The following is a 55,392-nucleotide window of genomic DNA, read 5'->3' as shown; positions in this document are numbered from 1 at the left end:
CCGTCGCGGGGCAGCTGGTAACAGTAGGCGTCGTGGCCGCCCTCGGCGCGGGGTTCGAGCACGAGGGCGCAGTCGCGGGCCTGGTCGCCGGTCATGTGCACGTAACCGGAGTACGGGCGGAAGGGGTACGTGTCGTCGTTCGACCGGGTCTTGAGGTTGCCCGACGGGATGATCAGGCGCTCGCCCGGGAAGAGGGCCGACAGGGCGGCGCGGCGGGCGGCGGCGTACGGGGCCTGCTCGGCGGGCTCCAGATCCTGGCGCTCGGTGTCGGCCCACCCGGTCCGCATCAGCGCGGAGAGCTCCGGGGAGATGTCGCCGTACAGCCCGTTCTTGCGCGCCTTCGCCTTGCCCATGCGATGCACCTTCTTCTCGGTGGGTTCCTGGGCCGCCGGTCCCCCCGGCGGCACCCGGACAGTACTGGCGGCCGGACCCGCCGGGGGCACGGACGTGCCAGTGGCACGAATCGGCCATCCGGCCCGCGTTTCCCGGCCGGGCGGCGGGCCGTCGATAATGCGGACCATGGCGAACGCGAAGCTCAGCGAGGCTCTCCGGCTCCTCGGGATCGGTCCCGAGGCGGGCCGGCTCTACCTGGAGCTCCTGGAGCGCGCGCCCGCCCCGCTGAGCGCGGTCGGCGCCGCCGCGGATCTTGACGGGGACGCCCTGTGGAGCGCGTACGGGACGCTGGTCGACGCCGGTCTCGCGAGCGCGGCCGCCGGTCCCGGGGACGTCGTGGCGCCCGTGCCGCCGGCCGCCGGTCTGGAGATCCTCGGCAGGCACCGGGCGGCCGAGCTCGACGAGTCGCGGATCACGGTCGGCGGCGCGTTCGAGTCGTTCCGGCGGCAGCGGCTCGCGAGCGAGAAGGACCACCTGGTGGAGGTGGTCACGGGGGACGCGATCGGGCTGCGGATGCGCCAGGCGTGGGCCAGTGCCCGGAGCCAGATCCGGCAGCTGGACTCCCCGCCGTACTTCCCGCTGCCCGGCGCCACCGCCACCGAGGACGCGCTGGCGACCCTGGCGCGCGGGGTGACGCAGCGGGTCGTGTACTCCCGGGAGTCCCTGGAGCTGCCGGGGAACCTGGAGAAGGCGATCGAGCCGTGCATCGAGGCCGGCGAGCAGGCGCGCGTCCTGCCGTCGGTTCCGGTCAAGCTCGTCGTCATCGACGAGTCGTACGCGCTCGTGTCACTGTCGATCCGGGAGGTCGACGTCCACCACACGATGCTGGTCGTGCAGCCCTGCGGTCTGCTCTCGGCACTGATCGCGCTCTTCGAGCAGACCTGGCAGAGCGCCCTCCCCTTCCACGGCCACACCGCGCGCCCGGGCGGCCTGCCGCCCGCCGACCGCCGTCTGCTGCGGCTCCTGGCGGGCGGCACGAGCGACGAGGTCATCGCCCGCGAGCTGGGCATCAGCCGGCGGACGCTGTTCCGCCGGATCCAGATCCTGATGGCCAGGCTCGGGGCGTCGAGCCGCTTCCAGATGGCGCTTCAGGCGCAGCGCTCCGGCTGGCTGTAGCGCCGGGACGCCGTCCGCCCGCGGGTCCCGCTCATTCCTTGGCCGGGTCGCCCCCGAGCCGCTGCCACAGGAAGGTGTGGACGAGCGCGCTGTTGTGCGCGGCCTGCTCGTTGTCACCCGCGCCCGCGTGGCCGCCGCCGGTGTTCTCGTGGAAGAGGACCGGGTGCCCGAGCTCCCGCAGCCGGGCGGCCGTCTTGCGCGCGTGGCCGGGATGGACGCGGTCGTCGCGGGTCGAGGTCATGAGCAGGACGTGCGGGTAGACGGCGTCCGCCGTGAGCCGGTGGTACGGGGACAGGTCGCGCAGGTGCGGCAGGTCGGCCGCGTCGTCGGGGTCCCCGTACTCCGCGATCCAGGAGGCGCCCGCGAGGAGCTTGTGGAAGCGGGTCATGTCGAGGAGCGGGACCTGCGCGACGATCGCGCCGAACAGGTGCGGGTAGCGGGTGAGCATCGCGCCCATGAGCAGGCCGCCGTTGCTGCCTCCCGAGGCGCCGAGCATCTCCGGCGTCGTGACGCCCCGGGCGACGAGGTCCTCGGCGACGGCCGCGAAGTCCTCGAAGGCCCGCGGCCGCTCCGCGCCGAGCGCGGCCTGGTGCCAGCCGGGGCCGTACTCGCCGCCGCCCCGGATGTTGGCGATCACGTAGGTGCCGCCGCGCTCCAGCCAGGCCCGGCCGCTGACGGAGGCGTAGTACGGGGTGAGGGAGACCTCGAAGCCGCCGTAGCCGTAGAGCAGGGTCGGGCCGGGGCCCGTGGCGGTGTGGTCGGGGCCGATGACGAAGTACGGGACGCGGGTGCCGTCGGCGGAGGTCGCGAAGTGCTGGGCCACCGTCAGACCGGTGGCGTCGAAGCGGGCGGGCGCCTGCTTCAGGACCTCCGACGTGTCGCCGACGACACCCCGGTGGAGGCTGGACGGCTGGAGGAAGCCGGACACGTCGAGGAAGTACTCGTCGGAGACGTCCGGATCGGTGTCGACGACGCTGACCGCCGACAGCTCCGGCACGCCGACGAGCGGCTCGCGGGTCCAGGCTCCGCCGTCGGCGGGGGTGAGGACCTCGATGCGGGTGCTGACGTCGCGCATCGTCTCCAGGACGAGGTGGTGCCGGGTCCAGGAGTGCCCGGCGAGGGCGGTGCGCGCGTCCGGGGTGAACAGCACCTCGAAGCTGCGGTCACCGTCGAGGAAGGCGTCGAAGTCGAAGGCGAGGAGGGCGCCGGTCGGCTGCCCCAGCCAGGGCGACTTGAGCGTGACGACCAGGTGCCGGCGGTGGGCGTAGGCGACGGCGTCCTCGGGTACGTCGAGGCGGACGAGCGTGCCGTCGGGGCGCAGGAGGTGGGTCTCGCTGCGGAAGAAGTCGAGGGAGCGGCCGACGAAGTCCCGCTCGTAGCCGGGCGTGGCGTCGTGGTGGCCCCAGGAGGACACGTCGGCCCGGTCGGCCTCGTAGACGGTCTCGGCCTGCTCGACGGGGGTGCCGCGCCGCCAGCGGCGGACCTGGCGGGGGTAGCCGGAGTCGGTGAGGGAGCCGGGGCCCGTGTCCGTGCCGACGAAGACGGTGTCCGCGTCGATCCAGCCGATCCGCGTCTTCGCCTCCGGCAGCCGGAAGCCGTCCTCGACGAAGGTCCTGGTCGCGAGGTCGAACTCGCGCACGACGACGGCGTCCCCGCCGTCGCGGGAGAGCCGGACGAGCGCCCGGTCGTGCTCGGGGTAGCGGACCCGGGCGCCGTCCCAGACCCACTTCTCGTCCTCGGCCGCCGCCAGCGCGTCGACGTCGAGGAGGAGCTCCCACTCGGGGGCGTCCTTGCGGTACTGCTCCAGGGTGGTCCGCCGCCAGACGCCGCGGACGTGCTCGGCGTCGCGCCAGAAGTTGTAGAGGTGCGGGCCGCGCCGGACGGTGTACGGGATGCGGTCCGAGGCGTCGAGGACCTCGCGCACGCGCGCCTTCAGGGGGGCGAAGCCGGGGTCGGCGGCGAGGACGGCGGCGGTCTCGGCGTTGCGCTCGGCGACCCAGGCGAGGGCGGCCTCGCCGGAGACCTCCTCCAGCCACAGGTACGGGTCGTCGGCCTCGGTCTCGGTCTCGGTCACTCGGGACTCGGTCATGGCTCAGTTCCCCTTCTCGCGTCGGAGGGTGGCCGAAAGGTGGTACTGGAGGGTCTGGCCGACCGCCGCCAGGTCGTGGCGGAAGTCGAGGGTCTCGCCGTCGTCGCCCGGGGTGTAGCGGCGACGGGTGGCGCTCACCTCCTTGGCGGTGGGGGTCAGCGCGACGTGGTCGGTGGCGAGGTCGACGCCCTCGGCCGTCGCGGCGCCGACCATGATCTCGGCGATCCCGGTGGGCTGGGTGACCAGCGCCTCGATCCGCCCCCCGGGCTGGATCCGCCACCAGCCGCTCTCGCGGGCGGCGGGCCGCTGCGGGACGCCGTCGGCGTCGACGATCCAGGCGCGGGCCTCGTAGCGGAGGAAGGGCCGGCCGTCGTGGCTGAAGATGACCTCCTGCTCGTACGCGAACTCCTCGGCGATCGTCGGGTACGCGCCCCGGCCCCCGCCGGTCCAGGTGCCGAGCAGCCAGCTCACCGGGGCGAGCTGGGGGTGCGGGGCGGGGGCCTCGTCCGGCCGGAGGGCGTCGGGGTAGGGGTGCTGCCGCTCGCGGTCGAACATGGGGTGCGCTCTCCTGGGTCCGGGGCCTGTGCCGAGTGGCAGCTTAGGGCGTGTGTCGAAAGTGGCGTCGTCTGCCCGGAGGGCAGGCGCCACTTTCGACACACGCCCTAAGTGGCTCGCGCGCGCGGTGCCCCGATCGGCTCGGGAAGATCCTCACCCCTCCCCCGGTTGGTAGAACCGTGAACGAATTCGGGCAGGGATCGGCAGCGGGGGTCCGGGCGGTGGACGTCGTCGTCATCGGTGCGGGGCAGGCGGGCCTCTCGGCCGCCTTCCACCTGCGGCGCACCGGTCTGGAGCCGGAGCGGGACTTCGTGGTCCTCGACCACGCCCCGCGCGCGGGCGGCGCATGGCAGTTCCGGTGGCCGTCCCTCACGTACGGCAAGGTCCACGGGATGCACGCGCTGCCCGGCATGGAGCTGACCGGCGCCGATCCGGCCCGGCCCTCGTCCGAGGTGATCGGCGCGTACTTCGACACGTACGAGCGGACCTTCGGCCTGCGCGTCCACCGGCCCGTGGACGTCACCGCCGTCCGGGAGGGCGAGGGCGGGCGGCTGCGGGTCGAGACCTCCGAGGGCGGGTACGCGCCCCGGGCGCTGATCAACGCCACCGGGACCTGGGACCGGCCGTTCTGGCCGCGCTACCCCGGGCAGGAGACCTTCCGGGGCCGTCAGCTGCACACCGCCGACTACCCGGGCCCGGACGCGTTCGCCGGGCAGCGGGTGATCGTCGTGGGCGGCGGGGCCTCCGGGACCCAGCACCTGATGGAGATCGCCGAGGTCGCGGCGGAGACGACCTGGGTGACCCGGCGCGAACCCGTCTTCCGCGAGGGGACCTTCGGCGAGGCCGAGGGCCGCGCGGCCGTGGCGCTCGTCGAGGAGCGCGTACGGCGGGGGCTGCCGCCGCAGAGCGTCGTCTCGGTCACCGGCCTTCCGCTCAACGACGCGATCCGCGCGGCGCGGGCGAGCGGGGTCATGGACCGGCTGCCGATGTTCGACCGGATCACCCCTACCGGGGTGGCCTGGGACGACGGGCGGACGGTCGACGCGGACGTGATCCTCTGGGCGACCGGGTTCCGTGCCGCGATCGACCACCTGACCCCGCTGCGCCTGCGGGAGCCGGGCGGCGGCATCCGGGTCGAGGGGACGCGGGCGGTCCGCGACGAGCGGGTGCACCTCGTCGGGTACGGGCCTTCGGCCTCGACGATCGGCGCCAACCGGGCCGGGCGCGCGGCCGTCTCCGACATCCGGCGCCTGCTGGCCCGGTCGCCGGAACCGGTCGCCTAGGACGTGCCCTCAGCCCGCGCGGGCCTCGCGCCGGTTGGCGTTGAACTCCGCCACGTTCTCCTGGTGGAGCCCGTAGTCGGCGGTGAACCGGGTGTCCCCGGGGCCGACCGTGACGAAGTACAGCCAGTCCCCGTCCGCCGGACGGATCACCGCGTCCATGGCCTGCTCCCCCGGGTTCCCGATGGGGGTAGGCGGCAGGCCCTTGCGCTGGTAGGTGTTGTACGGGTTGGCCGTCTTCGTCTCCGCGACGGTGGTGTCGACGGTGCTGCGGCCGAGGGCGTAGTTCAGCGTCGAGTCCATCTGGAGGGGCATGCCCTGGGCGAGCCGGTTGTGCACGACGCGGGCGACCTTCGCCATGTCCTCGGGGCTGTCGGCCTCCGCCTGCACGATGCTGGCCGCGATCACGGCCTCGTACACGCTCATGCCGTGCTCCTTGGCGCCCTCGGCGATCCGCGGGGTGCCGAATCGTTTGCCCGCGGTGTCGACCATGTAGCGCAGGAGCGCTTCCGGGGTCGTGGCGTCGGCGACAGGATAGGTGGCGGGGAAGAGGTAGCCCTCCGGGTTGCCCCCGGCCGCCGCCGGGAGCGGGAGGTCGACCGCGGGCGCGGTCGCGGCCTTCCGCGCGGTTCCCTCGGGCAGGCCGAGCGCGCGGTCGACGGCCGTGTAGACCTGGCCGGCCCGGCGGCCCTCGGGGACGACGAGGGTGCGGGGCTGTTCCACGGCGGCCGGTTCGTCGTCCGGGACCAGGATCATCGGGACGGTGATCACGGCGGTGACGGCGACGACGGCGCCGAGCAGGAGCGCGAGGCGCCCGCGGCGGGTGAGCCGGGCCCGTCCGCGCGGCGCCCTGGGCGGGCGCGACGGGCGGGGAACGGAGGGGCGTGGGGGACGGAGGGCGCGGGGGGAGGGTGCGTACGGTGAGGACTGCCGGTACGTCATGGCGGCACGCTAACCCGACGGTCACAGGAATCCCGGGAACCGCGCACGCGGCGGCGCCGCCGGTCCCCGGGGACGGGGAACCGACGGCGCCGGGCACTGCGATCGTCAGACGAGCCAGCCAAGGAAGTGGAGGACGCCGGCGAGCACGTTGGTGATGACGTTCATGGTGGTGCTTCTCCTCGTACACATACGTCAGTGGGACTGCGCGGTCGCGGTCTGCAGCCCGTCGCTCGCACTCCGTAATCCTCCGCCCCCGTACGGGAGTTGGGCAACGAATCCCGGGACGATCACACGTTCTGGGGAACAACCGCTCCCACGTTCGCCTGTTCGGTACCGGGGGTCCGGCCCTCACCCGCCGCGCTCGTCCGACCGTCGCGGCGGACCAGGGCCGCGTACCGCCCGTCCTGGGCGAGCAGCTCCTCGTGGGTGCCGCGTTCGGCGATCACACCGGACTCCAGGACGACGATCTGGTCCGCGTCGCGGACGGTGGAGAGCCGGTGGGCGATGGTGATGGTGGTGCGACCCGCCGAGAGGGCGTCGATGGCCTGCTGGACCGCGTGCTCCGTCCGGGTGTCGAGGGCGCTGGTGGCCTCGTCGAGGATGAGCACCGGCGGGTCGCGCAGGATCGTGCGCGCGATGGCCAGGCGCTGCTTCTCGCCGCCCGAGAAGCGGTAGCCGCGCTCGCCGACCAGGGTGTCGTAGCCGTCGGGCAGGGAGGCGATGTGGTCGTGGATCTGCGCGGCGCGGGCCGCGGCCTCGATCTCCTCGTCGGTGGCGTCCGGCTTGGCGAAGCGCAGGTTGTCGGCGACGGAGGCGTGGAAGAGGTACGTCTCCTGGGAGACGACGCCGACCGCTCGCGCGAGGGTGTCGAAGTCCAGGTCGCGGACGTCCACGCCGTCGAGGGCCACCCGGCCGCCGGTCACGTCGTAGAGCCGGGGCACGAGGTAGCTGAGGGTGGACTTGCCGGAGCCGGTCGGGCCGACGACGGCCAGGCTGCCGCCGGCCGGGACGGTGAGGTCGATGCCGTTGAGCGTGGCGCGGCCCTGCGGGGCGCGCTTGGAGAGCCCCTTGCCCTGCCCCTTGCCGCCGCCTCCGTCGGCGGAGGCGGGACCGTCGGCGGAGGCGGCGGCATCGGCGGAGGCGCCCGCGTCCGCGTCGTACCGGAAGTCGACCTTCTCGAAGGTCACCTCGCCGCGGACCTTCCCGAGCCGGACGGGCTCGTCGGGCTCGGTGATGTCGACGGGCAGGTCCAGGTACTCGAAGATCCGCTGGAAGAGGGCGAGCGAGCTCTGTATCTGCACGCCCGTGGAGAGCAGGCTCACGGCGGGACGGAAGAGGCCCTGCTGGAGCGAGACGAAGGCGACGAGCGTGCCGAGCGAGATCGCGGGGGCGCCCGACTGGAGCGCGATGCCGGCGGCCCAGTAGATCAGGGCGGGCATGGCGGCCATGACGATGCCGATGGTGGACATCCGCCAGCGTCCGGCCATGGAGGAGCGCACTTCGAGGTCGACGAGGCGCTCGGACTCCTCGGCGAAGGACTTGGCGAGGGAGTCGGCGCGGCCCATCGTGCGGCCGAGGAGGATGCCGCTGACCGAGAGGGACTCGGTGACGGTCGCGGCCATGGCCGCCATCTGCTTCTGGCGCTGGGTGGTGATCGCCTTGCGCTCGCGGCCGACGCGGCGGCTGATCCAGACGAAGACGGGCAGCAGGAGCAGCGAGACGAGGGTGAGCCGCCAGTCGAGCGCGAGCATGGCGACGACGGTCGCGACGACGGCGGTGAGGTTGGAGACGAGCGAGGTGGCCGTGGAGGTCACGGTCGACTGCATGCCGCCGATGTCGTTGGCGATGCGGGACTGGACCTCGCCCGTGCGCGTGCGCGTGAAGAAGGCGAGCGGCATGCGCTGGAGCTGCTCGTACACCCCGGTCCGCAGGTCGTGCATGACGCGCTGGCCGACGGTGGTCGAGATGAGGGTCTGGAGGACGCCGAAGACACTGGTGAGGACGGCGGTGGCGATCATGCCGAGGGCGAGCAGGCTGAGCAGCCCGGTGCGCCCCTCGGGGATCGCGGTGTCGAGGATCTCCCTGAGGAGGAACGGCGAGGCGACCGAGACGAGCGAGGCGGCGCCGACCAGGAGGCCGACGAGCGCGAGGCGGGCTCGGTAGGGACGGAAGAGCCGGAGGATGCGCCGCACCTGCGCGGGCTCCTTGGGGCGGCCTGCGTCGCGGGGCGGGGGCGTCCAGTCGGACCGGTCGTGGGGATGCATGGGCTCCTACGGGTGTTCGGTGATTCTGCCGAAGCAGAGCTTAGCTCATTGTTACCTATGCTCACAATGAACATGGTCCTGATATTGTTCCCGCATGAGCACCCCCGACGGCCCGACCGCCGCCGCCGACGCCACCGACGCCTCCGCCGACGCCACCGACACCGCCACCCCTGACCCCGTCGCGGACGCCGCCGTCGACGCCGACGGCCTCCTCGCCGAGCAGCTGCTGCGGCTCACCCGCCGCCTGCACCGCATCCAGAAGCGCCACCTGGAGCCGGTCGGCATCACCCCCGCGCAGTCCCGGCTCCTGCGCACCGTCGCGCACTTCGGCGAGCCGCCCCGGATGGCCGACCTCGCGACCCGGCTCGAAGTCGTCCCGAGGGCCGTGACCAGTCTCGTCGACGGTCTGGAGGCGAGCGGTCGGGTGCGCAGGGTGCCCGACCCGAACAACCGCCGGGTGGTGCGGATAGAGCTGACCGACGAGGGGCGCGCCACGCTGCGGAAGCTGCGCAGCGCGCGAAGGGCGGCCGCAGAGGACATCCTTGATCCGTTGACCGTCGATCAGCGCGAGGTGCTCGGAGGTCTGCTGTCCGCCCTGGTCGACCGAGGCCCGGCGCGGGACTGCTGATCCCCCGGGCGCGCCTCCCGGGCACGGGCCGCGCCGAAGGGGAGCCGTGACATGCCGCTGCTTGAGCCGAACCCGAAGGCCCTCCGCCCCGGGACGAAGCGGAACCCCGCGCCGGACCGGGTCCCCGAGCTCTCCGCGCGCGGGACCCCCCGTCGGCTCCGCGAGGACCTGTCCGCGCTCCTCGGTCCCGAGAAGGTCCTGTCGAAGGTCTCGGACCTCGTGCGGTACGCCTCCGACGCCAGCCCCTACCGGTTCGTGCCGCAGGTCGTCGTCGTCGCCGAGGACGTCGACGACATCTCCGCCGTCCTGTCGTACGCCCACGGCAAGGGCCGCGAGGTCGTCTTCCGGGCCGCCGGGACCAGCCTCAACGGCCAGGCGCAGGGCGAGGACATCCTCGTCGACGTCCGGCGGCACTGGGCGGGGGTCGAGGTCCTCGACGGCGGCGCCCGGGCCCGGATCGGCCCCGGCACGACCGTCGTCCGCGCCAACGCGGCCCTCGCCCCGTACGGCCGGGTCCTGGGCCCCGACCCGGCCAGCGCCATCGCCTGCACGATCGGCGGCGTCGTCGCCAACAACGCCTCGGGCATGACGGCCGGGACGACCCGGAACTCGTACCGCACGCTCGCCTCGCTCACCTTCGTGCTGCCGAGCGGGACCGTCGTCGACACGGCCGACCCCGCCGCCGACGAGGAGCTGGCACGCGCCGAGCCGCGGCTCTGCGCCGGGCTGATGGCGCTCAAGGCCGAGATCGAGGCCGACGCCGAGCTCGCGGCCCGGATCCGGGCCAAGTACGCCATCAAGAACACCAACGGCTACCGACTCGACGCCTTCCTCGACGGCGACACGCCCGTGCGGATCCTGCGCGGCCTGATGGTCGGCTCCGAGGGCACCTTCGGCTTCATCTCCGAGACCGTCTTCGACACCCTGCCGCTGGACCGCGAGGTCTCCACGGCCCTGCTCTTCTTCCCCTCGCTGCCGGCGGCCGCGGCCGCCGTGCCGCTGTTCAACGAGGCCGGGGCGCTGGCCGTCGAGCTGATGGACGGCAACACCCTGCGCGCCTCGGTGAGCGTCGCGGGCGTCCCCGCGGACTGGGCGGAGCTTCCGAAGGAGACGGCGGCGCTCCTCGTCGAGTTCCGGGCGCCGGACGCGGCGGGGCGCGAGGCGTACGAGCGGGCGGCGCGGGCCGTCCTCGACGGGCTCGACCTGGTGGCCCCCGTGCCCTCCGTGGAGAACGCCTTCACCCGCGACCCCGGGAGGATCGGCGGCTACTGGAAGGCCCGCAAGGCCTTCGTGACGGCGGTCGGCGGCTCCCGGCCCTCCGGCACGACCCTGATCACCGAGGACTTCGCGGTGCCGCCGGACCGGCTCGCCGAGGCCTGCGCCGAGCTGCTGGACCTCCAGGCGCGGCACGGCTTCGACGCGGCCGTGGCCGGGCACGCGGCCCACGGCAACCTCCACTTCCTGCTCGCCTTCGACGCGGCGGACCCCGCGGACGTCGAGCGGTACGCGGCCTTCATGGACGAGTTCTGCAAGCTGACCGTGGAGCGATTCGACGGCTCGCTGAAGGCGGAGCACGCCACCGGCCGGAACATCGCGCCGTTCCTGGAACTGGAGTGGGGCGCGAAGGCGACCGAGCTGATGTGGCGGGTCAAGGAGGTCATCGACCCGGACGGCGTGCTCGCCCCGAGGATCGTCCTCGACCGCGACCCGCAGGCCCACCTCCGCGGGCTCAAGACGATCCCGACCGTGGAGCGGATCGCGGACCCGTGCATCGAGTGCGGCTTCTGCGAACCGACCTGCCCCAGCCACGACCTGACGACCACTCCGCGCCAGCGGATCGTGCTGCGCCGGGAGATGATGCGGCAGCCCGACGGCTCGCCCGTCGAGGCCCGTCTCCTGGAGTCGTACGGCTACGACGCCGTCGACACCTGCGCCGGCGACTCGACCTGCAAGCTCGCCTGCCCGGTCGGCATCGACACGGGCGCGCTGATGAAGGAGTTCCGGCACGAGCGGCACTCGCCGCGCGAGGAGCGGATCGCCGCACTCGCGGCGAGGAACTTCCGCGCGGTCGAGGCCTCGGCGCGGCTCGCGGTCGCCGCCGCCGACCGGATCGGCGACCGGGTCCTGGAGAGGGCGACCGGCCTCGCCCGCAAGGCGGTGCGCCCCGACCTCGTACCGGAGTGGCTGCCGGAGATCCCCGGCGCCGCGGCGCGGCGGCTGCCCCGCACCCACCGTCCCGCGGCCGTCGCCGTCTACTACCCGGCCTGCGTGAACCGCATCTTCGCCGGGCCCGACGGCCTTCCGGGCCCGTCGCTGCCCGAGGCGGTCGTCGCCGTGTCGGCGCGCGCCGGGAGGCCGGTGTGGATCCCCGACGACGTGGCCGGGACCTGCTGCGCCACCATCTGGCACTCGAAGGGGTACGAGCGGGGCAACGAGGTCATGGCGAACCGGATCGTCGAGGCGGCCTGGGGCTGGACGGCGGGCGGCCGCCTCCCGCTCGTCGTGGACGCCTCCTCGTGCACGCTCGGCATCGCGCACGAGGTCGTCCCGTACCTCACGGACGACAACCGCGAGCTGCACGCCGAACTGACCGTGGTCGACTCGCTCGTCTGGGCGGCGGACGAGCTGCTGCCCCGGCTCGACGTGCGGCGCCGGGTCTCCTCCGCCGTGGTCCACCCGACCTGCTCCATGCGGCACCTCGGCGACGCGGACAAGCTGACCGCGCTCGCCGAGGCCTGCGCGGAGGAGGTCCTCGTCCCCGCCGACGCGGGCTGCTGCGCCTTCGCGGGCGACCGGGGCATGCTGCACCCGGAGCTGACGGCCTCGGCGACCGCGCGCGAGGCGGCGGAGGTCACCTCCCGCCCCTTCGACGAGCACCTCTCGGCCAACCGCATGTGCGAGATCGGGATGGACCGGGCCACGGGCCGGAGCTACCGGTCGGCGCTCCTCGCGCTGGAGCTCGCGACGCGCCCCTGACCGCTCCTGACCTCACGTCAGTCGAAAAGGCGCTGGTGAAGGACCCCTCACCCCCCACGGTGAGGGGTCCTTCGTATGTTCGGGTGAGCTGCCGAGTTCGCCGCGGCTCGACACGAGACGCGGAACAGTACAGTCCAACTACCCGTCGCGAGCGTCCTGTCGGTGCCCTTGCGCGCGGTCCGCCACGGGGGCCATGGTCCTCCGCGGGATTCATGAATCAGCCGTGCAGACAGCCCCGGGAGGTTCCATGAACGAGCGGACTCCACGCACCCCGAGCACTCCGAGCACTCCGAGCCGCCGTGACGTCCTCAGGACGACGGCCGGGGCGGCGGGCGCGGGACTCGGCATCACGGCCGCCGGGACCGGTCCGGCGCACGCCGGGACCGCCTCCGCCGAGAGCGTGTCGGCTCCCCCGCGCCGGGGCGCCACCATGGCGGGCGTCCCCTTCGAAGGCCGCTCCACGGTCCGGGTCGCCGTGATCGGCCTCGGCAACCGCGGCAGCGCCATGGTCGGCCTCTACCTCACGCTCCCCTGGGTCCAGGTGGTCGCCGTCTGCGACCCGGTCCGCGAGAAGGCCCAGCGGGCCGCCGCCAAGGTGGTCGCCGCCGGCCGGCCGGCCCCCGCCGTCTACGCGAACGGCGACGACGACTACGAGAAGCTGTGCGCCCGCACCGACGTCGACTTCGTCCACGTGGCGACCCCCTGGGACAGCCACTTCGCGATGGCCAGGGCGGCGATGCTGAACGGCAAGCACGTCGGCGTCGAGTGTCCGGCCGCCATGCGGATCGACGAGCTCTGGGAGCTCGTCGACCTCTCGGAGCAGACCCGCCGCCACTGCATGCAGCTGGAGAACTGCTGCTACGGCCGGAACGAGATGCGGGTCCTGCGGATGGCCCACGCGGGGAAGTTCGGCCAGCTGCTCCACGGAGCGGGGGCGTACAACCACGACCTGCGCGGCCTGATGTTCTCGCCCACGTACTACGAGGGGCCCTGGCGGCGGAAGTGGCACACGCGGCTGCGCGGGGACCTCTACCCGAACCACGGCTTCGGGCCCGTCGCCAACTACATGGACGTCAACCGCGGCGACCGGGTGGTGAGCATCAGCAGCTTCGGCACCCCGGCGCTCGCCCTCGCCGAGTACCGCGCGGAGCACATGCTGGCCGACGACCCGAGCTGGAAGGAGACGTACATCGAGAGCGACCGGACGATCAGCCTGGTCCAGACGGCCAAGGGCCGGGTCATCCGCCTCGAGCACGACGTGTCCACCCCGCACCCGTACAGCCGCATCAACCACCTGGGCGGCACGAAGGGCGTCTTCGAGGACTACCCGGCCCGGATCTACCTGGAACCGGACCACAAGAACGACCAGTGGGCCGACTTCTCCTCGTACGCCGAGGAGTTCGACCACTGGCTGTGGAAGGATCACGCCAACCCGCCCGGCGGCCACGGCGGCATGGACTACATCATGCTGTACCGCCTGACGCAGTGCCTCCAGCTCGGCCTGGTCCCTGACTTCGACGTCTACGACGCCGCCACCTGGACGGCCCCGGTACCGCTGAGCCACGCCTCGATCAAGGCCCAGGGCGCGCCGCAGTTCTTCCCCGACTTCACCCGGGGCGAATGGCGCACGCCCCGATCGGGCGTCGACTCGGTCAGGCCCGCCTGACACGTCCCGGTCCCGCCCGGCACGGCCGGTCCCGCCCGGCACCCCCTAGTCTCCTCCCATGACGGGAACATGGTGTGTCCTCCTGGAGGAGGAGACCAAGGGGTACGCGAGCATCGACGGTCACGGCCACGACCTGTACCGGTGGCACCTGACGGGGACCACCGAGGTCGCGGGAGGCCGGGCGGCGGCCGACGCGGCGGCGCGGGCGCTCGCCGACGGCCACGTACCGGAGGAGACCGCCCGGTCGCTCGGCCGCGGCGGGCGGCCGGAGCGGCGGGTCTACCGCATGCCTGACGGTGCGTTCCTCGTCCAGCTGGGGCGCGGGTACGGCGAGTCCCGCTTCCGGGTGAGCGTCGGTGAACTGGTGACCCGGCAGGAGGAGGTCAGGGGGAGGAGCGCCCCGGCCGCACCGACAGGGCTCAGGCGTTTCTTCGGCTAGTTGTCCGACCTTGGCGCGATCTGTTCCGTCGTGGACCGTCACGCGGAAAATCGATTGCCTCGTCCCGGGGAAGACGCGAACCTTGCACGGTTTCCATCCCCCGCCGGACACCCGCGCCCCCTGGCGTTCGCACGCCATCGGTGCGTCCCCCGGCAGACCGAAGACCCTGGGACGCCATGCAGATTCGAGATCTTCCCTACGCCGACCCAGGGGTCCCCGACGTCCGTTCGGGTACCCGGTTCCTGCTCTGGCTCGGCCGCAACCAGCTCGGCGGGCAGGTGAAGGCCCTCCTCTGGGGGCTGCTGCTCCAGCTGGGCATCGCCGCGCTGCCGGTGGGCATCGGGATCGCCGTGCAGGCGGTCGTGGACCGGGACGGCGGGCGGCTCGCCCTCGCCGGCGGGCTGCTCCTGGTGTTCGGCGTCGCGATCGCCGTCGGTGACACGATGCTGCACCGCACGGCCGTCACCAACTGGATCACCGCCGCCGCCCGCGTGCAGCAGCTGCTGTCCCGCAAGACCGCCGAGCTGGGCTCCGCCCTGACCCGGCGGGTCGCCGCGGGCGAGGTCGTCGCCGTCTCCACCGGTGACGTCGAGAAGATCGGCTGGTTCGTCGAGGCGCTCTCCCGGTTCGCCGCCGCGGCCACCACCCTGCTCGTCGTCTGCGTGGCGCTCGTCGTCTACCAGCCGGCCCTGGGCGTCGTCGTCGCCGTCGGCGTCCCGGTCCTCGCACTCGCCGTCCTGCCCCTGCTCCCCCGGGCGACGCGCCGGGCCGACGTCCAGCGGGAGAAGGCCGGCAAGGCCACGGAGCTGGCCTCGGACACCGTCGCCGGGCTCCGGGTCCTGCGCGGCATCGGCGGCGAGGAGCTCTTCCTCGGCCGCTACCGGGCGGCCTCGCAGGAGGTCCGCAAGGCCGCCGTGCACAGCGCGCGGATGTGGGCGCTGATCGCCGCGATCCAGGTGGTCCTGCCGGGCGTCCTGCTCATCGTCGTGGTGGCGTACGGGGCGCGGCTCGCGCTCGACGGACGCATCACGGTCGGCGAGCTGGTCATGATCTACGGAGCTGTGGCCCTCACCCACCACCCGCTGCGGAACTTCGAGGAGATCGCCATGGCGTACTCCTTCTCGCGGCCTTCCGCGAAACGGGCCGCGCGGGTCCTCGCGCTGACCCGGACGACCACGTCCACGAGCACGACCACGACCACGACCACGGCCTCGACGTCGGCCACGGCCTCGACCGCACCCGCGACCACGGCCTCCACCGCCACGTCGACCGCGACCGCGACCGCCGACGGCGAGCGCGCGAGCGGCGACCTGTACGACCCGCTGACCGGGCTCCTCGCCCCCGCCGGGCACTTCACCGCCGTCGTCTGCGGCGACCCCGACGTCGCCGGGCGGCTCGCCGACCGGCTAGGCGGCCATCCCGCGGAGCCCGGCGAGGACCACACCTCCGTCCTGCTCGGCGGCGTCCCGCTGGACGAACTGCCGCTGGAGACCGCCCGTACCGCCGTCCTCGTCCAGGACAAGGACCCGGTACTGCTCTCCGGCACGCTCCGGGAGCTCCTGGACGTGCCCTCGTCCGGGGCGGTGCGGCCGGAGGACGCGCTCGCCGCGGCCCAGTGCGGGGACGTCCTCGACGCCCTCGCGCAGGCCTCGGTCGACACGGACGGGGACCCGATGCGGACCCGGATCACCGAGCGCGGCCGGTCGCTCTCCGGCGGCCAGCGGCAGCGGCTCGCGCTCGCGCGCTCGCTGGTGACGGATCCGGGCGTGCTCGTCCTCGACGAGCCGACCTCGGCCGTCGACGCGCACACCGAGTCCCGGGTGGCCTCCGGGATCGCGGAGCTCCGCGCGGGCGGGACCACCGTGGTCCTCGCCTCCTCGCCGCTCCTCCTCGACCGCGCCGACCGGGTCGTCCTCGTCCACGAGGGACAGGCGGTCGCCGTCGGCACCCACCGCGAGCTCCTCGCGAAGGAGCCGCGCTACCGGGCGGTCGTCACCCGCGAGACGGACGAGGAAATCGCCACCGCCTCCCGGAGCACCCACGAACTCACCGCGCTGGAAGGGGAAACGGCATGATCGGCCTGGCGCCTCCGGAGTACGACCCGGCGGCCCCGACGACGGCGACGACGCTGCCCGTCGCGGGCGGCGCGACCGTGCGGGCGTACGTGCGCGCGCTGCTGCGCCGCCACCGCACGGCGTTCTCGCTGCTCGTCGGGGTGAACGCGGTCGCCGTCATCGCCTCGATGGTCGGCCCGTACCTCCTCGGCTCGGTGGTCGACGAGCTCTCCGCCGGGGCCCGTGACCTGCACCTGGAGCGGACGGTCGCGCTCTTCGCGGTCGCGCTGCTCGTGCAGACCGCGTTCACCCGTCTCGTCCGGCTGCGCGGGGCGACGCTGGGCGAGGAGATGCTCGCCGACCTGCGCGAGGACTTCCTCGTCCGCTCGGTCGGTCTGCCGCCCGGCGTCCTCGAACGGGCCGGGACCGGCGACCTGCTCTCCCGCATCACCACCGACGTCGACCGGCTCGCCAACGCGATGCGCGAGGCCGTGCCGCAGCTCGTCATCGGCGTCGCCTGGGCGGCCCTGCTGCTCGGCGGGCTCGCGGTGACGGCTCCCCCGCTCGCGCTCGCCGCCCTGATCGCCGCGCCGGTGCTGATCGTCGGCTGCCGCTGGTACTTCAGGCGGGCGCCCTCCGCGTACCGCTCGGAGTCAGCGGGGTACGCGGCGGTCGCCGCCGCCCTGGCGGAGACGGTCGACGCGGGCCGCACGGTCGAGGCGCACCGCCTCGGCGCGCGGCGGATCGCGCTCTCCGAGCGGCGGATCACCGAGTGGGTGGCGTGGGAGCGGTACACGCTGTTCCTGCGCTCGGTCCTCTTCCCGGTCGTCACCGCCACCCACATGACGGTGCTCTGCGCGGTCCTCCTGCTCGGCGGGTTCTTCGTCTTCCGGGGCTGGATCGACGTGGGGCAGCTGACGACGGGCGCGCTGTTCGCGCAGATGCTGGTCGACCCGATCGGGATCGTGCTGCGCTGGTACGACGAGCTCCAGGTCGCGCAGGTGTCCCTGGGCCGGCTGGTCGGCGTCCGGGACATCGAGCCGGAGGCGGGCGACGCGAGCGTGCGGCCCGAGGGGCGCGCGGTGCGGGCGGACGAGGTCCGGTTCGGGTACCGCGAGGGCGTCGACGTGCTCCACGAGGTGTCCCTGAAGGTGGCGCCCGGCACCCGGCTGGCCCTGGTGGGCCCCTCCGGCGCGGGCAAGTCCACGCTCGGGCGGCTGCTCGCCGGCATCTACGCGCCCCGCGCGGGCTCCGTGACGCTCGGCGCCGCCGAGCTGGCGAGGATGGCCGCCGAGCGGGTCCGCGAGCACGTGGCCCTGGTCAACCAGGAGCACCACGTCTTCGTCGGCTCGCTCCGCGACAACCTGCTCCTGGCCCGGACGGGCGCGGCCGACGACGAGCTGTGGGAGGCCCTGGCGGCGGTGGACGCCGACGGCTGGGCGAGGGCGCTCGACGAGGGTCTGGACACCGAGGTCGGCTCGGGCGGCCGGGCGCTCACCCCGGCGCAGGCCCAGCAGATCGCGCTGGCCCGGCTCGTCCTGGCGGACCCGCACACGCTGGTCCTGGACGAGGCGACCTCGCTGCTCGACCCGCGCGCGGCCCGGCACCTGGAGAGGTCCCTCGCCCGGGTCCTGGACGGCCGCACGGTCGTGGCGATCGCGCACCGGCTGCACACCGCGCACGACGCCGACCTGATCGCGGTGGTCGAGGCCGGCCGGATCAGCGAGCTGGGCAGCCACGACGAGCTGGTCGCGGCGGACGGGGCGTACGCGGCGCTGTGGCGGTCCTGGCACGGGTGAGATCCCGCGCGCACGGGAGAGGGGCCGCACCGGATCGTCCGGTGCGGCCCCTCTCGCGTACGCCGGTCGGTGCCTACAGGTATCCGAGGGCCGACGCCCCGCCCACGCCGCCGAGCAGCATGAACACGGGCATGAGGACCTTCAGCTCGACCCAGCTGCCGGCACGGAAGCGCAGCGCCTTCGGCGGGCCGACCGGGTACCAGCGCTTGCGGCCGACCGGGATCGGCCAGAGGACGGGGCAGCCGGAGACCGTCAGGGAGTCGCCGATGTCGTGGACGAGTGCGCCGAGGACGATCGGGAGGCCCAGCCACAGGTACTCCTGGCCGGGTGCGGTGAAGAGCCAGTCCGCGCCGTTGCCGGGCTTGTCGAGGACGCCCGCGAGTATCCAGGCGCTGGTCGCGCCGAGCAGCCACACGAGGACGTCGCTGGACATCCGGGCCGCCCGCCACAGCAGGCCCTCGACGGCGAGGACGAGGTGGACGAAGAGGATCGCGAGGACCGCCCACCGGCCGCCGGTGACGGCGGCGGCGGAGGCTCCGGCGCCGATCAGGACCGCCCAGAGCCAGGTGTGGGTGAGCGTGCGGTGCCCGCCGGACCTGCGGGGGTCGGCGGAGGAGCGGGTCGCCTTGTAGACCGCGTACGAGAGCTTGTCGACCACCTCGCACAGGACGCGTGAGACCGGTCCGAAGGCGCGGGAGATCGTCGCCGACTTGTGGTCGAGGTCGGGCGCGAGGGCCGCGCCCGCGCAGATGAGCGCGCCGACGAGGAGCACGGGCCAGGGCATGGGGTGGTCGAAGGCGGCCGCGGCCGCTCCCACCCCGAGCCATGCCGCCGCTCCGGACAGTGAGTGCGCCGGTCCCATCATGGTGTCTGCCGCCCCGTTTCTCGTACGCCGGCGCACAATTGACGGCCGGTCGACGGACGAGCCTATCCTCCGTGAACGGTCCGTGATCAACGCGGTGGTCCGCCGGTTCCCTCATCCGAGCGGATTGCGGGCAAGATGGGGTGGTGACCCTTATCGATCAGCTCCCGCCGAACGCCGACCCCGACGCCCTCTTCGAGGCCTTCTCCTCCTGGGCCGAGGACCAGGGCATCACGCTCTACCCGGCCCAGGAGGAGGCGCTGATCGAGGTGGTCTCCGGGGCGAACGTGATCCTGTCCACCCCGACCGGCTCGGGGAAGTCCCTGGTCGCGGCCGGGGCGCACTTCACGGCGCTCGCCAACGACCAGGTGACCTTCTACACCGCGCCGATCAAGGCGCTCGTGTCGGAGAAGTTCTTCGACCTGTGCAAGCTCTTCGGCACGGAGAACGTCGGCATGCTGACCGGTGACGCCTCCGTGAACGCGGACGCGCCGGTGATCTGCTGCACGGCCGAGGTCCTCGCCTCGATCGCGCTGCGGGACGGCAAGGACGCCGACGTCGGCCAGGTCGTCATGGACGAGTTCCACTTCTACGCGGAGGCGGACCGCGGCTGGGCCTGGCAGATCCCGCTGCTCGAACTGCCGCAGGCGCAGTTCGTCCTGATGTCGGCGACGCTCGGTGACGTGTCGATGTTCGAGAAGGACCTGACCCGGCGCACGGGCCGGCCCACCTCGGTGGTCCGGTCGGCGACGCGGCCGGTCCCGCTCTCGTACGCGTACGAGATGACGCCGATCACGGACACCCTGACGGAGCTCCTTGAGACCAAGCAGGCCCCGGTCTACATCGTCCACTTCACGCAGGCGCAGGCCGTCGAGCGGGCGCAGTCGCTCATGAGCATCAACATGTGCACGCGCGAGGAGAAGGACAGGATCGCCGAGCTGATCGGCAACTTCCGCTTCACCACCAAGTTCGGCCAGAACCTCTCGCGGTACGTGCGCCACGGCATCGGCGTGCACCACGCGGGCATGCTGCCGAAGTACCGGCGGCTCGTCGAGAAGCTGGCGCAGGCCGGTCTGCTCAAGGTGATCTGCGGGACGGACACGCTCGGCGTCGGCGTCAACGTGCCGATCCGCACGGTGCTGTTCACGGCGCTGACGAAGTACGACGGCAACCGGGTGCGGACGCTCCGGGCCCGCGAGTTCCACCAGATCGCCGGGCGTGCGGGCCGGGCGGGCTTCGACACCGCCGGGTACGTCGTGGCGCAGGCCCCCGAGCACGTCATCGAGAACGAGAAGGCGCTCGCGAAGGCCGGCGACGACCCGAAGAAGCGCCGCAAGGTGGTCCGCAAGAAGGCCCCGGAGGGCTTCGTCGCCTGGAGCGACGCCACCTTCGAGAAGCTCCAGACCGCCGAGCCCGAGCCGCTGACCTCGCGGTTCAAGGTCACCAACATCATGCTGCTCTCGGTGATCGCCCGTCCCGGCAACGCCTTCGAGGCGATGCGCAAGCTCCTGGAGGACAACCACGAGCCGCGCAAGAACCAGCTGCGGCACATCCGCCGGGCCATCGCGATCTACCGCTCGCTGCTCGACGGCGGTGTGGTGGAGCAGCTGGACACCCCGGACGCCGAGGGCCGCACGATCCGGCTGACGGTCGACCTCCAGCAGGACTTCGCGCTCAACCAGCCGCTGTCGACGTTCGCGCTCGCCGCGTTCGACCTCCTGGACCCCGAGTCCCCCTCGTACGCCCTCGACATGGTCTCGGTCGTCGAGTCGACGCTCGACGACCCGCGCCAGATCCTCGCCGCGATGCAGAACAAGGCGCGCGGCGAGGCCGTCGGCCGGATGAAGGCGGACGGCGTCGAGTACGAGGAGCGGATGGAGCGGCTCCAGGAGATCTCGTACCCGAAGCCGCTGGAGGAGCTGCTCTGGCACGCGTACGACGTGTACCGGAAGTCGCACCCGTGGGTCGGCGACCACCCGGTGTCGCCGAAGTCGATCATCCGTGACATGTACGAACGGGCGCTGACCTTCACGGAGTTCACGTCCTGGTACGAGCTGGCCCGGACCGAGGGCATCGTGCTCCGCTACCTGGCGAGCGCGTACAAGGCGCTCGACCACACCATCCCGGACGACCTGAAGACCGAGGACCTGGAGGACCTGATCGCCTGGCTGGGCGAGATGGTGCGCCAGGTGGACTCCTCCCTGCTCGACGAGTGGGAGCAGCTGGCGAACCCGGAGATCCAGACGGCCGAGGAGGCGCAGGAGAAGGCCGACCAGGTCAAGCCGGTCACGGCGAACGCGCGCGCCTTCCGGGTCCTCGTGCGGAACGCGATGTTCCGCCGGGTGGAGCTGGCGGCGCTCGACAACGTGGACGCGCTCGGCGAGCTGGACGCGGACGCCGGCTGGGACGCGGACGCGTGGGGCGAGGCGATGGACGCGTACTGGGACGAGTACGACGACCTGGGTACGGGTCCGGACGCGCGCGGCCCGAAGCTGCTCGCCATCGAGGAGGACGCGGCGCACGGTCTGTGGCGCGTCCGGCAGACGTTCGCCGACCCGAACGGGGACCATGACTGGGGCATCAGCGCGGAGGTGGACCTCGCGGCCTCCGACGAGGAGGGCCGGGCCGTCGTCCGCGTCACGTCCGTCGGCCAGCTGTAGAGGAGTCCAGCCGTGACCAACCCCGCCGAGAGGCTTGTCGACCTGCTCGACCTGGAGCGGATCGAGGTGAACATCTTCCGTGGGCGCAGCCCGCAGGAGTCGTTGCAGAGGGTCTTCGGCGGGCAGGTCGCCGGGCAGGCTCTCGTGGCGGCCGGGCGGACCACCGAGGGCGACCGGCCGGTGCACTCGCTGCACGCCTACTTCCTGCGGCCGGGGCGGCCCGGCGTGCCGATCGTCTACCAGGTGGAGCGGGTGCGCGACGGCCGCTCGTTCACGACCCGGCGGGTCACGGCGATCCAGGAGGGGCGGACGATCTTCAATCTGACCGCCTCCTTCCACAAGCCGGAGGAGGGCGCCTTCGAGCACCAGCTGCCGCCGAGGCACCTCGGCGACCCGGAGGCGCTGCCGGACCTCGCGGACGAGATCCGCGAGCACCTGGGCGAACTCCCGGAGATGCTGGAGCGGATGGCCCGGCGTCAGCCCTTCCAGATCCGCTACGTCGACCGGTTGCGGTGGACGCAGGAGGAGGTCAAGGACGCGGACCCGCGCAGTGCGGTGTGGATGCGGGCCGTGGGGCCGCTGGGCGACGACCCGCTCGTCCACACGTGCGCGCTGACGTACGCCTCGGACATGACGCTCCTGGACGCGGTACGGATCCCGGTCGAGCCGCTCTGGGGCCGGCGCGGGTTCGACATGGCGTCCCTGGACCACGCGATGTGGTTCCACCGGCCGTTCCGGGCGGACGAGTGGTTCCTGTACGACCAGGAGTCGCCGATCGCCACGGGCGGGCGGGGCCTCGCACGGGGGCGCATCTACGACCGCGAGGGCCGGCTGCTCGTGTCGGTGGTGCAGGAGGGGCTGTTCCGCCCCCTCGCGCCGTAGGGGTGCCGCCCCCGTAGGGGTGTCGCTTCCCGGAGGGGCGTGTCACCCCGCGGGGCCGCTCACTGCCAGCCGGCGGAGTCCGTGCCGGTCGTGGTCGCGGTGCCCGTGGCGGTCACGGCGTCCTGGGTGACGGGCGCCGTGGCCGAGATCGCGTGGTGCGGAGCGTCGGCGGCCTGGGCCACGGCCACGGGGGCGCCGAGGGCGAGGACGGTCAGGGCGGCGCGGGCGAGCTGAAGAGAACGCGTCATGGCAGGGCTCCGTGCGGTGTTCCGTGCGGTGGGCGGGTGGTGCGGCGAGCGCCGCCCCGTCATCGTGGCCTGCCGGCCGGGCCCTGTGCCAGGTCCTGGGACGGCACCTTGGTGACGGGGCCGGAAGCTGCCATCGGGGGCCCGCGCGGCAGGGTGTTGCCACCCCCGGAAGATGACACGAAGCTGCCCCCGGGAACCGTCGACAGGCGCCCCGTGGACGGGGGAGGGTGACGTCGGACGGCGGAGACCTCCTCCGCGTCCCGGCCCCGTCGTCGACCGCCATCGGGAGTGGGCGCATGTACCTGATCCACGTCCGCTTCCGGTCCGCGAGCGCCGCGCCCGTTCCGCTCTGCACCCCCGTGCAGCGGGCGGGGGTCCTGGCCTCCGTCGGGGTCGAACACCTGACGGAGTATCGAGGAGAGGAGCCGGGAACCGTCGTGCTGACCCTCTTCGTCCGGGCCTCCTCGCTCCCGCTGGCCGAGCTCCGGGCCCGTGCCGCCTGCCTGCCGCTCGACGCCGTGCCGTGGCGCCTGGACGGGCTCTGGCCCGGCATGGTCGCCGAGTACTACGAAAAACTGCTCACGCAGGACAAACCATGACACCCACTCAGTGGCCGGATCCGGTCAATCGTCCATCAGGGCAGGTCAGAGCCCTCGCTTTCGCCACCGTGTCAGAGGGCTTCACCGGCCGCCTCCAGCATGATCGGTTCTTCGTACACGAGGGGACCCCCATGCTCGAAACACTTGGCCTCGATCCGCTGGCCGAGGCGACCTACCAGGTGATGCTCGGCGAACCCGAGATCGACGTGGCCGGGATCGCACGCCGGACCGGCGCGGCACCCGACGAGGTGCGTGCCGCCATGGACCGGCTCGCCGCCCTCTCCCTGCTCCGCGGCCCCTTCGAGAACGGCGCCCCCGCCCGGGTCGTCAGCCCCGAGTACGGCCTCGAGGCCCTCCTCGCCCAGCAGCAGGCCGAGCTCGTCGAGCGTCAGCACCGCATCGAGCAGAGCCGCGCGGCCGCCGCCGCGCTCATCGCGAAGTTCGCCCAGTCGCACGGCCTCGGGTCCCACCCGCACGTCGAGCACCTCGACGGCGTCGAGGCCGTACGGGCCCGGCTCACCGAGCTCGTCGAGGACGTCACCGAGGAGCTGGCCGCCTTCAGCCCGGGCCGGGTGCAGACCGAGGAGAACCTCAACGCCGCCCGCCCGCTCGACGAGAAGCTGCTCGCCCGTGGCGTGCGGATGCGGACCCTGTACGCCGACAGCGTCCGCGGCCACCAGCCGAGCGCGGCCTACGCGGCCTGGCTGGGCGCCCGGGGCGGCCAGACCCGGACCGTCGCCGCCCTGCCGCTGCGCATGGTCATCTTCGACCGGCGCTCGGCCCTCGTGCCGGCCAACCCGGAGCGCAGCGACGAGGGCGCGGTCCTGCTGCACGGTCCCGGCACCGTCACCGCGCTGTGCGCGCTGTTCGAGCACGTGTGGGCCACCGGCATGCCGCTGATCGAGTCGCTGCCGACCGAGGACAGCCTCCTGGGGCGCCAGGAGCGCGAGGTGCTCCGGCTGCTCGCGCAGGGGCTCACCGACGAGGCGGTCGCCCAGCGGCTCGGCGTCTCGGTGCGCACCACGCGCCGGATCACCGCGAAGATCATGGACGTCCTGGGGGCGAAGAGCCGATTCCAGGCGGGACTCCGAGCAGCGGAGCTCCGCATTCTCTAGAACCATTTTCTCCTTTTCTCTCCTCTTTCTCTTCCCGCACCCCTCCGACGAAAGTGTGCATTCATGTCGAACGACATCAAGGTCCGTGCCGCCCGCGCCGAGGACTTCCCCCAGTGGCGCGCCCTTTACCGCGGTTACGCCGATTTCTACAAGGTCGAGCAGACCGAGGAGCAGGCCGAGCGCGTCTGGTCGTGGGTGAACGACCCCGCCCACGAGGTCAACGCGCTCGTCGCCGAGGACGGCGAGGGCCGGCTCGTCGGCCTGGCCCACTACCGCCCGTTCGCGCGCCCGCTCTCGGCCACCACCGGCGGCTTCCTCGACGACCTCTTCGTCGCTCCCGAGAGCCGTGGCTCCGGCGCCGCCGACGCGCTGCTCGGCGCGCTGCGCGGGATCGCGGCCGAGCGCGGCTGGAGCGTCGTCCGGTGGATCACCGCCGACGACAACCACCGTGCCCGCTCCAAGTACGACCAGCTGGCGACCCGCACCATGTGGGTCACGTACGACATGGCGCCGGGCGGCAACTGACGCCTCCCCGCCGCGCACAGCGCGTTCGGCATTCCCCTTTTCCGGGGGTGCCGGGCGCGCTTTTCCTTTTTCCCCCGCGCCGCCCATGGCATCCCTCTGCCATGTCACCTACCTGAACCGGCCATCTCTCGACACCGCCCTCCTCTTTTCGGCAGAGTTTTCCGCGAAGGGTCTCTCCCTTTCCGAATCCTCATTCGTTCCCTCGCGAAGCACGGACCTGCCATCATGAATTCGCCCTCCGCACGGCTGCACGGACTTTCCCGGTCCGGCGAGCGGTACTTCCTCGCCCCCGTCTGCCTGGTGCCCAACGGCCGCGCCCACCTCGGCCACATCGCCGGCCCCCTCCTGCGCATGGACGTGCTCAAGCGCCACCTGCGCTGGAGCGGCGCCGACGTCGCCATGGTGGCCACCAGCGACAGCCACGAGTCGCACGTCGCCATCCGGGGCCACAAGGAGGGCCGCACCTCGGTCGAGGTGGCCCGCGACTACCACGAGCAGATCCGCGGCGACCTCGGCGCGCTGCTCCTGGAGTACGACGACTTCATCGACCCGCTCTCGCCCGAGTGGGCCGAGCGCTACGCCGAGGTCAACCACGCCCTCCTGGACGCGGTGATCGCGGCCGGCAGCACCCGGATCGTCACCGACCCGATGCCCCGCCTGACGGCCGTCCCCGAGGGCGCCACCACGCCCGCCACGGGCCCGCGCCTCGGCGACATCGTCACCAGCGGCTGGCACCAGGGCTCCTGCCCGGACTGCGGCGAGGGCATGACGGGCTACTCCTGCGAGGGCTGCGGCGGGCTGCACGCCCCGCACCAGGTCGACGGCCTGCGCCCCGCCCACTTCGAGGGCGAGCTCACCTTCGACGACGTCCAGGTCCTCCACCTCGACCTGGCCGACGGCCCGGCCCGGCTCCGCGCCGCCGCCGAGGCGGCGGGCGTCCGCGGCGACTTCCTCGCCCTGCTCGACCGCTACCTGGCCCGCAACGGCACCGACGTGCGGCTGACCGTCCCGAGCCGCTGGGGCATCCCGCGCACCGACGAGGGCCTCACCGAGGAGCAGGTCGTCTGGCACGGCGCCACGCTCCAGATCGCCTGCCACTACCTGGCCGCCGAGCGCTACAGCGAGCTGACCGGCCACCCCTACCCGCTGGCCGCCGGCTCCGACGTCACCACGGTCGTCGGCTTCGGCATCGACAACGCCCTGCCGTACCTGGTGGGCGGCCTCGGCGCGATCCTCGGCCAGGACACGTACAAGGCGATCGACCACTACCTGATCAACCAGTTCTACCGCCTCGACGGGAAGAAGTTCTCCACCAGCCGCCGCCACGTCATCTGGGCCGGCGACCTGGTCGAGACCGGCGGCGCCGACCCGGACCTCGCCCGCCTCTACCTGTGCTTCCGCAACCCCGAGTTCACCTCGGAGAACTTCGACCCGCGCGAGTTCGTCGCCTTCCACAACGCCACCGCGGCGGAGGTCGGGGCGGGCATCACCGAGGCCCTCGGCCTGCTCTCCGGCGCCCAGGCGCCCGTCGACGGCCCGGTCGTCCCCTCGCACTGGGAGCGCGCGTTCCTCGCCGCCCACCTGGAGCGCCTCACCAGCGCCCTCGGCCTCGAAGGCCACACCGTCAACGGCGCCTACCGCGTCCTGCGCGAGTGGCTGGACCGCGGCGAGCTGCTGCTCCGCACGCCGTCCGGCGCCGCCACCTACCTCGCCGGCCTCGCGCACCTCGCCCTACCGCTCATGCCGCGGTTCGCGACGGCCCTCTGGCAGCACCTCACCGGCGAGACCTCGCCCACCCTGGCCGGCCTGGACGCCGTCCTCGACGCGGGTCTCGACCCCCGCCGCACCACGGCCGGCGCCCCGCCGGTCCTCGGCCGGCTCGACGCGGAGCGGTTCGCCGGCTGCGTCTCCCTCGACGGCGTCACGATGACCACGGGAGTCTGATCATGTCCTCCGAAACCTCCACCACCCACGTGGAAATGGAAGCCACCGCGATCGGGATCAACTTCGGTTCGATGCTGCTCACGGTCGACCCGGGCGGGCGCACCGAGGGCCACTCCCACGACAGCGCCGAGGTCTGGGTGACCGACTCCGGCGCCGGGTACGTCGAACTCCCCGACGGCCGCCTGGAGATGCGTCCCGGCACGCCCGTGGAGATCCCGGCGCGCGCCTTCCACACCGTGTACTGCACCAGCGACGAGCCGATGGTCTTCCTCGCCCTGTGGTGGAAGCGGGTGAAGCCGTGAGAGCGGCGGTCATCGGCGCGGGCGCCGTCGGCCTGACCGTCGCCCACCTGCTCGCGGAGTCGGACGCCGTCACCGAGGTCCACGTGCACGAGGCCCGCCCCGAGGCGGCCTCCGGGGCCACCGCGTACGCCGGCGCCAGCGACGTGCCGCACGGCTGGACCGAGCGGCACCGGCGGCTGGTCGAGACCGGCGAGGAGTGGCACCGCGCCTTCGGCGCAGGGCTCGGCGCCGACGAGCGGTACCGGCACCGCACCGGTACGTTCTGGCGCTCCGGCACCCCCGAGTCCGACGCCCGGATCCGCGGCCTCGCCTACGGCGACCTGGCCGAGGTCACCCGCCCCCTGGCCCTCGACGGCGAGACGCCCGTCCGCGGCCTCCTCGGCGAGGGGTACGTCATCTCGCCGCAGCGGCTCACCGCCCTGCTGCTCGACCGGCTCCGCGCCGGCGGCAGGACGACGTTCCGCTTCGGCACCCCGGTCGCGGCGGACTCGCCGCTCGCCGACGGCGTCGTCGTCGACGCGGCCGGCGGGCGCGAGGAGTACGACGCCGTGGTCGTCGCGGCGGGCCCCTGGGCCCCCGGCCTCCTCCCGCCGCTCGCCGGCTCCGGAGTCCGCACGAAGCAGGTGTACGGCTACCGTTTCGCCGGCGACCCGGAGCGCCCCCTGACCACGACCGTGGTCGACCTGGAGAAGGGCGCGTTCCTCTTCCCGCAGCCGACCGTCCCCGGCAGCTACGCCATGAGCGTCAAGCACGACGTCTTCGACGTGCCGGTCGCCGAGGGCGAGCCCAGCCCGGAGGCGGACGCGCAGGCCCTGGCCGTGGCGCGCGACCACCTCGGTCCCCGGGCCCGGCTCACCGAGCGCCGCATCTTCGTGGACACGTACACGGAGGGCAGCGTCCCCGTCGTCGCCGACCTGTCGGGCACCCGCCGCCTGGTCTGCGTCTCGGGCACCCACGGCTCGGGCATCCGGCTCGCCGCCGGCCTCGCCGTCGAGGCGTGCGCGCTCCTGGGGGTGGCGGCCTGATGGCGGCTCACCTCCCGAAAGAGGCCGCCGCCCACGACCTCGTCGTGGTCGGTCTCGGCCCCAAGGCCGCGGCGGTCTGCGCCAAGGCAGCCGCCGTCCGCGAGCTCGGCCTCGGCGCGCCCCGCGTCCTCGTCGTCGAGCAGCACGACCCGGCGGCCCACTGGGGCGGCGCGCACGGCTTCACCACCGGGACCGAGCACCTCGGCACCCGGCCGGAGAAGGACGTCGGCTTCCCCTACGCCAGCGCGGCGGCCTTCGGGCCCCGCGCGGCCGAGCTGGACCGGCTGATGACCCGCTACAGCTGGCAGGCCTTCCTCACCGCGACCGGCCGCCTCGGCGACTGGGTCGACCGGGGCTGCCCGGCCCCCGAGCACCGGCTGTTCGGCTCCTACCTGGCGTGGGTCGTCCGCTCCTGCGGCGACGCCGTCGAGGTCGTACGGGCGCGGGTCACCGCGCTCGACGTGGTGGACGGGGAGTGGCTCGTCCACACCACGGGCCCGGCCTCGGCGGGGCACGCCACGGGCCGGGCGTCCACCGGTGCCGTCCGTTCCCGGGCCGTCCTCGTGACCGGCCCCGGCGTCCCGCGCCGACTGGGGCCGACGTCGTTCACGCACCCGCGCCTGGTCGACGCCGGGGTCCACCGGCCCGAGCTCGCCCGCCTGCTCGGGGAGCGGCCGTGCGCCCGCGTCGCCGTGATCGGCGGCGGCGAGTCGGCGGCCAGCCTCGCGCTGTACGTGCACGGGCTCGTCCCCGACGCGCGCCTCGAACTCTTCGCCCCGGGAGGCCTGCGGGTCCGCGACGAGTCCGACGACGTGAACCGCAGGTACACGGCCGGTTCCGGCACCGACTGGGCCGCGCTCACCGAGGGCGACCGGCGCACGTTCATCTCCCGGACCGACCGGGGCGTGGTCTCCCCCGCCCTGTCCCAGCGGCTCGCCGAGGCGGTCGGCGGGCGGGTGCACCGGGCGGCGATCCGCTCGGTGTCGGCTGTGGACGGCGGGGCCGGCACGGACGGTGCCCTCGAACTCCACGGCGACGCGGGCTCGCTCGGCCGCTTCGACCTGGTCCTCAACGCCACGGGCTTCGACCCCTGGCAGCAGATCGACGGCCTCCTGACGCCCGGCGCCCGCGCGCTCCTGACCGGCGGGGCGGACGACTCGTTCGACCTGGCGGCGGCCCAGCGCCGGATCGGGCCGAACCTGCGCTTCGACGGCCCCGCGCCCGCCCTGTACGCACCGGCGCTCGCCGGAGTCACCCAGGGCCCCGGCTTCGCCAACCTCAGCTGCCTCGGCCACCTGTCGGACCTCGTCGTCGGGAACGTCCTGGCGAGCCGTGCGGCGGAGCCGCCCGCGGCCGCCGTTCCCGGCGGACGCTCCCCCGCCCGCCACCACCACGTCGTCGCCCCCGCGCGCGCCCCCAGGAAAGAGGTCGCCCATGCCCAGGCCTGACCGCCACGAGGACGCCCAGCCGGCGACGAACCCCTCCGCGGCCCCGCTCGTCGCCTTCGTCGAGGGCGCGTCCACCGGCAGCGGACTGCGGCTCCTCGCGCACGCCGAGGCCGCCGGGTACCGCCCGGTGTTCCTGACCACGGACCCCGGCAAGTACGCCGAGGCGCCCGGCCGCGAGGTGCTCGACACGCTCCGCGCCGAAGGCCGGCTCGTCGTCTGCGCGTCCCTTGACGAGCCCGAGGTCCCCGCCGAGCTGGCCGCCACCGGCCTGCTTCCCCGGATCAACGGCGTCGTCTGCGCCGCCGACCGGTTCCTGCTCAGCGGCGCCGCGATCAGCGAGGCGTGCTCGGCCGAGCTCTTCGGCGTCGAGGCCGCCGCCGTCATCCGCGACAAGCGGCGGATGCGCGAGCTCCTCGACCGTCTGGGCGTCGCCAACATCGCCTGGGCCGACGCCCGTTCGGAGGCGGAGGCGAGCGCGTTCGCCGCGCGCCTTGGCAGGCCCGTGGTCCTGAAGAACGTGCGGGGCAGCGGCAGCCAGCAGGTGGCGTACGCGGCCACGCCGTCGGACGCGGCCGGGAGGTTCACCGAACTGCTCGCCGAGGACCGCTACCTGGGCGGCGAGCTGATGCTGGAGGAGTTCGTCGACGGCCCGCTCGTGAGCGTGGAGGGCCTGGTCACGGGCGGCCGGTTCACGGCGCTCGGCGTCACCGACCGCGAGTTCGGCGCGCTGCCCCACTTCGTCGAGCTCGGCTGGACCTACCCGGCGGCGCTGCCCGCCGGCACGGTCGCGGAGATGGCGGAGACCGTCCAGCGGATCGCCGACGCGCTCGGCATCCTCGGCGGCCCGCTGCACGTCGAGTTCATGCTCGGCGCGAACGGCCCGGTCCTCGTCGACTTCAACGCGCGGCTGCCCGGCGGACTCATCACGCCGATGCTCCAGGACGTGTACGAGGGCGGGTACTACGACCTCGTCCTGTCCACGGCCACGGGCGTCGCCCCGGCCGCCGTGCCGGTGCCCGGCACCTTCGGGGCGATCCGCAAGGTGTTCCCCACGGAGGAGGGCGTCCTCGACGGCATCTCCGGCCTCGACCGCGCGGAGCGCGCGCCCGGGGTCCGCGAGGTGACCGGCGTCGCCGAGCCCGGCACCGCCGTGGCGCCGCCGCGCGACTACCGCGGCTCCCTCTTCCACCTGCGCGGGGTCGGCGACTCCGCCGCCGGGGCCCGCCAGGCCCTGCTCGACGCGGCGGCCGCCGTGACGGTCCGCGTCACCCCCCGCCCGAACCCCACGCCCCCCTCGAACGAAACGAGCCGACCCCCCGTGTACCGCACCCTCTTCAGCGCCAAGATCCACCGCGCCACCGTCACCCAGGCCGACCTGCACTACGTCGGCTCGGTCACGATCGACCGCGACCTGCTCGACGCGGCGGACCTGCTGCCGGGCGAGAAGGTCGCCATCGTCGACGTCACGAACGGCGCCCGTCTGGAGACGTACGTCCTGGAGGGCGAGCGCGGCAGCGGCGTCATCGGCATCAACGGGGCCGCGGCCCACCTGGTCCACCCCGGCGACCTCGTGATCATCATCGCGTACCAGCAGGTTCCGGAGTCCGAGGCGCGGGACTTCCTGCCCCGCGTGGTCCACGTCGACGCGGACAACCGCGTGATCCACCTCGGGGACGACGCCTCCGAGGCGCTCTCCGAGGGCGTCGAGCGGTCCCCGCTCGCGACGGGACGCCGGTGACGCCGGAAGCGGCCACGGCCGCCGGTCACCGGGCCCCGGGCCTTGACGTCCACCGCTTCGCCTCGCTCGCCGAGGTTCCCGAGGACGTCTGGGCCGCCCTCTCCGAGGCCGACTCGCTGTACGTCAGCCGGCCCTGGAGCGAGGCGCTGACCCGCTCCAACCCGGCGCTGCCCGTCGCCTTCCGGGCCGTCGCCGGTCCGGACGGCGGCTGGCTCGCCGGGGCGCCCGTCCACCTCTTCGACGCGGCCCCGCCCAGCCCCACGTACAGCCCCTGGAGCCTGCACCCCGGGCTCGTCGAGGACGCCGACGCCGTCCGCGCCCTCCCGCACGCCCTCGTCGGCACCCGCAACGGCCAGGGCAACGGCCTCCTGTGGGCTCCCGGGACGGCCGGTACGGAGCTCCGCGCGGCCGCCGTCACCGCGCTGGCCGCCGCGATCCGCGCCGACCTTCCCGACCACGCCGTCGTGTGGACGTACACCCCGCCCGCGCTCGCCCACCGCCTCGCGGAGGCGCTGCCCGGCGCGCGGGTCCTCCTCGCGGACACCACCGCCGAGCTCCGGGTCCCCGAGGGCGAGGCGGAGGGCTTCCTCACGTCGGTGCGCGCGAGCCGGCGCCGCCGCCTCCGCGCCGACCTGGCCGCGATCGACGCGGCAGGAGGCCCGGTGGAGCCCGAGCTCGACCCGGCCGCCGTGGCCGGGCTGAGCGAGGAGCTCGCGCCGCTGCTCGGCCAGGTCATGGCCCGCCACGGCCACACCCCCGACGTCCCGGCCCTCGCGCGCTACCTGCGCGCGTGCGCGGCCCCCGACCTCCGTCCCGCCGCGTTCGTCGTCCGCGAGGAGGGCCGCGCGGTCGCCTTCTCGCTGTGCGTGAGCCACGGGGACGAGATGTCGGTCCGCGTCTGCGGCCTGGACCACGCCGCCGTCGAGGCGCGCGGGGCGATGGACTACGCCCAGGTGTCCGTCCACGGTCCGGTCGCTCTCGCCGCCCGCACCGGCGTGCGCCGGATCGACCTCGGTGTCGGGACGCTCGACGCCAAGCTGATGCGCGGGGCCCACCCGCGCGCCCTGGCGACCGTCGTGTCGCTGCCGTCGGACGGCGGTCACGCGCTGCTGCCCGGCCTCGAACTCGCCCGTCTGCCTCTCCTGGTGGAGCAGAGCCGGGTGCTCGCCGCCCGCCGCCCCGAGGGTTGGAGCGACCTTGAGGACTGACGAACGGTCCGCCCCCGCGGCGGCCCCCGCCCGCCTGTGGGACGACTTCAACCGCTTCTGGCTCAGCCAGTCGTGCGCCCAGACCGCCGGCCAGGTGCTCTACTACGCGTACCCGCTGATCGCCGCCGCGCTGCTCGGCCTCGACCCGGCCGAGATCGCGATCACCACCTCGCTCCAGTTCCTGCCGACGCTCGTGATGACGCCCATCGGCGGCATGATCGTCGACCGGGTGAACCGGCGTGTGCTGCTCCTCGTCTGCCACCTGGGCCGGGCCGCGCTGCTCGCCCTGGCGGCGGTGCTCGCCGCGGGCGGCCAGTTGTCGACGCCGATGTTCTGGGTCCTGGTGACGGCCACCGGCGCGATCTCGTCCGTGGCCGACCTGACGACGCTCGCGGTGATCCCGCAGGTCTCCCCGAAGGGCGAGATCCTGGCGGCCAACTCCAAGATGCAGCTGACGCTGTCGGTCGCCCAGGTCGTGGGCCCGGCGCTGGCCGGCGTGCTGATCGGGCTGTCCGGCGCGGGCGTCCTGGGCGCCATCGCGGGTGTGTTCACGCTCGGCGCGGTCCTGAGCCTGCGGGCCCGGCTGCACCTCGGCGAGCGGGTCGCCACCACCGAGTCGTGGTGGTCGCGCTTCACCAGGGGTGCGCGCGTGGTCCGGTCGAGCCCGCTGCTGCGGGCGCTGCTCGTGCAGGGCGGTCTGTTCAACTTCTTCGAGCAGGCGCTGATCACCCTGTACCTGATCCACGCCCTGCGGGTGCTCGGCATGTCGACGACGACGGTCGGCCTGCTCCTCGGCGTCGGTGCCTTCGGTTCGGTGGCGGGCGCGGCGGCGGCCTCCAGGCTCGCGGCCCGGATGAAGCGGACCCACGTCATGGCCTGGGCCATGGGCTTCGCCTCGCTGGCGCCGTGCGCGCTGCCGCTGTCCCCGGCGGGTTCGCCGTACCCGGCGGCGGCCCTGGCGGCCCTGGCCTTCTTCGCGTACGGCGTCGGCCTCACGGTCTTCAACGTGCACTCGATCGCCGTCCGGCACGAGAGCGTGGCGGCCGAGTACCAGGGCCGGGTGGGCGCGGTCTACCGGTTCTTCGCCTTCGGCGGTACGGCCCTGGGGGCGGCCTTCGCGGGCTGGCTGACGTCCTGGTTCCCGCCGGACACGGCGATGTGGATCCCGTGCGTGGGCCTGGTGGCGGCGCTGCTGCTCTTCGTCCGCTCGCTGGGACGGCTGCCGGACGCCGGCTAGATCCCGGGGAGTGTGTCCTGGTCGACGTCGTGGCGCCGCGTGCGGATGTCGGGCCCGGCCGGGTGGAGCTTGGCGTCGCAGGTCGGGCCCAGGCCGGTGCGGCGGGAGTCGCTGCCGGTGAGGGGACGGCCGCAGAGCCGGCACCACACCCGGGCGGGTCCTTCGTGCGGTGCGGAATCGATCGCGATGTCCAGTGGTTCGTCTCCCATGGTGTGATCCAACCCTATTTCCGTGTTTCCGACGAGGAGCAGCCCATGAGCCTGTACGACATTCCGCTGAAGACGCTGGCCGGCGAGCCGGTCTCGCTCGCCGACTACCGGGACCACGCCGTCCTCGTCGTGAACGTGGCGTCGAAGTGCGGCCTGACCCCGCAGTACGAGGGTCTGGAGCGGCTGCAGAAGGCGTACGGGGAGCGCGGCTTCACGGTGCTCGGCGTGCCCTGCAACCAGTTCGCGGGCCAGGAGCCGGGGAGCGCGGAGGAGATCGCGACCTTCTGCTCGGCGACGTACGGCGTGTCCTTCCCGCTCCTGGAGAAGACCGACGTGAACGGCGCGGAGCGGCACCCGCTCTACTCGGAGCTGACGAAGGTCGCGGACGCCGAGGGCGAGGCCGGGGACGTCCAGTGGAACTTCGAGAAGTTCCTGATCGGCCGGGACGGGCAGGTCACCCGCTTCCGTCCGCGCACCGAGCCGGAGGCCGCCGAGGTCGTGGCGGCGATCGAGGCGCAGCTCGCCTGACGTACGCCTCCGCGCGGAACGGCCCGCCCCCGCCCGGGGCGGGCCGTTCGCGTGCCCGGCGGGCCCGCCGGGGCCCGCCGCCGGACCGCCCTAGACGGCCCTGGGGCGCAGCCGGCAGCGGGCCGGGCCCTGGGCGGTGAGGGTGATGGCGACGGTGACGGGCACCTCGGTGTCGACGGCCTCGACGTCGTACCGCTGGAGGATCATGGCGAGCGCGATCACGGACTCCAGCATGGAGAAGTGCTGGCCGATGCAGGCGCGCGGGCCGCCGCCGAAGGGGTACCAGGCGTACCGGGGGCGGGCGGCCTCGGCCTCGGGGGTGAAGCGGTCGGGGTCGAAGGTCTCCGGGTCCTCCCAGTAGTCCGGGTGGCGGTGGGTGACCCAGGAGGCGACGATGACGTCCGCCCCGGCGGGGATGGCGACGCCGTCGACCTCGGTGGCCTCGACGGAGCGGCGGCCGACGGCCGGGGCGGCCGGGAAGAGCCGCATCGTCTCCTTGAGGACGCGGGTGACGTACGGCAGGGCGTCGAGGTCGGCGGCGCCCGGCGTCCGGCCCGCGAGGACCGTGTCCACCTCCTCCTGGGCCTTCTTGAGGACCTCGGGGTGGCGGCCGAGGAGGTGGAGGGCGAAGCCGAGCGACGTCGCGGTCGTCTCGTGGCCGGCGAGCAGGAAGATGAGGACCTGCTCGCGCAGCTCGGTGGCGTCGAAGCTGCCGTCCTCGGCGCTCTCGGCCTCGGCGAGGAGGGTGAGGAGGTCCTGTCCGTCGCCGTCGGCCCGGCCGGCCTCGCGGCGGGCGGCGATGATGCGGTCGCAGACCTCGTAGAGCGCCTGGTGGACGGCGGCGGCCTTGCGGTTGCCGGGGGTGGGCCACTGGCGCGGGACGGTCACCGGGGAGTAGCCGCGGGTCAGGACGTACCGGGCGAGTTCGGGGAAGCTGCGCTCGACGATGTCCACGGCCTCGTCGACGTCGGTGCCGAAGAGGATGCGGGCGACCGCCCGGAGGGCGAAGCGGGTCATCTCGTGGAGGACGTCGACGACCTCGGAGCCGCCGTCGCGCCACTCGTCCATGAGGGTGGTGACCTCGGCGGCGACGGCGTCGGCGTAGCCGTCGACGCGGCGCTTGGTGAAGAGCGGCTGGACCAGTCGGCGCTGACGGAGGTAGTCCTCGTCCTGGCTGGTGAGCAGGCCGTTGCCGAAGGACTCGCGGATCTCCCGGTAGAAGGCGTTGTCCTTGCGGAAGTTGGCGGACTGGGTGGCGAGGACCTGCTGGGCGCCCTCGGCGGAGAAGACGCCGTAGACGGTCGCGCGGATGCCGGGCGGGCCGGCGGTGATGCGGACGACGTCGCCGTGCGCGCGGTGGGCGCGCAGGAAGGTGCTGAGCGAGTCCTTCTTGAGTTCGAACATGGAGCCGAGCAGCGGGAGTCCCGCGAGCTCGGGTGCGGCGGGCGCTGCGGGCCTGCTGGTGGTGGCCATGATGGTTGTTCCCCCTGGACGGTCCCCCGGTCGGCGCCCGTACGGCACCTGGTCGTCACCGGCGGGGTGATTGTGCCCCAGGCCGTGGCGGACCGACAGGGCGGCGTGAACTCACGTCCGTTTGCTGCCGGTTGGTCCATGCCCCCGTGCCCCGGGGGCGATTGTCGGTGGCGTCTGGGAGGCTCGTCCCATGAACCGCCCCGAGCTCACCCTGCAGCTGACCATCGACTGTGCCGACCCGCAGCGCCTCGTGCCCTTCTGGATCGACGCCCTGCGGTACGTCCCCGATCCGCCGCCGGGCGGGCACGCCAGCTGGCGGGAGTACTGGCGGGCGATCGGCGTGCCCGAGGAGGAGCTGGGCGACGACGCCGGGGAGCTGCCGGAGTCGATCGTGGACCCGACGGGCGCGGGCCCCCGGGTCTGGTTCCAGCGGGTCCCGGAGCCCAAGACGGTGAAGAACCGGGTCCATCTCGACCTGAAGGTCGGCGGCGGGCGCGAGGTGCCCCTCGCGGTGCGCCGGGAGCGGGTGGACGGCGAGGTGGCCCGGCTGAGGGCGCTCGGCGCGACCGTGCTGTACGCGATGGACGAGCCGAGCGGCATGGACTACTACGCGGTGGTGCTCCAGGACCCGGAGGGCAACGAGTTCTGCATCGTGTGAGGGGGCCCGGTCCCCCTCACACGTGCCGCCCGGCTACTTCGCGAGCGCGCGGCTGATGACCATCCGCTGGATCTCGCTGGTGCCCTCGAAGATCGTGTAGATCGCCGCGTCGCGGTGCATCCGCTCGACCGGGTACTCCCGGGTGTAGCCGTTGCCGCCGAGGATCTGGATGGCCTGGCCGGTGACCTGCTTGGCGACCTCGCTGGCGTACAGCTTCGACATGGAGCCCTCGGCGGAGGTGAAGGGCTTGCCGGCGGTCGCCATCCAGGAGGCGCGCCAGACGAGGAGGCGGGCCGCGTCGATCTGGGTGCGCATGTCGGCGAGCTGGAAGGCGACGCCCTGGTTCTCGATGATCGGGCGGCCGAACTGCACGCGGGTCTTCGCGTAGTCGAGGGCGACCTCGTACGCGGCGCGGGCGGTGCCGACGGCCATGGCGCCGACGGCGGGGCGGGAGGCCTCGAAGGTGGCCATGGCGGCGTTCTTGACGCTCGCGCCGCCGCCCTGCCTCGCCTTCTCGCGGGCCCGGGCGAGGCGCTCGTCGAGCTTGTCCTTGCCGCCGAGGAGGCAGTGGCCGGGGACGCGGACGCCGTCGAGGACGACCTCGGCGGTGTGGGAGGCGCGGATGCCGTGCTTCTGGAACTTCTGGCCCTGGGAGAGGCCGGGGGTGTTCGGCGGGACGATGAAGGAGGCGTGGCCGCGGGAGCCGAGCTCGGGGTCGACGACGGCGACGACGACGTGGACGTTGGCGATGCCGCCGTTGGTCGCCCAGGTCTTGGTGCCGTTGAGGACCCATTCGTCCTTGGCCTCGTCGTAGACGGCCCGGGTGCGCATGGCGGCGACGTCGGAGCCGGCGTCGGGCTCGGAGGAGCAGAAGGCGGCGACCTTCACGTCGTTCGCGTCGCCGTACATCTGCGGGACCCAGGTGCCGATCTGCTCCTCGGTGCCGTTGGCGAGGACGCCGACGGCGGCGAGGCCGGTGCCGACGATGGAGAGGGCGATGCCGGCGTCGCCCCAGAAGAGCTCCTCCATGGTCATCGGGACGCCGAGGCCGGTCGGGTCGAAGAACTGCTGGGCGTAGAAGTCCAGGGAGTAGATGCCGAGCTTGGCGGCCTCCTGGATGATCGGCCAGGGGGTCTCCTCACGCTCGTCCCATTCGGCGGCCGCGGGGCGCATGACGTCGGCGGCGAAGCCGTGCAGCCAGTCGCGGACCTGCTTCTGGTCGTCGTTGAGTTCGAGCGTGAACTCGGTCATCGTTCCCTCCCCAGCAGACGTTACTTGCGGTAACGGCAGTCTGTTACCGGCGGGTACGGGCTGTCAACCTGCGGCGGAGCGGTTCGGACGGCTCGGCGCCGAACCGCGTGCGGGTGTTAGTTTGCGACAGCCTCACGGAATCGCACGGGCGGGGAGAGACGCTATGGACATCACACACCGGACCACCGACCAGCAGAAGCCCGCCGAACAGCGGCGGCGCGAACTGCTGGAGGCGGCGGACCGGGTGGTGCTCCGGGACGGGCCCAAGGCCTCGATGAACGCCATCGCGGCGGAGGCCGGCATCACCAAGCCGATCCTGTACCGGCACTTCGGCGACAAGGGCGGCCTCTACCGGGCCCTCGCGACCCGCCACACGGACGGGCTCCTCTCGGCGCTGCGGGCCTCGCTCGACGCCCCCGCCGACCGGCGCCGCCGCGTCGAGGCCACGCTCGACACCTACCTCGCCTCGATCGAGGCGATGCCGCAGGTCTACCGCTTCCTCATGCACCCGGCCGAGGAGTCGCACCAGGCCGAGCAGAGCTTCGACGTGGGCCGCCACTCGGCCCCGCTGCTGCGCCGCATGGGCGAGGAGCTCGGCCAGGTCATCGCCGAGCGGGTCGACCTCGGCCCCGCCGCCGGCGTACAGGCCCGGATCTGGGGCCACGGCATCGTCGGCATGATGCACGCGGCCGGCGACTGGTGGCTCGGCGAGCGGCCCTGCTCGCGGGCCGAGCTCGTCACCAGCCTCGCCGACCTCCTCTGGGGCCGCCTGGCCCTGGCCGACGACCGCGAGGGCGGGCCCGGCTTCTGAGGCGTACGAGGGGAGCTCAGGCGATCCTGTCCGCGCCGCTCCCCCACGGCTGCCTGCGCACCGCGCGCAGCAGCCGTGACTTGCGCCACCCCGTCACGTGATCGGCGTAGACCCCGCCCGCCAGGTGGTCGGTCTCGTGCTGGAGGCAGCGGGCGAAGAAGCCCGTGCCCTCGATCCGTACCGGCGTCCCGTCCACCCGTACGCCCTCGACGACCGCGCGGTCGAAACGGGGCGTCGGCGCTTCGAGGCCCGGCAGGGAGAGACAGCCCTCCGGGCCCGGGATCACGTCGCCGTCCGCCTCCACCAACGTCGGGTTCACCACATGGCCCAGGTGGCGGACGTCCTCGTCGTCCGGGCAGTCGTAGACGAAGACCCGCAGCCCCACGCCGACCTGGTTCGCCGCCAGGCCCACGCCGTTCGCCGCGTACATCGTGGCGAACATGTCCTCGACCAGGCGGGCCAGTTCGGGTCCGAAGTCGGTGACGGGCGCGCAGGGCGCGTGCAGCACGGGGTCGCCGAGGAGAGTCATCTCCCGCACGAGGCCGGAACTGCCGGGGATGGGGCGGTTTCGCATGGCCGTAAGGGTACGGTCCGCCGCCACCAGGCTGTTTCCGCGCCCCAGGACGGTGCCGCTGTTCGGGCTGCTGGCCGGATCTCGATAGGCTGAGCCCGGACCGACGCAAGGAGGAACAAGAACGATGTCAGGACACCCCGGGAATCCAGAGCCGCTGTCGCCGCGCGCCAAGCTGGCCGTGACGGCGGGCAAGGCCGCGGCCGCGGTGTCGCGGGCTGCGGGGCGCGGCAGCGGATCGGTGATCGGCGGCCGGGTGGCGCTCAAGCTCGACCCGGACCTCCTCGGTCGGCTCGCGCAGCACCTGGACGTCGTCCTGGTGTCGGCGACCAACGGCAAGACGACGACGACCCGGCTCATCGCCGAGGCCCTGCGCGCCAGCGGCCCGGTCGTCTCCAACGCCCTCGGCGCCAACATGCCCGCGGGCATCACCTCGGCGCTGGCCGGCGGCTCGGACGCCAAGTACGGCGTCATCGAGGTCGACGAGAAGTACCTCGCCGGCGTCGCCCGCGACACCACGCCCAAGGCGATCGCGCTGCTCAACCTCTCCCGCGACCAGCTCGACCGCGCCGCCGAGACGCGGATGCTCGCCGAGAAGTGGCGCGAGGGGCTCAACGGCACCAAGGCCGTCGTCATCGCCAACGCCGACGACCCGCTGATCGTCTGGGCCGCCTCCTCCTCGCCGAACGTGGTGTGGGTCGCCGCCGGCCAGGAGTGGAAGGACGACGCCTGGTCGTGCCCCGCCTGCGGCGGCGTGATGCAGCGCCCCGGCGACGACTGGTTCTGCGGCGAGTGCGGCTTCCGCCGTCCCGCGCCGAGCTGGGCGCTCTCCGGCGACCACGTGCTCGACCCGCACGGCTCGGCCTGGCCGATCCGGCTCCAGCTTCCCGGCCGCGCCAACAAGGCGAACGCCGCCACCTCGGCGGCCGTCGCCGCGGTCTTCGGCGTGCCGCCGCAGGTCGCCCTGGAGCGCATGTACCAGGTGCAGGCCGTCGCCGGACGCTACGACGTGGTCAACTTCCAGGGCCGCGACCTGCGCCTGCTGCTCGCGAAGAACCCGGCCGGCTGGCTGGAGACCTTCTCGCTGATCGACGGTCCGCCCGCCCCGGTGATCCTCGCCGTCAACGCGCGCGGCGCCGACGGCACGGACACCTCCTGGCTGTGGGACGTGGACTACGGCCGGCTCGCCGGCCACCCGATCATGGTGATCGGTGACCGCAAGCTGGACCTCGCGGTCCGCCTGGAGGTCGCGGGCGTGGACTTCCGCGTGTGCGAGACGCTCGACGAGGCCGTCACGATCGCCCCGCCCGGGCAGATCGAGCTGATCGCCAACTACACCGCCTTCCAGGACGTCCGCCGCCGCGTCGGCAACTGACCCGCAAAGGACTTGCAGCATGAGTGACAGCAGCCTGCGCCTGGTCTGGGTCTACCCGGATCTGCTCAGCACCTACGGCGACCAGGGCAACGTCCTCGTCGTCGAGCGCCGCGCCCAGCAGCGCGGCCTCCACGTCGAGCGCGTCGACGTCCGCAGCGACCAGCCCGTGCCGACCTCGGGCGACATCTACCTGATCGGCGGCGGCGAGGACCGGCCCCAGCGGCTGGCGGCCGAGCGGCTGCTCCGCGACGGCGGTCTGAGCCGGGCGGCGTCGAACGGCGCGATCATCTTCTCGGTCTGCGCCGGGTACCAGATCCTGGGCCACGAGTTCGTCAACGACGTCGGCGAGCGTCAGGCGGGCCTCGGCCTGCTCGACGTGACGACCGTCCGCGGCGAGGGCGCCCGGTGCGTCGGCGACGTCCTCGCGGACATCGACCCGCGCCTCGGCCTGCCCCAGCTGACGGGCTTCGAGAACCACCAGGGCGTCACCCACCTCGGCCCGACGGCCCGGCCGTTCGCCCGGCCCGTCTTCGGCAACGGCAACGGGACCGGCGACGGCACCGAGGGCGCGTACAACGACACCGTCTTCGGTACGTACATGCACGGCCCCGTCATGGCCCGCAATCCGCAGATCGCGGACCTGCTCCTGAAGCTGGCCCTCGACGTCAACGCGCTGCCGCCGACCGACGACCGGTGGTACGAGGCGCTGCGCGCCGAGCGCATCGCGGCGGCGACCCAGCCCTCCTGAGGCCGCGCGCGTCACCCGCGTCCCGCAGTGACCCCCTCGTACACCCGTACGTTGTCCACTGTGCGGACAGCCGGTTCGGCCCCGCCACCCTGCGACGATAGGGTGGCGGGGATCCAGCCGGACGACGTGGTCCGGGAGTCGGCCCACGTTGCAAAGGTTTTTGGGCTATGCGCATTGGCGTGCTCACCTCCGGCGGAGACTGCCCCGGTCTGAACGCTGTCATCCGTTCCGTCGTGCACCGCGCCGTCGTCGACCACGGTGACGAGGTCATCGGCTTCCACGACGGCTGGAAGGGCCTCCTGGAGTGCGACTACCGCAAGCTTGACCTGGAGGCCGTGAACGGCATCCTGGCCCGCGGCGGCACCATCCTCGGATCCTCCCGGGTCCAGCCCGCGCACCTGGTCGGCGGCGTCGAGACCGCCCGCGGCCACGTCGCGGACCTCGGCCTCGACGCGATCATCCCGATCGGCGGCGAGGGCACCCTCAAGGCGGCCAACCTCCTCTCCGAGGCGGGACTGCCCATCGTCGGCGTCCCGAAGACGATCGACAACGACATCGCCTCCACCGACGTCACCTTCGGCTTCGACACCGCCGTCACCGTCGCCACCGAGGCCCTCGACCGGCTGAAGACCACCGCCGAGTCCCACCAGCGCGTCCTCGTCGTCGAGGTCATGGGCCGTCACACCGGCTGGATAGCCCTCCAGTCCGGCATGGCCGCCGGCGCGCACGCCGTCGTCGTCCCCGAGCGTCCGTTCGACATCGCGGAGCTCGCCGCCCGCGTCGGCGCCCGTTTCGAGGCCGGCAAGCGCTTCGCGATCGTCGTCGTCGCCGAGGGCGCGAAGCCGCGCGAGGGCACGATGGACTTCAAGAGCGCCGGTACGGACATCTACGGCCACGAGCGCTTCACCGGCATCGCCAACCAGCTCTCCGCCGAGCTGGAGCACCGCCTCGGCAAGGAGGCCCGCCCGGTCATCCTCGGCCACGTCCAGCGCGGCGGCACCCCCACCGCGTACGACCGCGTCCTCGCGACCCGCTTCGGCTGGCACGCGGTGGAGGCGGCGCACCGCGGCGAGTTCGGCATGCTGACGGCGCTGCGCGGCACGGACATCGTGATGGTCCCGCTGGCCTCGGCCGTGGAGTCCCTCAAGACGGTCCCGGCCGACCGCTACGCCGAGGCGGAGTGCGTGCTCTGACGACTCCGTCGCGTGACGACGTCGCAAGACACCGCCCCCGGTCGCCGTCGCGGCCGGGGGCGGTTCTAGTCTGGTGCGGACAACAAGCGCGAATCGGGCTCCAGGAGTAAGCAGATGGATCACAGCGGGCACGGCATGACGATGGATCTGCCGCCGTTCACGCTGGGTCGGGCCCTGGAGTTCTCGCCCGACCTCTTCTTCCTGATCGGGTCCCTGGTGGGGCTCGGTCTGTACGGCTGGGGCGTGGCGCGGCTGCGGCGGCGCGGTGACGCGTGGCCGGTGAGCCGGACGGTGTTCTTCACGGTCGGCGTCCTGAGCATCGCCCTGGTGATGTGCACCAAGCTCAACGACTACGGCATGGTCATGTTCAGCGTGCACATGGTGCAGCACATGGTGATCTCCATGCTGTCGCCGATCCTGCTGCTGCTCGGCGCGCCGGTGACGCTGGCGCTGCGGGCGCTGCCGGTCGCGGGCCGGGGCTCGCTCGGCCCCCGCGAGCTGCTCCTGAAGCTGCTGCACAGCCGCTACATGCGGATCATCACGCACCCGGCGTTCACGATCCCGATGTTCATCGCGAGCCTGTACGCGCTCTACTTCACGCCGCTCTTCGACTTCCTCATGGAGTCGAAGACCGGGCACGTCGCGATGATGGTCCACTTCCTCATGGTGGGTCTGGTCTTCTTCTGGCCGATCATGGGCGTCGACCCGGGCCCGCACCGGCCGGGGTACGTGATGCGGATGCTGGAGCTCTTCGCGGGCATGCCGTTCCACGCCTTCTTCGGCATCGCGCTGATGATGGCGAGCGAGCCGATGATCGAGACCTACGCGAACCCGCCGGCCTCGCTCGGCATCGACGCGCTCGACGACCTGCACGCGGCGGGCGGCATCGCCTGGGCGTTCAGCGAGATCCCGTCCGTCCTCGTCCTGATCGCCCTGGTCTACCAGTGGTACCACTCCGAGCAGCGGCAGGCGGTCCGCCTGGACCGGGCCGCGGACCGGGACGGCGACAAGGAGCTGGCGGCGTACAACGCGTACCTGGCCTCGCTCCGGGCCGGCAGCGGAAGCAAGTAGTTCCCGGGAATCCCCTCCCTCACCTGGCGCCCTCCCCCGCGGCGGGGTCACGATGGCCTTGACGGCTTCCGCGGCCCCGTTCGGGAGGAGGGCGGACTCATGTCCGGTCCCACGAAGACGATGACGGCACTCACCGCCGCCGCGTTCGTGCTGACGACCACGTACACGGTGGCGCTCGGCAGCAGCGGCTGGCTCTGGTTCGGGGTGGTGGTGCTGATCGTGGCGACGATCGGGATGGCCGCGGCGGACAGCACGGGCACGACCCCGTCCTCGCCGCACGGCCGCCCGCCCGGCGCCTCCTGATCCAGCGGGGCACCCCTCAGCGCGGGGCGAGGACGATCCAGGTCTGGCCCGGTGCGAGGGCGAGCGGTGCCCCGGCCGGGGTGGTGAACGTCGTGCCCGAGGCCGCCGTGGGCCGGGACCAGCGGGCCTCGTACGAGCGGCCGTCGCGCAGCACCTGGGCCGTACCGCTGCCGACGGTCTCGGTGTACGGGGAGACGGAGCCGAACTTGTCGTGGTACCGCGACGGGCGGATCGTGACGCGCTGGACGACGACCGTCTCCGGGGTGAGCGGACCGGAGTCGGTGGCGCGGGCCTCGCGGCCGTCCATGGCGACGCGCCAGGCGCGGTCGGCGGCCGACCATGTGAAGGTGTAGCGGGCGGCGGGGAAGCGGACGGTCGAGGTGGGGGTCGCGGTGCCGCCCGTGGCGGGGGCGGGGCCGAAGCGGAGTCCGACGTCCCGGGCGTTCGCGGCGTCGGGGTCGGTGGCGAGGGCCGCGGCCGGCAGCAGGTAGAGGTTGTGCGGGGCGGGCCGGGCCGGGGAGCGCCGGAAGGCGGCGGGGTCCGTGGTCTCGGTGACGAGGTGGAGGGGCGCCGCGTCCAGGAGGGGGTGCAGGGCGGTCTGCGCGCCGGAGTAGGCGAGTACCGGTTCCCCGAAGGGCGCGAGGAGCGCGATGTCGGACTCGCGGGCGCTGCGGACGGGGCCGGTGCGTTCGGGGAGGGTGCCGGAGTAGACGGCGAGGAGACGGGTGACGCCGCCCTCGACCTGTTCGACGTAGACGAGGTCGGCGGAGCCGAGCCCGGTCTGCGGGCGGGCCGCGGCCACGTTGTCGATCTTCACGGCGAGGACGGGGGCGGGTCGGGCGGGGAGGCCGGTGAGCGGCGACGTCCCGGCGGGGGTGGAGGGGGCGCTCGTGGTGGCCGGCGGCGGGGACGGTTCCGGTGGGGTCCGGCCGGGATCCGAGCAGCCGTACAGCCCGGCCGCCGTCAGCGCGCAGAGGAGCGCGGTGAGGGCGCGGCCGGGGCGTCTGGCTCCGCGCTCGCCCGTCATCATGACGCTCCCCCACCAGTGGACCACGGGCCCCCGGACGGATACAACGGCCTTGACGGACGACGTATCGACGACAGACGGACGACGACTGACGGACGACGACGGGGGTCGCGGTGTTCTACCAGCTGATGAAGTACGTACTGCTCGGTCCGCTGCTCAGGCTGCTTTTCCGGCCGCGCATCGAGGGGCTCGAACACGTCCCGGAGGAGGGGGCCGCGATCATCGCGGGCAACCACCTCTCGTTCTCCGACCACTTCCTGATGCCCGTCGTCCTCGACCGGCGGATCACCTTCCTCGCCAAGCAGGAGTACTTCACCGGTCCCGGGGTCAGGGGCCGGCTGACGGCCGCCTTCTTCCGCGCCGCCGGGCAGATCCCGGTGGACCGCTCGGGCAAGGAGGCCGGGCGGGCCGCGATCCGCGAGGGGCTCGGTGTCCTGGCCAGGGACGAACTCCTCGGCATCTACCCCGAGGGGACCCGCTCGCACGACGGCCGGCTCTACAAGGGCAAGGTCGGGGTGGCGGTCATGGCCCTGACCGCCGGGGTGCCGGTGGTGCCGTGCGCGATGATCGGCACCTTCGAGATCCAGCCGCCCGGGAAGGTCGTGCCGCGGATCCGCCGGGTCACCATCCGCTTCGGCGCCCCGCTGGACTTCTCGCGCTTCGCGGGGCAGGAGGGCGAGCGGGCGGTCGTACGGGCGGTGACCGACGAGATCATGTACGAGATCCTGCGGCTCTCCGGACAGGAGTACGTGGACGCGTACGCGGCCGTCGTGAAGGCGGCCGAGGCGGCGGACGACGCTCCGGCACGGAAGTTCCCGCGTCGCCGACGCTGAGGGCGGATCCGCGCACGGCGCAATCCCCTGGGCGCCGGGCCCCGGCGGCCGTAGCGTCTCGATCATGACCAAGGGACACGCGTTCGTGCTGGGTGCGACAGGACAGGTGGGACGGGCCTCCGTGCGCGCGCTGCTCGCGGACGGCTGGGAGGTGACGGCCGCCTCGCGGGGCGGCGTCAGGGACGAGGGGTGGCCGGACGAGGTCCGGACCGTGCGGCTGGACCGTACCGAGGAGGGGGCGCTCGCCGCCGGGCTCGGCGACGGCGCCGACGTGCTCGTCGACATCGTCGCGTTCGACGAGGGGCACGGCCGGCAGCTGACGGGTCTGGCCGGCCGGGTCGGCTCGGCCGTCGTGGTGTCGAGCTGCGCGGTGTACGAGGACGAGCGGGGGCGCAGCTTCGCAACGGCGGGGGATCCGGACGGTTTCCCCGCCTACCCGGTGCCGGTGGCGGCGGACTGGCGGACGGTCGCCCCGGGCGACGGCTCGTACAGCGCGCGGAAGGCGGCCCTGGAGCGGGAGGTGCTCGGGGCCGGTGACGCGCTGCCGACGACGGTGCTGCGGCCGGGCGCGATCCACGGCCCGTACGGCCCCGGCCCGCGCGAGCTGTGGTTCGTGAAGCGGGTGCTCGACGCGCGGCGGGTGCGCCCGCTCGCGTACGGCGGCGCCTCGCGCTTCCACCCGGTGCACGTGGACAACCTCGCGGAGCTCGTCCGGCTCGCGGCGGCGAACCCGGGGAGCCGGGTGCTGAACGGCGGGGACCCCGAGGCGCCGACCGTCGCGGAGATCGGGGCGGCGATCGACGCCGTGATGGGCGTGGAGAGCGAGTCGGTGCTCGTCGAGGGCGCGCCGCCGGGGGACCTCGTGGGGGCGACGCCGTGGTCCGCCCCGCACTCCGTCGTGCTCGACATGACGTCGGCGGAGCGCGAGCTCGGGTACCGGCCGGTCGTGTCGTACGCGGAGTCGCTGCCGGAGACGGTCGCGTGGCTCGGCGCGCACCTGGGCGACCGGGACTGGCGGGAGGCCTTCCCGGGGCTCGCGAAGTACCCGATCGACCTCTTCGACTACGCGGCGGAGGACGCCTGGCTGGCGGAGCACCGGGGCTGAGCCGGAGCACGGGGAGGGGGCGGCCGTCGGACGGCCGCCCCCTCGGGTCACACCCTTGCCGTGGCTACGGCTTCGGCGTGGCGTGCGGGGCGCAGGTCTGGTCCGTGGCGTCGAGCTTGCCGCCGACCAGGTAGGCCTCGACCTTGGTGTTGAGGCACGGGTTCAGGAGGTTGGTGATGCCGTGCGAGCCGGCGTCCTTCTCCGTGATCAGGCGCGAGCCCTTGAAGCGCTTGTGCAGCTCGACCGCGCCGGCGTACGGCGTGGCGGCGTCGCGCTCGGACTGGGCGATGAGCACCGGCGGCAGGCCCTTGCCGGTCTTCACCTGGACCGCGGTCTGGCGCGGCGCGGACCAGGTCGCGCAGGGGAGGTTCATCCAGGCGTTGGACCAGGTCATGAACGGGTACTGCTCGTGGAGCCGGCTGTTGTCCCGGTCCCACTTCCTCCAGCTGGTGGGCCAGCGGTTGTCGTTGCACTCGACCGCGGTGTAGACGGCGTTGCCGTTCTCGGCGGAGGTGTTGCCCGCGACGTCGGACGGGTCCGAGGCGGCCGAGTCGATCAGCGGCTGCGGGTCACCGGCGGCGTACGCGCTCCACGCCTCGGCGACCGGCTTCCACATGGAGTCGTAGTACGGGGCGTTCTGGAAGAAGCCGACGAGCTCGGCCGGGCCGACCTTGCCGCCGAGCGGCTCCTTCTTGGCGGCGGCGCGCAGGGTCTCCCACTGCTGCCGGACCTCCTCGTAGGTGTCGCCGAGGTGGTAGGCGGCGTCGTTCTGGGCGACCCAGGCCATCCAGTCCTTGAGGCGGCCCTCGAAGGCGATGTCCTGGTCGAGGTTGACCTCGTACCAGATCTTGCGCGTCGAGGGGTTCACGACGCTGTCGAGGACCATGCGGCGGACGTGGCCCGGGAAGAGCGTGCCGTAGACGGCGCCGAGGTAGGTGCCGTAGGAGACGCCCACGTAGTTGAGCTTCTTCTCGCCCAGCGCGGCGCGGACGACGTCGAGGTCGCGCGCGGTGTTGAGGGTGTTGATGTACGGCAGGATGTCGCCGCTGCGCTCGGCGCAGCCGTCGGCGTACTCGGCGGCGAGCTTGCGCTGCGCCAGCTTGTCGGCCTCGGTGTCCGGGACCGGGTCGGCCTTCGGGCCCTTGACGAACTCGGTCGGGTCGGCGCAGGAGATGGGGGCCGAGTGGCCGACGCCGCGCGGGTCGAAGCCGACGAAGTCGTAGGCCTTGGCGGTGTTCGCCCAGATCGCGTTCTTGGTGGTGACGCGGCGCGGGAAGCGGAGGCCGGAGCCGCCGGGGCCGCCCGGGTTGTAGAGCAGCGCGCCCTGGCGCTCGGCGGGGGTGCCGGTGGCGCCGATGCGGTCGACGGCGATCTTGATCTTCTTGCCGTTGGGCTTCGCGTAGTCGACGGGGACGGTGACCCAGCCGCACTGGATCGGCTTCTCCAGGCCCCAGTCCTCGGGACAGTCCTGCCAGTCGATGCCGCTCTGCGCGGCCCGCGCGGCGGCGACGGCGACGCCGATCGACTCGGCGTCGCGCAGCTGCCGGTTGCTGTCGGCGTTCGCCGCCGGGGCCGCGAGCGCGCCCACGACGAGCGTGCCGGCTATCAGCGTGCCGGCCGAGCCGAGCGCTGTCGTACGTCTCAAGGGTCCTCCCCCAGATGGTGAAAGTCTGTTCGGGGGATCCTGCTTCCTCGCGACACACGAGAAAAGGGCGTACACCTGTTTCGCCTGTTTCTTTACCGAACCCATACCGGGGCGTCCTGTACCGCTGAGCGGACACCCCCGCCTGGCGCTCAGCGCCCTTCAGAACGGGGCGAGTTCGGCGAGGGCCGCGTCGAGCAGCCTGCGCAGCGCGAGGGCGTCGGGGGCGACGGCGGTGACGAGCGCGGCGGGTCCGGCGAGCGGCGCGATGACCGCGTTCTCCCCGAGAAGCCGCGTTTCCACCGGCTTGTCCCCGAAGGCGGGGTCGACGACGAGGAGTTGCCCGGTGGCCCGGTGGCCGCCGAGGACGGCGCCGCCGTCCCAGCCGCCGGGTGCCCCCGGCCCGTAGGCCAGCTCCTGGTCGAGCAGCGGCCGTCCGGCGACGCGGACGGTGAGCCGCGCCGAGAGCGTGCCGGGCGGTTCGCCGTGCCGGCCGAGGACCTGCTCCTCGCGCAGCACGAGCCGCGCCGTGGCGGCGAGGTCGACGGTGGTGCGCGTGCGCAGGTCGGAGCCGGCGGCGGAGACGAGCTGCTCGGGCAGCCAGCGGAGCACCGCCCCCTCCCCCACCGTCATCCGCAGCTCGTACGCGGCGGGCTCGCGCCCGCGCCCCGGCAGGGCGATCGTGGCGGCGGCCGCGTCGACGAGGAGCCTGGCCCGGTCCCGTACCTCCGTCTCGATCGCGAGCCGGTCACCGCCGAGCGGGGCGCTCATCGCCCCGACGACGGTGACCCTGGTGTACGGCTCCGGGCCCCGGGTCCGGCGCAGGGCGAGGGGCCCGTCGCTCTCCAGGACGGGCAGGGTGCCGTCGGCCGCGGCGGCGAGGCGGGCGGTGGCGCGCAGGCTCATGCGACCCAGGCGGCGAGCAGGCCGCGGACCCAGTCGGCGACCGGCCCGACACCGTTCTCGGCGCGCAGCGAGGTGAAGGCGACGGGCAGCTCGCCGCGCTGCTCGGCCGCGTCCCGGGCCATCCGGTCCAGGTCGGAGCCGACGTACGGGGCGAGGTCGGTCTTGTTGACGACGAGCAGGTCGGCGGTGGTGACGCCGGGGCCGCCCTTGCGGGGGATGTCGTCGCCGCCCGCGACGTCGATGACGAAGATCTGGGCGTCGACGAGGCCCTTGGAGAAGGTGGCGGTGAGGTTGTCGCCGCCGGACTCGACGAGGATCAGGTCGAGCGGCCCGACCGACTCCTCCAGCTCCTCGACGGCTTCGAGGTTGGCGGAGATGTCGTCGCGGATCGCGGTGTGCGGGCAGGCGCCGGTCTCGACGGCCTGGATGCGCTCGGGCGGCAGGACGGCGTTGCGGAGCAGGAACTCGGCGTCCTCGCGGGTGTAGATGTCGTTGGTGACGACGGCGAGCGAGAGGCTGTCGCGCAGTTCGCGGCAGAGGGCGGCGACGGTCGCGGTCTTGCCGGAGCCGACGGGGCCGCCGAGACCGATGCGGAGCGCGCGGCGGGTGCCGTCGGGGCGGTGGGCGTCGGCGGAGACGGCGCCGTGGTGGTGGTCGTGACCGAGGTGCATGGAGGCGACTCCTGGGGTTCCGTGGGTTACGAGGCGAAGAGGCGGACCGGCCAGGCCGCGTGGTGTTCGGCGGTGAGGTCGAGCAGGGGCGCGGACGCGGCGGGGAGCGCGTCGACGCCCTCCCGCGCGGCTTCCGCCGCCCGCGCGGCGACGCGGTCCATCTCGGGCGCGAGGCGGGCGAGGACGGCGGTCGCCCGGTACGGGTCGAGGCCGAGGAGGCGTACGGCGGCGGTGGCGGGGCCGCCGACCGTCTCGTACGCGACGCAGTGGGCGGCGTCCTCCGGACCGAGTCCCGCCGCCCTGGCGGTCGTGCCGAGGACGACGGGCTGGTGGGCGCCGCGCGGGAACGCGGCCGCGAGCGCGTCGAGTTCGGGGCTCGGCCAGGTGGCCCGTGCCGCCCGCATCAACTGGCGGCCGAGCCTGCGGGCTGCGGCCCGGAGGGCGGGTGAGGGCGTCCGGGCGTCGGCCGCCGCGTCGAGCGCGTACGGGTCGAGGCCGTGGGCCGCCCCCGCGGCGAGTCCGGCGGAGGTCAGGCCGACCGTGTGCAGCCGGCCCCGGCAGAAGGCCTCCAGGTCGGCGGCGTCCTTGAGGCGGCCCGCCCTGACGGCGGCCTCGGCGCCGCCGGAGTGGGCGTGCCCGCCGGCGGGGAACCGCCCGTCGGCGAGCACGAGGAGTGCGGAGCGGGACATGGCGGCGCCCTAGAAGAGGAAGTAGCGCTGGGCCATGGGCAGTTCGGCGGCCGGGGCCGGTTCCACCACCTCGCCGTCGATGGTCACCGTGAAGGTGTCGGCGTCGACCTCGACCCGGGGCAGGGCGTCGTTCTCGCGCATGTCGGCCTTGGTGACGCGGCGGGTCGAGCGGATCGCCGTGAACTCCTTGCCGACCCCGAGCCGTCGCGGCAGGTCGTCCTCGATGGCCGCCTCCGCCACGAAGTTGACCGAGCCGGCCTGCGCCGCCTTGCCGAGCGCGCCGAACATCGGCCGGGGCATGACGGGCTGGGGCGTCGGGATGGAGGCGTTGGCGTCGCCCATCTGCGCGTACGCGATCTGGCCGCCCTTGACGACGAGCTGCGGCTTCACACCGAAGAAGGCGGGGTCCCAGAGCACGAGGTCGGCGAGCTTGCCGGTCTCGACCGAACCGACGAGGTGGTCCATGCCCTGCGCGACGGCCGGGTTGATCGTGTACTTGGCGACGTAGCGGCGGGCCCGGTGGTTGTCGGCGCGGCCGTCGCCGGGGAGGGCGCCGCGCCGCCGCTTCATGACGTGGGCGGTCTGCCAGGTCCGCATGACCACCTCGCCGATCCGGCCCATGGCCTGGGAGTCGGAGGAGATGATCGAGATGGCGCCCATGTCGTGCAGGACGTCCTCGGCGGCGATGGTGGAGGGCCGGATGCGGGACTCGGCGAAGGCGAGGTCCTCGGGAACGGCCGGGTTGAGGTGGTGGCAGACCATCAGCATGTCGAGGTGTTCCTCGATGGTGTTGACGGTGTGCGGCCGGGTCGGGTTGGTCGAACTCGGCAGGATGTAGGGCTCGGAGACGACCGTGATGATGTCGGGCGCGTGCCCGCCGCCCGCGCCCTCCGTGTGGTACGCGTGGACGGTGCGGCCCGCGATGGCGGCGAGGGTCGAGCCGACGAACCCGGCCTCGTTGAGGGTGTCGGTGTGGATGGCGAGCTGGGCGCCCGTCTCCTCGCAGACTCCCAGGCAGGCGTCGATGACGGCCGGGGTGGCGCCCCAGTCCTCGTGGATCTTGAAGCCGAGTGCGCCGCCGCGCAGTTGGGAGTGCATGGCCTCGCGGGACATCGTGTTGCCCTTGCCGAGCAGGCCGATGTTGACCGGGAAGGTGTCGAGCGCCTCGAACATCCGGGCCAGGTGCCAGGGCCCGGGGGTGATCGTGGTCGCCTTGGTCCCCTCGGCCGGGCCCGTGCCGCCGCCGACGAGGGTGGTGACGCCGGTGGCGAGGGCCTGGTCGACGAGGGTCGGGGTGATGAAGTGGACGTGGGCGTCGACGGCTCCGGCGGTGAGGATCTTGCCGTTGCCGACGATGACCTCGGTCTCCGGGCCGATGACGAGGTCGGGGTGGACGCCGTCCATGGTGTCGGGGTTGCCGGCCTTGCCGATGCCGGTGATCCGGCCGTCGCGGATGCCGACGTCGGCCTTGACGACGCCCCAGTGGTCGAGGATCACGGCGCCGGTGACGACGGTGTCGGGGGCGCCCTCGGCGCGGGTCGTCCGGGCCTGGCCCATGGACTCGCGGACGACCTTGCCGCCGCCGAAGACGGCCTCCTCGCCCGCGCGGCCGGGGCCGCCGCAGCGGTCCTCCTCGATCTCGACGAGCAGGTCGGTGTCCGCGAGACGGATGCGGTCGCCGGTGGTGGGGCCGAACAGGTCGGCGTAGACGGCGCGGTGCAGCTCAGGCACGGGGGGCTCCGTTCGGGTCCAGCGGGCGGTCCAGCGGGCCCCGGTCCAGCGGACCCCGGTCCAGCGGGCCGGCGGTCTCGCCGCGCAGGCCGGGGACGATCCTGCGGCCCGCCAGGGGCACGAGCTCGACCTCGACGGGGATGCCGGGTTCGAAGCGGACGGCGGTCCCGGCCGCGATGTGCAGGCGCAGGCCGCGCGCGGCGGCCCGGTCGAACTCCAGGCCGGGGTTGACCTCGGCGAAGTGGTAGTGGGAGCCGACCTGGACGGGCCGGTCGGCGGCGTTGAGGACGGTCAGGCGGGTGACCGGGCGCCCTTCGTTCAGGGCCACGGGCCCGTCCGCGTACAGGATCTCTCCGGGGATCATCGGCGGCCGCCCGTCAGACGATCGGGTCGTGGACGGTGACGAGCTTGGTGCCGTCCGGGAAGGTGGCCTCCACCTGGACGTCGTGGATCATCTCGGGGATGCCCTCCATGACGTCGGCGCGGGTGAGCACCTTGCGGCCGGAGGCCATGAGTTCGGCGACGGTCCGGCCGTCGCGGGCGCCCTCCAGGATGTGCGAGGTCAGGAGGGCGACGGCCTCGGGGTGGTTGAGCCTGAGGCCGCGGGCGCGGCGCTTCTCGGCCACGTCGGCCGCGACGTGAATGAGCAGGCGTTCCTGTTCGTGCGGGCTCAGTTGCACTCTTCCACCTCATCGTCGTCGACCGGGACGGCACCCGGACAGCCGCGGACGTTACCCCCCTTCAACAGAGCGTTGAACTGTGAAGGGATGGTCCGCGGCCGGACATTGCACGTTAGGGCGGAAGTTTTTCCGGCTCGTTAACTCCGGCTTTGCGTTTTGATGATCATCGGGTCGGGTCGACGGACATCGACATCAGGCCACGCAGCCCGTCCTCCAGGACCTCGACGGAGACGTCGCCGAAGAGCGCCTGCTGGGCGATGAAGCCCTGGGCTGTGGCGACGAGGGTGCGGGCCACGTGGTCTGCGGGGACGTCGGCGGTCAGGATTCCGGCGTCGCGGTAGGCGGTGACGAGCCGGGCCCAGGCGACGCGCATGCCGTTGTAGCCCTCCGACAGGGTCTTCGCGAGCACCTCGTTGCGCAGGGTCTCCGTCCAGACCTGGATGACCAGGCGGGCGAAGGCCTGCCGGTCGGCGCCGGCGATCCGGGTGTCGAGGAAGAGCCCGATGACGGCCCCGAGGAGGACGTCGGGCGTGGGCGGCGGGGTGGTCCGCGCGGCCTCCTCGAAGGCGGCCCGGATGGTGGTGAAGGCCTCGGTGGCGATGGCCTCGATCAGCTCGTCCTTGCCGCGGAAGTAGCGGTATACCGCCCCCGCCGACAGGCCGACCTCGGTGAGGACGTCCTGCATGGAGCTGGCGTGGAAGCCGTTGCGCGCGAAGCAGCGGGCGGCGCCGTCGAGGATCTGGCGGCGACGGGCGTCGAGGTGTTCCTGGGAGACACGGGCCATCCCCAGAACCTAAAACGAATATTCATTCTTGACAACTCCGACGAGCCGCCGCACAGTGAAGGCGAAGTAAAACGAACGATCCTTCTCTTTGAATCGGGGGCTGCCATGCCGACCGCAACCGTCACCCCGCCCACCGCCACCCCGCCCACCGTCGCGGGGCGCAGGACCCTCGGCGCGCTCCTGCTGATCCCGGCCGTCGCCGCCCTGCTCCTGTGGGTCTTCGCCTGGCCCGCCGCGCGGATCGCGCCCCGCGACCTCCCGGTCGGCGTCGCCGGACCCGCCGCCGCGGCCGGCGCCGTCGAGCAGCGGCTCGGACGGCACGAGGGGGCCTTCGAGGTCCACCGGTACGAGGACGCGGCCGCGGCCAGGGCGGCCGTCGAGGCGCGCGATGTATACGGAGCCGTGGTCGTCTCCCCCGGAGGCACGGAACTGCTGACCGCGTCGGCGGGAAGCCCCGCCGTGGCCGCCCTGCTCCGCGAGGCCGTCGCCGCACAGGCGCCGGGCGGAGCGCCGGTCGAGGTCACGGACGTGGTCGCGGCCCCGGCCGGCGATCCCCGGGGCGCCGTGCTCGGCGCGAGCCTGCTCCCGCTCGCCCTCGTCGGCGCGGCCACCGGCGTCGCGACCGTCCTGCTCGGCCTTCGCGGCGCCCGCGCGGCGGCCGCCCTCACGGGCGCGGCGACCCTCGCGGGACTCGTGGGCGCGGCCGTCGCCCACAGCTGGCTCGGCGCCCTCGCCGGCGACTGGTGGGCCGAGGCCGGTGTCGTCGGGCTGACCGTCCTCGCGATCGGCGCGACCTTCGCGGGCCTCGCCACCCTCGTCGGGAAGCCGGGCTTCGGCCTCGCGGCCCTCCTGACGATCCTGCTCGGCAACGCGTACTCGGGTCTCTCCAGCGCCCCCGAGCTGCTGCCCACGGCCGTCGGCACCCTCGGCCAGTGGCTTCCGCCGGGCGCCGCGATCTCGGCGCTCCGGTCCGTCTCCGCCTTCGACGGCGCGGCGGCGGCCGGACCGCTCCTGGTCCTCTCCCTGTGGGCGGCGGCGGGGCTCCTCGCCACCGCCCTGGGCGCCCGCCGCCGGCGGCCGGCTCCGACCGCGGCTCCGACGGCGCCCCCGGTTCCGGCCCAGGCGGGCTGACCCCGCCC

51 protein-coding genes and 1 pseudogene (1 of these 52 only partly in view) are annotated in these 55,392 nt (G+C 73.5%); 32 read left to right on the top strand and 20 right to left on the bottom strand.

Annotated features, from left to right (window positions below):
• Window positions 1–353 carry the 5' end (the start) of an aminopeptidase P family protein gene (locus AB0G79_RS20885; protein WP_360808486.1) on the bottom strand. 1,069 nt of this gene lie to the left of the window's left edge, so 353 of the gene's 1,422 nt are visible here — the first part of the coding sequence; its start codon is at window positions 351–353; its stop codon lies off the left edge, out of view.
• 166 nt (window positions 354–519) lie between these two features.
• On the opposite strand from AB0G79_RS20885, the gene AB0G79_RS20880 reads away from it, so the two are divergent.
• Window positions 520–1,509, top strand: a complete 990-nt coding sequence (locus tag AB0G79_RS20880; RefSeq protein ID WP_360808484.1) for a helix-turn-helix transcriptional regulator — start codon at window positions 520–522, stop codon at window positions 1,507–1,509.
• Between the two features lie 31 nt (window positions 1,510–1,540).
• On the opposite strand, the gene AB0G79_RS20875 is transcribed toward AB0G79_RS20880, so the two are convergent.
• Window positions 1,541–3,598 carry a prolyl oligopeptidase family serine peptidase gene (locus AB0G79_RS20875; protein ID WP_360808482.1) on the bottom strand — a complete coding sequence of 686 codons (2,058 nt, stop codon included), beginning with the start codon at window positions 3,596–3,598 and terminating at the stop codon, window positions 1,541–1,543.
• 3 nt (window positions 3,599–3,601) lie between these two features.
• A complete protein-coding gene (locus AB0G79_RS20870) occupies window positions 3,602–4,153 on the bottom strand; it encodes an FABP family protein (RefSeq protein WP_360808480.1) in 552 nt (183 codons plus the stop codon).
• A 179-nt stretch (window positions 4,154–4,332) separates the two neighbouring features.
• On the opposite strand from AB0G79_RS20870, the gene AB0G79_RS20865 reads away from it, so the two are divergent.
• Window positions 4,333–5,436: an NAD(P)-binding domain-containing protein gene (locus AB0G79_RS20865; RefSeq protein WP_360808478.1), complete on the top strand. Its 1,104-nt coding sequence runs from the start codon at window positions 4,333–4,335 to the stop codon at window positions 5,434–5,436.
• Between the two features lie 9 nt (window positions 5,437–5,445).
• Here the strand turns inward: AB0G79_RS20865 and mltG are convergent, their stop codons facing one another.
• Window positions 5,446–6,375: an endolytic transglycosylase MltG gene (mltG, locus tag AB0G79_RS20860; RefSeq protein WP_360808476.1), complete on the bottom strand. Its 930-nt coding sequence runs from the start codon at window positions 6,373–6,375 to the stop codon at window positions 5,446–5,448.
• A gap of 287 nt (window positions 6,376–6,662) precedes the next feature.
• Window positions 6,663–8,639 carry an ABC transporter ATP-binding protein gene (locus AB0G79_RS20855; protein ID WP_360808474.1) on the bottom strand — a complete coding sequence of 659 codons (1,977 nt, stop codon included), beginning with the start codon at window positions 8,637–8,639 and terminating at the stop codon, window positions 6,663–6,665.
• Window positions 8,640–8,733: 94 nt separating this feature from the next.
• Here AB0G79_RS20855 and AB0G79_RS20850 point away from each other — a divergent pair, with 94 nt between their 5' ends.
• The 6 genes from AB0G79_RS20850 (at window position 8,734) to AB0G79_RS20825 (ending at window position 18,201) form a co-directional block, all read left to right on the top strand.
• Entirely contained in the window at window positions 8,734–9,267 is a 534-nt protein-coding gene (locus tag AB0G79_RS20850; protein WP_360808472.1) for a MarR family transcriptional regulator, read from the top strand.
• A gap of 51 nt (window positions 9,268–9,318) precedes the next feature.
• The gene (locus AB0G79_RS20845; protein WP_360808470.1) at window positions 9,319–12,243 is read left to right on the top strand and encodes an FAD-binding and (Fe-S)-binding domain-containing protein; all 2,925 of its coding nucleotides are present in this window, start codon (window positions 9,319–9,321) and stop codon (window positions 12,241–12,243) included.
• A gap of 247 nt (window positions 12,244–12,490) precedes the next feature.
• Entirely contained in the window at window positions 12,491–13,909 is a 1,419-nt protein-coding gene (locus tag AB0G79_RS20840; protein WP_360808468.1) for a Gfo/Idh/MocA family oxidoreductase, read from the top strand.
• 58 nt (window positions 13,910–13,967) lie between these two features.
• A complete protein-coding gene (locus tag AB0G79_RS20835) occupies window positions 13,968–14,348 on the top strand; it encodes a hypothetical protein (RefSeq protein ID WP_360808465.1) in 381 nt (126 codons plus the stop codon).
• Window positions 14,349–14,524: 176 nt separating this feature from the next.
• A complete protein-coding gene (locus AB0G79_RS20830) occupies window positions 14,525–16,423 on the top strand; it encodes an ABC transporter ATP-binding protein (RefSeq protein ID WP_360808463.1) in 1,899 nt (632 codons plus the stop codon).
• Window positions 16,420–18,201, top strand: coding sequence for an ABC transporter ATP-binding protein (locus tag AB0G79_RS20825; protein WP_360808461.1), 1,782 nt, complete (start codon window positions 16,420–16,422; stop codon window positions 18,199–18,201). The genes AB0G79_RS20830 and AB0G79_RS20825 overlap by 4 nt, the downstream gene beginning before the upstream one ends.
• Window positions 18,202–18,274: 73 nt before the next feature.
• Here the strand turns inward: AB0G79_RS20825 and AB0G79_RS20820 are convergent, their stop codons facing one another.
• Complete coding sequence (locus tag AB0G79_RS20820; RefSeq protein WP_360808459.1) at window positions 18,275–19,066, bottom strand: metal-dependent hydrolase; 792 nt, start codon at window positions 19,064–19,066, stop codon at window positions 18,275–18,277.
• A 143-nt stretch (window positions 19,067–19,209) separates the two neighbouring features.
• Between AB0G79_RS20820 and AB0G79_RS20815 the strand changes: the two genes are divergently transcribed.
• Both AB0G79_RS20815 and AB0G79_RS20810 read left to right on the top strand, forming a co-directional pair.
• Window positions 19,210–21,723: a DUF3516 domain-containing protein gene (locus AB0G79_RS20815; protein ID WP_360808457.1), complete on the top strand. Its 2,514-nt coding sequence runs from the start codon at window positions 19,210–19,212 to the stop codon at window positions 21,721–21,723.
• Between the two features lie 12 nt (window positions 21,724–21,735).
• A complete protein-coding gene (locus tag AB0G79_RS20810; protein WP_360808455.1) occupies window positions 21,736–22,605 on the top strand; it encodes an acyl-CoA thioesterase II in 870 nt (289 codons plus the stop codon).
• 59 nt (window positions 22,606–22,664) lie between these two features.
• On the opposite strand, the gene AB0G79_RS20805 is transcribed toward AB0G79_RS20810, so the two are convergent.
• Window positions 22,665–22,853, bottom strand: coding sequence for a hypothetical protein (locus AB0G79_RS20805; protein ID WP_360808453.1), 189 nt, complete (start codon window positions 22,851–22,853; stop codon window positions 22,665–22,667).
• A 296-nt stretch (window positions 22,854–23,149) separates the two neighbouring features.
• On the opposite strand from AB0G79_RS20805, the gene AB0G79_RS20800 reads away from it, so the two are divergent.
• The 11 genes and pseudogenes from AB0G79_RS20800 (at window position 23,150) to AB0G79_RS20750 (ending at window position 33,994) form a co-directional block, all read left to right on the top strand.
• Window positions 23,150–23,452, top strand: coding sequence for a hypothetical protein (locus AB0G79_RS20800; RefSeq protein ID WP_360808451.1), 303 nt, complete (start codon window positions 23,150–23,152; stop codon window positions 23,450–23,452).
• Between the two features lie 131 nt (window positions 23,453–23,583).
• Window positions 23,584–24,567, top strand: a complete 984-nt coding sequence (locus tag AB0G79_RS20795; RefSeq protein WP_360808449.1) for a helix-turn-helix transcriptional regulator — start codon at window positions 23,584–23,586, stop codon at window positions 24,565–24,567.
• Between the two features lie 63 nt (window positions 24,568–24,630).
• Window positions 24,631–25,092, top strand: coding sequence for a GNAT family N-acetyltransferase (locus tag AB0G79_RS20790; protein ID WP_360808447.1), 462 nt, complete (start codon window positions 24,631–24,633; stop codon window positions 25,090–25,092).
• Between the two features lie 225 nt (window positions 25,093–25,317).
• The gene (locus tag AB0G79_RS20785) at window positions 25,318–27,036 is read left to right on the top strand and encodes a class I tRNA ligase family protein (RefSeq protein ID WP_360808445.1); all 1,719 of its coding nucleotides are present in this window, start codon (window positions 25,318–25,320) and stop codon (window positions 27,034–27,036) included.
• 2 nt (window positions 27,037–27,038) lie between these two features.
• A complete protein-coding gene (locus AB0G79_RS20780; RefSeq protein WP_360808443.1) occupies window positions 27,039–27,338 on the top strand; it encodes a cupin domain-containing protein in 300 nt (99 codons plus the stop codon).
• Window positions 27,335–28,363: an FAD-binding oxidoreductase gene (locus AB0G79_RS20775; RefSeq protein ID WP_360808441.1), complete on the top strand. Its 1,029-nt coding sequence runs from the start codon at window positions 27,335–27,337 to the stop codon at window positions 28,361–28,363. The genes AB0G79_RS20780 and AB0G79_RS20775 overlap by 4 nt, the downstream gene beginning before the upstream one ends.
• Entirely contained in the window at window positions 28,363–29,811 is a 1,449-nt protein-coding gene (locus AB0G79_RS20770) for a SidA/IucD/PvdA family monooxygenase (RefSeq protein ID WP_360808439.1), read from the top strand. The genes AB0G79_RS20775 and AB0G79_RS20770 overlap by 1 nt, the downstream gene beginning before the upstream one ends.
• Window positions 29,798–31,066: pseudogene (locus AB0G79_RS20765) on the top strand (ATP-grasp domain-containing protein); the annotation flags it as partial. The gene AB0G79_RS20770 and the pseudogene AB0G79_RS20765, both read left to right, overlap by 14 nt.
• A gap of 63 nt (window positions 31,067–31,129) precedes the next feature.
• Window positions 31,130–31,549: an aspartate 1-decarboxylase gene (gene panD, locus AB0G79_RS20760; protein ID WP_360808677.1), complete on the top strand. Its 420-nt coding sequence runs from the start codon at window positions 31,130–31,132 to the stop codon at window positions 31,547–31,549.
• A complete protein-coding gene (locus AB0G79_RS20755) occupies window positions 31,546–32,757 on the top strand; it encodes a GNAT family N-acetyltransferase (protein WP_360808438.1) in 1,212 nt (403 codons plus the stop codon). Before panD ends, AB0G79_RS20755 begins: the two co-directional genes overlap by 4 nt.
• Window positions 32,747–33,994 (top strand): MFS transporter, encoded by a 1,248-nt coding sequence (locus AB0G79_RS20750; RefSeq protein WP_360808436.1) that lies wholly within the window; start codon window positions 32,747–32,749, stop codon window positions 33,992–33,994. Before AB0G79_RS20755 ends, AB0G79_RS20750 begins: the two co-directional genes overlap by 11 nt.
• Here the strand turns inward: AB0G79_RS20750 and AB0G79_RS20745 are convergent.
• Window positions 33,991–34,203, bottom strand: coding sequence for a DUF6011 domain-containing protein (locus tag AB0G79_RS20745; RefSeq protein WP_360808434.1), 213 nt, complete (start codon window positions 34,201–34,203; stop codon window positions 33,991–33,993). The genes AB0G79_RS20750 and AB0G79_RS20745 overlap by 4 nt on opposite strands.
• Before the next feature lie 45 nt (window positions 34,204–34,248).
• Here AB0G79_RS20745 and AB0G79_RS20740 point away from each other — a divergent pair, with 45 nt between their 5' ends.
• Window positions 34,249–34,731: a glutathione peroxidase gene (locus tag AB0G79_RS20740; RefSeq protein WP_360808432.1), complete on the top strand. Its 483-nt coding sequence runs from the start codon at window positions 34,249–34,251 to the stop codon at window positions 34,729–34,731.
• A 90-nt stretch (window positions 34,732–34,821) separates the two neighbouring features.
• Here AB0G79_RS20740 and AB0G79_RS20735 read toward each other — a convergent pair whose 3' ends face one another.
• Window positions 34,822–36,204: a cytochrome P450 gene (locus tag AB0G79_RS20735; protein WP_360808430.1), complete on the bottom strand. Its 1,383-nt coding sequence runs from the start codon at window positions 36,202–36,204 to the stop codon at window positions 34,822–34,824.
• Window positions 36,205–36,394: 190 nt separating this feature from the next.
• Here AB0G79_RS20735 and AB0G79_RS20730 point away from each other — a divergent pair, with 190 nt between their 5' ends.
• Window positions 36,395–36,862 (top strand): VOC family protein, encoded by a 468-nt coding sequence (locus tag AB0G79_RS20730; RefSeq protein ID WP_360808428.1) that lies wholly within the window; start codon window positions 36,395–36,397, stop codon window positions 36,860–36,862.
• Between the two features lie 33 nt (window positions 36,863–36,895).
• Here AB0G79_RS20730 and AB0G79_RS20725 read toward each other — a convergent pair whose 3' ends face one another.
• Entirely contained in the window at window positions 36,896–38,113 is a 1,218-nt protein-coding gene (locus AB0G79_RS20725) for an acyl-CoA dehydrogenase family protein (RefSeq protein WP_360808426.1), read from the bottom strand.
• A 163-nt stretch (window positions 38,114–38,276) separates the two neighbouring features.
• On the opposite strand from AB0G79_RS20725, the gene AB0G79_RS20720 reads away from it, so the two are divergent.
• The gene (locus AB0G79_RS20720) at window positions 38,277–38,924 is read left to right on the top strand and encodes a TetR family transcriptional regulator (protein ID WP_360808425.1); all 648 of its coding nucleotides are present in this window, start codon (window positions 38,277–38,279) and stop codon (window positions 38,922–38,924) included.
• 16 nt (window positions 38,925–38,940) lie between these two features.
• Here AB0G79_RS20720 and def read toward each other — a convergent pair whose 3' ends face one another.
• On the bottom strand, window positions 38,941–39,498 hold the full coding sequence (gene def / locus AB0G79_RS20715) for a peptide deformylase (protein ID WP_360808423.1): 558 nt from the start codon (window positions 39,496–39,498) through the stop codon (window positions 38,941–38,943).
• Between the two features lie 124 nt (window positions 39,499–39,622).
• Between def and AB0G79_RS20710 the strand changes: the two genes are divergently transcribed.
• From AB0G79_RS20710 to AB0G79_RS20690, 5 genes are all read left to right on the top strand, one after another.
• On the top strand, window positions 39,623–40,870 hold the full coding sequence (locus AB0G79_RS20710) for a MurT ligase domain-containing protein (RefSeq protein WP_360808421.1): 1,248 nt from the start codon (window positions 39,623–39,625) through the stop codon (window positions 40,868–40,870).
• A 19-nt stretch (window positions 40,871–40,889) separates the two neighbouring features.
• Complete coding sequence (locus tag AB0G79_RS20705) at window positions 40,890–41,618, top strand: glutamine amidotransferase (protein WP_360808419.1); 729 nt, start codon at window positions 40,890–40,892, stop codon at window positions 41,616–41,618.
• Between the two features lie 167 nt (window positions 41,619–41,785).
• On the top strand, window positions 41,786–42,811 hold the full coding sequence (locus tag AB0G79_RS20700; RefSeq protein WP_360808417.1) for a 6-phosphofructokinase: 1,026 nt from the start codon (window positions 41,786–41,788) through the stop codon (window positions 42,809–42,811).
• 114 nt (window positions 42,812–42,925) lie between these two features.
• Window positions 42,926–43,882, top strand: a complete 957-nt coding sequence (locus tag AB0G79_RS20695; protein ID WP_360808415.1) for a cytochrome c oxidase assembly protein — start codon at window positions 42,926–42,928, stop codon at window positions 43,880–43,882.
• A 99-nt stretch (window positions 43,883–43,981) separates the two neighbouring features.
• Complete coding sequence (locus tag AB0G79_RS20690) at window positions 43,982–44,185, top strand: hypothetical protein (protein WP_360808692.1); 204 nt, start codon at window positions 43,982–43,984, stop codon at window positions 44,183–44,185.
• A gap of 16 nt (window positions 44,186–44,201) precedes the next feature.
• Here AB0G79_RS20690 and AB0G79_RS20685 read toward each other — a convergent pair whose 3' ends face one another.
• Window positions 44,202–45,212: a DUF3048 domain-containing protein gene (locus AB0G79_RS20685; protein WP_360808675.1), complete on the bottom strand. Its 1,011-nt coding sequence runs from the start codon at window positions 45,210–45,212 to the stop codon at window positions 44,202–44,204.
• Window positions 45,213–45,325: 113 nt separating this feature from the next.
• Here AB0G79_RS20685 and AB0G79_RS20680 point away from each other — a divergent pair, with 113 nt between their 5' ends.
• Complete coding sequence (locus AB0G79_RS20680; RefSeq protein ID WP_360808413.1) at window positions 45,326–46,045, top strand: lysophospholipid acyltransferase family protein; 720 nt, start codon at window positions 45,326–45,328, stop codon at window positions 46,043–46,045.
• 64 nt (window positions 46,046–46,109) lie between these two features.
• Entirely contained in the window at window positions 46,110–47,150 is a 1,041-nt protein-coding gene (locus AB0G79_RS20675; RefSeq protein WP_360808411.1) for an NAD-dependent epimerase/dehydratase family protein, read from the top strand.
• A gap of 64 nt (window positions 47,151–47,214) precedes the next feature.
• Here AB0G79_RS20675 and AB0G79_RS20670 read toward each other — a convergent pair whose 3' ends face one another.
• The 8 genes from AB0G79_RS20670 to AB0G79_RS20635 form a co-directional block, all read right to left on the bottom strand.
• Window positions 47,215–48,795: an alpha/beta hydrolase gene (locus AB0G79_RS20670; RefSeq protein ID WP_360808409.1), complete on the bottom strand. Its 1,581-nt coding sequence runs from the start codon at window positions 48,793–48,795 to the stop codon at window positions 47,215–47,217.
• A gap of 159 nt (window positions 48,796–48,954) precedes the next feature.
• Window positions 48,955–49,698, bottom strand: a complete 744-nt coding sequence (locus tag AB0G79_RS20665; protein ID WP_360808407.1) for an urease accessory protein UreD — start codon at window positions 49,696–49,698, stop codon at window positions 48,955–48,957.
• Entirely contained in the window at window positions 49,695–50,369 is a 675-nt protein-coding gene (ureG, locus tag AB0G79_RS20660) for an urease accessory protein UreG (protein WP_360808405.1), read from the bottom strand. Before ureG ends, AB0G79_RS20665 begins: the two co-directional genes overlap by 4 nt.
• A 26-nt stretch (window positions 50,370–50,395) precedes the next feature.
• Window positions 50,396–51,058: an urease accessory UreF family protein gene (locus AB0G79_RS20655; RefSeq protein WP_360808403.1), complete on the bottom strand. Its 663-nt coding sequence runs from the start codon at window positions 51,056–51,058 to the stop codon at window positions 50,396–50,398.
• Window positions 51,059–51,067: 9 nt separating this feature from the next.
• A complete protein-coding gene (locus AB0G79_RS20650; protein ID WP_360808401.1) occupies window positions 51,068–52,789 on the bottom strand; it encodes an urease subunit alpha in 1,722 nt (573 codons plus the stop codon).
• Window positions 52,782–53,153 carry an urease subunit beta gene (locus AB0G79_RS20645; protein ID WP_360808398.1) on the bottom strand — a complete coding sequence of 124 codons (372 nt, stop codon included), beginning with the start codon at window positions 53,151–53,153 and terminating at the stop codon, window positions 52,782–52,784. Before AB0G79_RS20645 ends, AB0G79_RS20650 begins: the two co-directional genes overlap by 8 nt.
• Before the next feature lie 13 nt (window positions 53,154–53,166).
• Window positions 53,167–53,469 (bottom strand): urease subunit gamma, encoded by a 303-nt coding sequence (locus AB0G79_RS20640; protein ID WP_360808396.1) that lies wholly within the window; start codon window positions 53,467–53,469, stop codon window positions 53,167–53,169.
• 163 nt (window positions 53,470–53,632) lie between these two features.
• Complete coding sequence (locus tag AB0G79_RS20635; RefSeq protein WP_360808394.1) at window positions 53,633–54,253, bottom strand: TetR/AcrR family transcriptional regulator; 621 nt, start codon at window positions 54,251–54,253, stop codon at window positions 53,633–53,635.
• Between the two features lie 105 nt (window positions 54,254–54,358).
• Between AB0G79_RS20635 and AB0G79_RS20630 the strand changes: the two genes are divergently transcribed.
• Window positions 54,359–55,384, top strand: a complete 1,026-nt coding sequence (locus tag AB0G79_RS20630; protein ID WP_360808392.1) for an ABC transporter permease — start codon at window positions 54,359–54,361, stop codon at window positions 55,382–55,384.
• The last annotated feature ends 8 nt before the right edge of the window (window positions 55,385–55,392 follow it).

The sequence above is a fragment of the Streptomyces sp. NPDC020807 genome (assembly GCF_040641575.1).
Taxonomy (GTDB): domain Bacteria; phylum Actinomycetota; class Actinomycetes; order Streptomycetales; family Streptomycetaceae; genus Streptomyces.
Note: the sequence above shows the minus strand (reverse complement) of the source record. Positions and strands in the feature narration are given on the sequence as shown.

What these genes read in the sequence shown, in the direction of transcription:
- AB0G79_RS20700 (WP_360808417.1), top strand. Translation starts at nt 41,786, where the DNA reads ATGCGCATTGGCGTGCTCACCTCCGGCGGAGACTGCCCCGGTCTGAAC.
- AB0G79_RS20805 (WP_360808453.1), bottom strand. Translation starts at nt 22,853, where the DNA reads ATGACGCGTTCTCTTCAGCTCGCCCGCGCCGCCCTGACCGTCCTCGCC.
- AB0G79_RS20850 (WP_360808472.1), top strand. Translation starts at nt 8,734, where the DNA reads ATGAGCACCCCCGACGGCCCGACCGCCGCCGCCGACGCCACCGACGCC.
- AB0G79_RS20830 (WP_360808463.1), top strand. Translation starts at nt 14,525, where the DNA reads ATGCAGATTCGAGATCTTCCCTACGCCGACCCAGGGGTCCCCGACGTC.
- AB0G79_RS20730 (WP_360808428.1), top strand. Translation starts at nt 36,395, where the DNA reads ATGAACCGCCCCGAGCTCACCCTGCAGCTGACCATCGACTGTGCCGAC.
- AB0G79_RS20710 (WP_360808421.1), top strand. Translation starts at nt 39,623, where the DNA reads ATGTCAGGACACCCCGGGAATCCAGAGCCGCTGTCGCCGCGCGCCAAG.
- AB0G79_RS20835 (WP_360808465.1), top strand. Translation starts at nt 13,968, where the DNA reads ATGACGGGAACATGGTGTGTCCTCCTGGAGGAGGAGACCAAGGGGTAC.
- AB0G79_RS20635 (WP_360808394.1), bottom strand. Translation starts at nt 54,253, where the DNA reads ATGGCCCGTGTCTCCCAGGAACACCTCGACGCCCGTCGCCGCCAGATC.
- AB0G79_RS20840 (WP_360808468.1), top strand. Translation starts at nt 12,491, where the DNA reads ATGAACGAGCGGACTCCACGCACCCCGAGCACTCCGAGCACTCCGAGC.
- AB0G79_RS20770 (WP_360808439.1), top strand. Translation starts at nt 28,363, where the DNA reads ATGGCGGCTCACCTCCCGAAAGAGGCCGCCGCCCACGACCTCGTCGTG.
- AB0G79_RS20875 (WP_360808482.1), bottom strand. Translation starts at nt 3,598, where the DNA reads ATGACCGAGTCCCGAGTGACCGAGACCGAGACCGAGGCCGACGACCCG.
- AB0G79_RS20645 (WP_360808398.1), bottom strand. Translation starts at nt 53,153, where the DNA reads ATGATCCCCGGAGAGATCCTGTACGCGGACGGGCCCGTGGCCCTGAAC.
- AB0G79_RS20795 (WP_360808449.1), top strand. Translation starts at nt 23,584, where the DNA reads ATGCTCGAAACACTTGGCCTCGATCCGCTGGCCGAGGCGACCTACCAG.
- AB0G79_RS20725 (WP_360808426.1), bottom strand. Translation starts at nt 38,113, where the DNA reads ATGACCGAGTTCACGCTCGAACTCAACGACGACCAGAAGCAGGTCCGC.
- AB0G79_RS20780 (WP_360808443.1), top strand. Translation starts at nt 27,039, where the DNA reads ATGTCCTCCGAAACCTCCACCACCCACGTGGAAATGGAAGCCACCGCG.
- AB0G79_RS20690 (WP_360808692.1), top strand. Translation starts at nt 43,982, where the DNA reads ATGTCCGGTCCCACGAAGACGATGACGGCACTCACCGCCGCCGCGTTC.
- AB0G79_RS20630 (WP_360808392.1), top strand. Translation starts at nt 54,359, where the DNA reads ATGCCGACCGCAACCGTCACCCCGCCCACCGCCACCCCGCCCACCGTC.
- AB0G79_RS20655 (WP_360808403.1), bottom strand. Translation starts at nt 51,058, where the DNA reads ATGTCCCGCTCCGCACTCCTCGTGCTCGCCGACGGGCGGTTCCCCGCC.
- def (WP_360808423.1), bottom strand. Translation starts at nt 39,498, where the DNA reads ATGCGAAACCGCCCCATCCCCGGCAGTTCCGGCCTCGTGCGGGAGATG.
- AB0G79_RS20870 (WP_360808480.1), bottom strand. Translation starts at nt 4,153, where the DNA reads ATGTTCGACCGCGAGCGGCAGCACCCCTACCCCGACGCCCTCCGGCCG.
- AB0G79_RS20675 (WP_360808411.1), top strand. Translation starts at nt 46,110, where the DNA reads ATGACCAAGGGACACGCGTTCGTGCTGGGTGCGACAGGACAGGTGGGA.
- AB0G79_RS20740 (WP_360808432.1), top strand. Translation starts at nt 34,249, where the DNA reads ATGAGCCTGTACGACATTCCGCTGAAGACGCTGGCCGGCGAGCCGGTC.
- AB0G79_RS20735 (WP_360808430.1), bottom strand. Translation starts at nt 36,204, where the DNA reads ATGGCCACCACCAGCAGGCCCGCAGCGCCCGCCGCACCCGAGCTCGCG.
- AB0G79_RS20845 (WP_360808470.1), top strand. Translation starts at nt 9,319, where the DNA reads ATGCCGCTGCTTGAGCCGAACCCGAAGGCCCTCCGCCCCGGGACGAAG.
- AB0G79_RS20705 (WP_360808419.1), top strand. Translation starts at nt 40,890, where the DNA reads ATGAGTGACAGCAGCCTGCGCCTGGTCTGGGTCTACCCGGATCTGCTC.
- AB0G79_RS20800 (WP_360808451.1), top strand. Translation starts at nt 23,150, where the DNA reads ATGTACCTGATCCACGTCCGCTTCCGGTCCGCGAGCGCCGCGCCCGTT.
- AB0G79_RS20825 (WP_360808461.1), top strand. Translation starts at nt 16,420, where the DNA reads ATGATCGGCCTGGCGCCTCCGGAGTACGACCCGGCGGCCCCGACGACG.
- AB0G79_RS20745 (WP_360808434.1), bottom strand. Translation starts at nt 34,203, where the DNA reads ATGGGAGACGAACCACTGGACATCGCGATCGATTCCGCACCGCACGAA.
- mltG (WP_360808476.1), bottom strand. Translation starts at nt 6,375, where the DNA reads ATGACGTACCGGCAGTCCTCACCGTACGCACCCTCCCCCCGCGCCCTC.
- AB0G79_RS20820 (WP_360808459.1), bottom strand. Translation starts at nt 19,066, where the DNA reads ATGATGGGACCGGCGCACTCACTGTCCGGAGCGGCGGCATGGCTCGGG.
- AB0G79_RS20665 (WP_360808407.1), bottom strand. Translation starts at nt 49,698, where the DNA reads ATGAGCCTGCGCGCCACCGCCCGCCTCGCCGCCGCGGCCGACGGCACC.
- AB0G79_RS20880 (WP_360808484.1), top strand. Translation starts at nt 520, where the DNA reads ATGGCGAACGCGAAGCTCAGCGAGGCTCTCCGGCTCCTCGGGATCGGT.
- AB0G79_RS20720 (WP_360808425.1), top strand. Translation starts at nt 38,277, where the DNA reads ATGGACATCACACACCGGACCACCGACCAGCAGAAGCCCGCCGAACAG.
- AB0G79_RS20695 (WP_360808415.1), top strand. Translation starts at nt 42,926, where the DNA reads ATGGATCACAGCGGGCACGGCATGACGATGGATCTGCCGCCGTTCACG.
- AB0G79_RS20685 (WP_360808675.1), bottom strand. Translation starts at nt 45,212, where the DNA reads ATGACGGGCGAGCGCGGAGCCAGACGCCCCGGCCGCGCCCTCACCGCG.
- ureG (WP_360808405.1), bottom strand. Translation starts at nt 50,369, where the DNA reads ATGCACCTCGGTCACGACCACCACCACGGCGCCGTCTCCGCCGACGCC.
- AB0G79_RS20785 (WP_360808445.1), top strand. Translation starts at nt 25,318, where the DNA reads ATGAATTCGCCCTCCGCACGGCTGCACGGACTTTCCCGGTCCGGCGAG.
- AB0G79_RS20855 (WP_360808474.1), bottom strand. Translation starts at nt 8,639, where the DNA reads ATGCATCCCCACGACCGGTCCGACTGGACGCCCCCGCCCCGCGACGCA.
- AB0G79_RS20790 (WP_360808447.1), top strand. Translation starts at nt 24,631, where the DNA reads ATGTCGAACGACATCAAGGTCCGTGCCGCCCGCGCCGAGGACTTCCCC.